Source organism: Vreelandella massiliensis (assembly GCF_900155385.1).
Taxonomy (GTDB): Bacteria; Pseudomonadota; Gammaproteobacteria; order Pseudomonadales; family Halomonadaceae; genus Vreelandella; species Vreelandella massiliensis.
The window spans coordinates 1,963,582-2,020,079 of record NZ_LT699745.1; the positions used below are offsets into that span (position 1 = coordinate 1,963,582).

The following is a 56,498-nucleotide window of genomic DNA, read 5'->3' on the forward strand; positions in this document are numbered from 1 at the left end:
CCAAAGCCGCCGAGGATGACGTTCAGGAAGTTGCGGTTCATCGCTTTACACATGATGTAAGAGAGAATCGCCCCTGAAGAGCCCACCAGCGCCCCGGTCACGATGAGCAAATCATTGGAGAGGGTGAAACCGATCGCCGCCGCGGCCCAGCCGGAGTAGCTGTTAAGCATCGACACCACCACCGGCATGTCGGCGCCGCCGATACCCATGATCAGGTGGTAGCCGATGAAAAACGCCAGAGCAGCGATCAGAATCAACGTCCAGAAACCGGCGCCGTTGAGATAAAGAATCGCAAACAGTAGCGAAAGCGCCGCAGCTCCTGCGTTGAGCGCATGGCCGCCAGGAAGCTGCTTGGGTTTGCCGTCGATTTTACCCGCTAGCTTGCCAAAGGCGATGATGGAGCCGGTGAACGTAACCGCACCAATGAAGACGCCCAAGACCACCTCGATCTGCAAAAACATCAGCTCATCGGGGGCTTTGGTCGCCACCAGCGCGGCAAAGGCCGAAAACTGCTCGGTGCTAGCCTCCATGGCGCGTGCTGCCAGCACGCGGCGTCGCTCCAGGTCGGCGCTCCAGCCCACGAATACCGCTGCCAGGCCGACGAAACTGTGCAGGGCGGCGACGAGTTGGGGCATTTCGGTCATGTCGACCTTTTTGGCCACGTAAACGCCGATGCCGGCACCGATGATCACCATCGGGATCATCCAGCCATAAGCGCCGATACCAGGGCCAAAGGCGGTGAAAAAGACCGCCACGGCCATACCGACGATGCCGTACCACACCGCCCGTTTGGCTTTTTCTTGATTGCTCAACCCCCCGAGGGAGAGGATGAACAGCACACTTGCCGCGATCGCCGCGGCAGACACGAATCCTTGACTCAGCATGATTGTCTCCGCGGATTAAGATTTCTGGAACATGGCCAGCATACGGCGGGTCACGAGGAAGCCACCGACGATATTGATCGTGGCGATAAGCACCGAGATGGCTGCCATCACCGTCACGATCCCGCTACCCGAGCCGATCTGTAGTATCGCCCCGAGAATGATAATCCCCGAGATGGCGTTAGTGACCGCCATCAACGGCGTGTGCAGCGAGTGGCTGACGCCCCAGATGACTTGGAAACCCACAAAGCAGGCGAGCACGAAGACGATAAAGTGCTGCATGAAAGAGGCCGGCGCGACTTGCCCAAGCAGCAGCATCAGCGCGCCCCCCACGCCAAGTAGCGTTACCTGACGCTTGGTTTGCGCCTTGAAGGTGGCCAGTTCGGCGGCTTTCTTCTCCTCCGGTGTGGGCGCTTTCTCCTTGGGCTTTTGCTTCGCTGCGGCGATAGCCTTCACCTTGGGCGGCGGTGGAGGGAAGGTGATCTCGCCCTTATGGGTCACCGTGGCGCCGCGAATCACATCATCTTCCATGTCATGGATGACCTGGCCATCTTTTTCCGGCGTCAGGTCGGTGAGCATGTGACGGATGTTGGTGGCGTAAAGCAGCGAGGCTTGCGTTGCCATGCGCGAGGGGAAGTCGGTGTAGCCCACCACCACCACGCCGTTGTCGCTCACCACCCGCTCATCGGGCTTGGTTAAATCGCAGTTGCCGCCCTTTTCCGCGGCCAAGTCAATCACCACCGAACCGGGTTTCATCGCCTCTACCATGTCCTCAAGCCACAGCTTAGGCGCGGGCTTGCCGGGAATCAGCGCGGTGGTGATGACGATATCCACATCGGCGGCCTGTTCGCGGAAACACTCAAGCTGCTTCTCGCGAAACTCAGGGCTGGAGGGTGCGGCGTAGCCGCCGGTTTCCGACCCATCTTGGCTTTCGTCGAAGTCGAGAAACAGAAACTCCGCGCCCATGGATTCGATCTGCTCGGCCACCTCGGGGCGCACATCAAATGCGCGCACCACGGCACCGAGGCTTGCGGCCGTGCCGATGGCGGAAAGCCCGGCCACGCCCGCGCCAATCACCAGCACCTTGGCCGGCGGTACTTTGCCGGCGGCCGTCACCTGCCCGGTAAAGAAGCGCCCGAAGTTATTCCCCGCTTCGATCACCGCGCGATAGCCGGCGATGTTGGCCATGGAGGAGAGCGCGTCCATTTTCTGGGCGCGGGAAATGCGTGGCACCATGTCCATGGCGATCACGGTGGCGCCTTGGTTTTTGCACTTCTCCAGAAGCGCCTCGTTCTGGGCGGGCCAGAAAAAGCTGATCAAGGTCTGTCCTTCGCGCAGGTGCTCGGTTTCCTCCTCGCTGGGTTCGCGCACTTTGATCACGGTATCAACGTTTTGCCAAAGTGACTTGGCGTCGTCGAGGATGTTCACGCCGGCATCGCGATAGGCTTGATCCTCAAAGCCTGCCAAAACCCCGGCGCCGGCTTCGAGGTAACACTCATGCCCTAGCTTTTGTAGTTGGAGCGCGCTGTCCGGCGTCAGCGCGACACGCGCCTCGCCCTTGGCGAGCTCTTTGGGTGCACCAATCTTCACGTTGGATCTCCCTAAATAGCGGTTGTTGGTGTTCTACTAACGTCCTGTTAGCTATACCTGACTCTGCGGCTCTGCACAACAGGCAATAACCGTGCCGGATTGCCGGTAACTTAAGAAAAGTCTCTTTACTGGTAGCCTTTTGCCTGTAAATAAAAGAGGCTAGCGTAGCGTCCCTTCTGCGCTAAAAGCGCGTCGTGGGTGCCGTGCTCAATGATGCGCCCTTGATCGATCACCACGATATGCTCGGCGCTTCTCACCGTTGAGAAGCGGTGGGAGATCAAAATGGTCATTTTGTCGCGGCTGTGTTCACGGAAGCGGGCGAAAACTTCCGCTTCGGCGGCGGCGTCCATGGCGGCGGTGGGTTCATCGAGCACGAGAATATCGGCGTTTTTGCGCATGTAGGCGCGCGAGAGGGCAATTTTCTGCCACTGCCCACCGGAAAGTTCCTGACCGTTTTTGAACCAGCGCCCAAGCTGGGTGCGGTAACCGCTGGGCATGCGGTCAATGAACGCATCGGCCATGCCGTGGTGGGCGGCAGCGTGCCAGCGCTGCTCATCGTCAAAGGCGTGAGTATCGCCCACCCCCAAGTTTTCTCCCACCTGCAGTTGGTAGCGCACAAAGTCTTGAAAAATCACCCCGATACGCTCGCGAAGGGCGGTCGCTTCCCAGTCGCGAAGGTCGCTACCGTCGAGCAGAATGCGGCCTTGGGTGGGGTGGTAAAGCCGAGTTAACAGCTTGATCAAGGTGGTTTTGCCCGAGCCGTTTTCTCCCACGAGTGCCAAACTCTGCCCCGGTTGAAGGTGCAGCGAAATGTCATGCAGTACTTCCTGGCCCCCGGGGTAGGCGAAGCTTACGCCCTCAAAGCGCAGGCCGTCGCCGGGTGAAGCGCCCTGCGTGAGTGTGCCGTGCTCGATTTCGGTGGGCTGTTCCAGATACTCGTACAAATTGGAGAGATAAAGGTTGTCTTCGTACATCCCGCTGATGGCGGTCAGGCTGGCCGACAGCGCGGCTTGCCCCTGCTTGAAGACCATTAGGTACATGGTCATCTGCCCAAGCGTCAGTGCCCCGGTGATGGTTTCCACCACCACCCAGCCGTAGGCGCCATAGAAAGTGAGCGTGCCGAGCAAGCCCAGTATGAATCCCCAGCTTTCCCGGCGCAGGGTGAGGCGCCGCTCTTCGCTGAAAAGGCGGGTAAAAATGTCCCGGTAACGGCGTAAAAAGAGCGGCTCCAGGCCGAATAGCTTGACCTCTTTGATGCTGTCTTCGCGGGCAAGCACGGTTTCCAGGTACATCTGCATGCGCGTTTGCGGCGAGCGCCAGCGAAACAGCCGGAACGCATCGCCGGAGAACTTGGCCTCAGAAATAAACACCGGCAGCGCGCCCGCCACGAGAATCAGCAGCGCCCAGGGGGAAAACTGCACCAGGAGCACGCCGAAACTCACCAGCGAAATGGCATTTTGCAGCAAGCTGAAGGTTTTATTGACCAGCCCCAGCGGGCGCGTGGAGGCCTCGCGGCGGGCACGGGTGAGCTTGTCATAAAGCTCGGAGTCCTCAAACTGGCTAAGCGACAGCGTGCCGGCCTTTTCCAGAATCATGACGTTAACTTTTTGCCCCAGCAGCGCGCGCAAAAGCGACTGCTGCGCTGACAGCCCGCGCTGAGCCAGCGCGATCAGCGCGATGATGCCACCTTCCAGCGCGACCCATCCCAATACCGGCGCAAGAATGGCCCCTAAATCGGGCGCCTCGGCTTCCCGGTAAGTCTCCATGGCGTTGACCACACCATCGACGATCAACTGCCCTACCCAGGTCGCAACCGCCGGGAGCACCCCCGCCACCAGAGTGCAGAGCGCTAAACCCAGCATCATCGCGGGAGAGGTTTGCCACACCAGCGAAAGCGCGCGGCGACTGTAGCGGAAGACGCCAAAAAAACCGCTTAGCGGGTTGGCGGGCGGTGGGTAAGGTGCGGCACGGGGCATAAAAGAGGGCAAAGACCTAAAGGAAGTCGGAGAAGAAAGCGCTATCATGCGCGAGTTGGGCGTGAACTGCCAGGCTCAGCCAAGTGAGCAGGGCGCGCTCTTATGATTCACGTTTTGATTGAAACGAGGCTTGCATGCAGCACGGCAATAACACAGCGAACGCACACAACGCGGCCGAGCAGGGTGGCGAGCGTGATAAAGACAGTGCGGTGAAAGCGCAAACGCTGCGTTGGGTACGCGATTTTATCGTGGCGCACACCATTTGCCCGTTTGCTCAGCGTGAGGTCGAGCGCGACAGCGTGCGCATTGAAGTCGTGCGCTCCAAAAAAATGGCGGTCGCGCTTGAAGAGTTGATGGCGGAGATCGCCTGGCTCGATGAACACGCGCAGACCGAAACCTCGCTACTGGTGTTCCCAACGCTGTTCCGCGACTTTGAGCACTATCTGGATTTTGTCGACCTTGCCGAATCGCTGCTGGTGGAGCAGGGGTATGAGGGGGTTTATCAGCTCGCGACCTTCCACCCGGATTACTGCTTTGCCGATGCCGCGCCGGAAGATGCCGCGAATTACACCAATCGCTCGCCTTACCCCATGCTGCACCTGCTGCGCGAGGCGAGCTTGGAGAAAGCCATCGCCGCCTACGGCGACACGGCGCAAATACCCGAGCGCAATATCGCCCACCTCGAAGCGATGGGCGGCGATGCAGCGGAAGCGCTGCTCACGCGCTGCCTGCGCGAAGAGCGTCAATCGTAGCGCCTTAACGGATCAGCTTGTGCATCACATGGATATCCACCAACCCGTGCTGCGGGTGGCGAAACGCCTGGGGCACGGTGCCGACGATATCGAACCCCAGGCGCTGGGCTAAAGGCGATATCTGTCGTTGTTGTCACCGCGCGACCTCCGCGACGATTTCATAGCTACGCAGGCGGTCGGCGTGATCATAAAAATCGCTATTGATCATCAGCTCGTCAGCGCCGGTGCGGGCCTGAATCTCTTCCAGCCCGGCCTTGACGCTCTCCGGCCCGCCAATGACCGCCGCGCCAAGAAATTGCTCCACCTGCGTGCGCTCCATGGGTGTCCAGTCAAGCTGCTCGACCGGGGGAAGCGACTGCGTGCGCTGGCCACGAATCATGTTCAAAAACTTCTGCTGCGCAGTGGTGGCTAGATAGTGCGCCATGGCATCGCTGTCGGCGGCCATGACCGGCAAGCCGACCATGGCGTAGGGGCGCGCTAGGTGCTCGGAAGGGCGGAAGTTGTCGCGATAAAGGCGCAGCGCCTCAAACAGGTAACCCGGGGCGAACTGGGCGGCAAAGGCAAAGGGTAACCCCAGCTGCGCGGCGAGCTGCGCGCTATATCCGCTAGAGCCGAGAAGCCAGACGGGCACGTGGGTATTCTGACCCGGAATGGCTTTAACCCGTTGCTGGGGCTCGGGCGTGCCCAAATAACGGCGCAGCTCCGCCAGCTGGTCGGGGAAAATCCACGCCGCTATCAAGACGGCGGCGCAGCGCACGCATGGTCAAGCCGTCGGAGCCAGGTGCGCGCCCCACGCCCAGGTCTATCCGGCCGGGATAGAGCGTTTCCAGGGTGCCAAACTGCTCGGCAATCAACAGCGGGGCGTGGTTGGGCAGCATGATGCCGCCGCTGCCCACGCGAAGCGTGGAGGTATTGCCGGCGATATGGCCGATCAATACCGAGGTGGCAGCGCTGGCGATGCCCTCAATGTTGTGGTGTTCGGCGAGCCAAAAACGCTTGAAGCCCAATTTTTCCGTGAGCTGAGCGAGTGAGACGCTATGGGCGAAGGTTTCGGCGGCGCTGCCGTTTTGGCGGATTGGGGCGAGATCCAAAACGGAGAGCGCCGTGGACGCGAGTTGGCTCATGCAGCACCTTATGTAATCGATCGGAAGTGGGGTGTCGTGGACGCTACGTTGTCGTGGCGAGTATCTCTCAGATACTGAGTGTTGCCGAGCATAAATGTTAGCACGCTTGCTAAAGGGGTGTTATGCGGCCGGAGAAAGCCGATTGCAAGGCGTTGACGTGCGACGAAGGGGCAGCGTTGAAAGCGCCATTAAAGCGATAAAATTTGCTCCTAGACAAACGACTACGTTGAACCTACACGGTGGGTGTGTAATCGTTGCTGGACTAATAATTTCATACTCGCCAAAGCGCTGGGTAGCGCAAAGCGCATACGTCAGCGTCCCCGCCCATCTAGGCGATGTAAGGGGCGGTGATGTGGCAAGGCTTTCAACGATTAAAAAGGTGGTATAACAAGAATGGCTGATCAACAGGGCTCACGTTTTAATATTAGTTTGCAGACCAAAATCGTCTTTTTGGTGCTCTTTCCCATGCTGGTGCTCGCGGTGGTGTTATCGGTGCTTGAGACGCGTAGCTCCGCCCAGCGCATTCAAGAAACCCTTGATGAGCAGCGCGAGGTGCTCGTTAAGGAGCGTGAAAACACGGTGCGCTATTTGCTTGAGTCGGCGCGCAATGCGATATCGCATTTGGTCGATAATCCCGCGCTCAGTGAAGACGAAGCGCAAGCCCGCGCCCAGGATATTCTGCAAAACTTCCGTTTTGGCGATGAAAACTACGTGTTTGCCTTTGAGTTTGACGGCACGGCGATCGCGCTTGCCGCCGCCCCCGACCGCGTTGGCACCAATATGTCGGGTATGACCGATAGCGAAGGCAATGCGTTCGTGGATGATTTGATCGATCGCGCGCGCGACCGTAATGACAGCTTTTACGACTATCAGTGGATCAACCCGGCGACGGGAGAAACAGAAGCCAAGCACTCGATGGCGGTTCCGATTCCCGAGTGGGACTGGATGATCGGCACCGGCATCTACCTGAGCGATATCGCGAAAGGGCTGGCCGAAGTGGAAGCCTTGGCCTGGGCCGAGTTCCGCCAAGCGCTGGTGATTAAAGGGGTGGTAACGCTGCTGATCCTAATCGGGGTTGGCTTCGTGGCCACCTACTTAGTACACCGCGCGCTGCGCCCGGTGCGTCGTGCCGCAGAGGCGATGCACGGTGTGGCGACGGGCGAAGCCGATTTGACCCAGCGCCTTGCCGTGGAGTCCAACGATGAAGTGGGCAACCTGGCGCGCCAATTCAATGCCTTTGTCGAGCGCATGCAGCTAACCCTGCAAGACGTTCACCGCACTTCGCGCTCCGTGCTTCAGGCATCGCAGGATATCGATCAGGGCACCAATGAGCTTGCGACGCGCACCGAGCAGTCGGCGGCCAACTTACAACAGACCTCTTCCTCGATGGAGGAGATTACGTCGACCGTGCAACACACTACCCAATCGGCAGAGCAAGCCTCGCAGCTTTCGCAAAGCGCGGTGGATGTGGCGCGTCGCGGTAGCGATGCCATGCAGCGGGTGGAAACCACCATGGATACGATTAATGATTCCGCCACGCAGATCGGCGATATCATTACCATGATCGACTCCATCGCCTTCCAAACCAATATTCTCGCCCTCAACGCCTCCGTAGAGGCGGCACGTGCCGGCGAGCACGGGCGTGGCTTCGCCGTGGTAGCGGAAGAAGTGCGCAAGCTCGCCAGCCGCTCCAGCGACGCGGCAAGCGAAATCCGCGAACTGATTGATGGTTCGATGAAGAATACCCGCGAGGGTACTGAGCTTGTGCGTGAGGCGGGCTCCACCATGAAGGAGATCATGGAGAGCGTGACTCGGGTGACCGATGTGATCGCCGAAATCAGCGCAGGCGCCCGCGAGCAGAGCGCGGGTATTGGCGAAATCAACACCGCCGTGGCCGAGATGGACTCGATGACGCAACAGAACTCGTCGATGGTGCAGGAGAGTTCCGCCGCCGCACAAAGCCTGCGCGAAGGGGCGGAGCACCTATCACACCTGCTGGATGCGTTCGTGTTGGGAGACGCTTCGTATGCACCGGCCCTGGAGCGCCCGGCGAACGTCTTACCGTCGAGCAGCGCGCCACAACGCCACGCCTCTACGACGGCGTCCGCTTCACAGCGCCCGTCTCGTAAGGTGACAACCAATGAGCACGATGATTGGGAAGAGTTCTAATTGAGGGAAGGTTCTAAGGTAAAGTTCTAAGGGAGAGCGCTTAGCGAAAACCTGAAAACCCCCTAGTCACGACCGACCGCCGCCTGGAGAGCCAGGCGGCGGTTTTTTTAGCGCTGGGCGAGCTGGGTATCGCTGTCGCAGTTTAAAAACGTCGATGTTGCCATCCACTCTGGGTCGGGATAGTAAGCGAACACGTACTGCTCCTCCTTGAGGCTATTGATCAGCGGGTAGGTGATGTCGGCGCGGACGGCGGGGCAACCCTGGCTACGGCCCAGACGGCCGGTTTGGCGAATAAAATCCTCGCTGACGTAGTCGGCGCCGTGGATCACAATGGCACGCTCAAACGCCAAATCGTTGACCTCAGGCTCAAGGCCATCCAAGCGCAGTGAATAGCCGTTGCGGCCGTAGTAGCTGTTCATGGTGCGAAAAAGCCCCAGGCTTGACTGATGGCTATCGGGGGTGTTGGAGAACGTTTCGGCCAGCGCGTCGCCAGAGCCTTGGCCGTGGGAGACCAGTTCCTCGAAAAGGAGTTCGTGCTGGTGAAGGTCAAACACCCACATCCGCGTTTCGCTGGAGGGGAGCGAAAAATCGATGACCGCCAGGCGCTCGGCATTGGGGTCGGCGCAGGAGAGCGCCTGTGCCGCCATGCGTAACGCGTCAGGTGTCGCCTCGGGGGCTAACTGCTTGAGCTGGTGGTGGAGCGAAGAGGTTTCGAAGGTGGGGGTTGAGGCGACGCTGGCAAAGAAAGTGGCGCCTTGAAGTGGTAACGTTACTAAACTAAGAGGCAAGCTGATCAGTAATGCCGACGTTTTTAAACGAAGCACCATGGTTGTCATCCTGGTTAATCTGAAAGGGGTACAAGCCGTCAAAAGGTGTGGTGTAGCCACCAAGGCCGTTATCGTAACGCAAGGAGAGGGCGATGCACGAGGTTCATCGACAACAACGGTCAACGCTGGCGCGGCAAAGGTGGGGGCCGACGGTTTGTTTGGCGCTGACGCTGCTGGTATCAGCGCCGGTCAGCGCGCAGAAGACACTGCCGGCGAGTGCGCAAACGGCTCTGTTGGAGTTGTCAAACGCAGACATCTCGGCACAACAAAACGAGGGGTTGCCGCTGGCCGCTTTTTACCAACACGTGGGGCAACGGCTTGTCTGGCAGGACGCTGATCGGGTCGAAGCGCTGGTGGCCGCGCTTGAAGGGGTCGCCGACGATGGTCTCACGCCGTCGCATTACGGCGCCGGAAGGTTAAAAGCCAAGTTTCAGCGCAGCCAAAGCCAAGATGTCGCAGCACAGGCAGCGTTTGATCTTAGCGCCACGCGCGCGCTTTTAAAGGCGCTGAATCACCTGCAAAACGGCAAGCTGAACCCGCGTGAGGTAGCGCCTCGATGGGACCGCCCGCCGAGGCTGGATGCGCTACCCGTGGCAAGCATTACCCAGGCCGTTCTTAATGGAGCGGTTGAGCAGGCCTTTGCTCAGGCGCGCCCGCAACGCCCTTATTATCAACCGCTGCGTGAAGCGCTCTCTCGGTACCGGGCGCTTGCCCAGCAGGGCAGTGCGCCCCTCTTCCCTTCGCGCGAGGCAGCATTGCGCCCCGGTGATCGCGACGATGATGTGGTCGCGCTGCGCCAGCGCCTTACCTACTGGGGAGAGTCGGGACTTGTTTCGGGTCGCCCAGAGGCTTACCCGCAAATACGAATCGAAGGGCAGGAGTCGCGCGAATTTGATCGTGAGCTTGAAGCAGCGCTAAAGCGCTTTCAGCGCCGCCATCTTCTGGAGGCCGATGGCGTCGTCGGAGAGAAAACGCGCAGAGCGCTGAATGCCTCGGTAACCACGCGGGTGGAGCAGCTACGCGTCAACTTAGAGCGGGGCCGCTGGATCGCGCCCTGGTTTTCCCATAAGCCCCATGTATGGGTCGATATTGCCGGCTACCGGATGGCGTATCTGCGCCCTAATGGAGAGCGCTGGTCCTCGCGGATCGTGGTGGGCTCGTCGCGTCGCGAAACACCGGTCATTAACTCACGGATCACCCACCTGACGGTGAACCCCTCCTGGACGCTGCCGCCGACGATTATGCGCGAGGATATTCTGCCCGAAGTGCGAAGAGATCCTGATTACCTAGCCGAGCGCGGCATCAATGCGATCAGTTATAGCGGTGAGGTGCTAAACCCCCATGAGATCGATTGGGCGTCACCGGGTAACGTCATGCTGCGCCAACCAGCCGGTCAATCCAATCCGCTGGGTCGCGTGGTGGTGCGCTTTCCGAACAGCGAAATGATTTATCTGCACGATACCCCTGCACAAGGGCTCTTTAGGCGTGACCAACGGGCGCTGAGTTCGGGTTGCGTACGCGTGGAGGGGGTGCGTGAATTGGCTCGGATGCTGTTAAAGGACACCGGAAGCGGCTATCGGCTAGAAACGTTGATCAATAAGCCGCGCAGCGATATTAACGTTAACCTGCCGCAGGCGATTCCGGTGGCGCTGCACTATGTCACCGCATGGCCCGATGAAGCCGGAGAGATGACCTTCCGAGAGGACGTTTACCGGCGTGATCAGCGCGTGCTTAATGCGCTGAACCGGCGCTAGCTTGTTAAATAAACGTTGTCTTTTCTGATGAGGTTAGCGTGAGTCCTGGCTAGGTTCAGTCGCGATTTTCTACGGCGTCATTGTCGTAAGAAGCAACGTTGATGGTACCGGTCTCGCCACTCTCTAGCGCCGCTAGCATCGGCTCCGCCTGGCGTTGGAACGCAATCAGGGTATCGCCGCTTAGGCTCGTGTTTTCGGGAAGATCCACCTTCATGGCGTTAACCGGCGAGTTATTCACATGCACTTCATAATGCAGGTGGGGGCCGGTGCTGCGCCCGGAGTTGCCCGAGAGTGCGATGCGTTCGCCCATTTCCACCCGCTGGCCGCGGCTGACAAGCGGCTTTGACAGGTGCAAATAGCGGGTGCGATAGCCGTTGTCGTGGCGAATCACCACATAGCGGCCCGCCGCATAGTGGCTAGCCACGCGCTCGACGCGGCCGCTGGCCGGAGACGTGATCGGTGTGCCAATCGGCATGGCGAAATCGGTACCGTTGTGGGGGCTAACGCGCCCAGTGACCGGGTGTTTGCGGCGAGGGTTGAAATTCGAGCTTAAGCGATAGCGGCCATCAAAGGGGTAGCGTGAGAAAGCCGGATCCAAACTCTTGCCTTCGGCGGTGTAGAACTTATTGTCGGTGGCATTGCGCACGACGGTTAGATCCATGCGCTCGCCTTCGTAGCGAACGGCTAACACCCGTGAGTCGAGGGTTTCGCCTTCGATCATGTCCGACTCGACAAGCACCTGAAACTTATCGTCCCGGCGGCTATCACGGCGAAAGTCGAGCTTTTTCTCCAGCAGGCGCGTGAGTTCCGTGACCTCGGCGCTGTTTAAGCCAGTGGCCTGAGCAGAGCGCGCAAAGCTGCCGCTAATGCTGCCTGCGTACAAGCGTTGAACCGGTTCGCCCTGACGCTCAATGAGGGTGACGGCGTACTGCTCGTCCGCACGTTCAACCAACACGCCATCGCGGGTGTTTTTCATCATGCGCAGCGATAGCAGGCGATTATCTTCGTCGAGTTGGTAGTCGAAGCTGTGCCCGGCGCGCCAATGGGTCAGAAGGCGGGCGTTGGGTAGTTGGTCGAGCAGCGTTAATACCTCGCTGTAGCCCAAGCCGAGTTTGTTTTGCGCCAGGACCGCAAAGGTGTCGCCGGGTTCGACAATATGGGTTTGCCACTCGGGAACGTACGGCTCCTCGGCGTCAAGCTCCAAGTCGAAGTAGGAGATATCATCAAAGAGGTCGATGCCGTAGTCTTCATACGATGTGGCGTCGTAGGAGGAGGCATCGGCCATCGTGGCGCTGGTCTCGCTTTCGGCGTCCAGCATACCACTGCTTAATGTTCCCACCACCACGGCCATATGCAGGGCGCCGTCATCGATAATGCTATCGGCGGGCGCCGCGGCGTGGCGCGCTTCGGCAGGGGCGGGTTCGGCAGGGGCGGGTTCGGCAGAGAGATCAGGTGAGGTAGCGGCATTTGCCGATGCGCTATCGACCATGTCGAGGTCGATGACTTCCATCGCTTGCAGATGGCTGAGCGGAATGTGATTGCGTGTGGCATCGAGGGCGCGGGATGCTTTGCCAATCGCGTTGGCCATGGGCGTTCGCTCTTCCTGCAGGGAAGGGACGCCGGGGGTCGAGTCGCTAGGGAGCGGAACAAAAACGCTCTCAACCGGGGTGTGTTCTGTGTCCAGACTTTGATACGTCGTGATTAATTTCTGTGTGCCCAGCACCGTGACCATCGTCGCCACAGGTAACAGTAATAATTTATGCGTGCGGGGCAGCGAATGGAGGATTCGCAACATGGGTGGATTGGCCGCCAAAGTTAGGTAATAAAAAAGTAACTAAAAAAGGACTAGTGGCGAAACCTTACCCCATGACGTAACAGGTGCATAGACTGTACGCGTATACACAAAAAGATCGCGCCGCCACGGGCGACGCGTTTTTCACCCTACTATTATTTTCAAACGCTGTTTGTTAACACAATCGGACGAAATACTGACCCAATGGCACAAAACTTTCTTTTTGGCGGCCATTAACAACTCAAGAAGTTGGGGGGGATTGGGTAAAGGTGCCATCGCGATAGTCGCGCAAGGCTTGATCTAGCTCAGCTCGCGTATTCATGACAAAAGGGCCGTAGTGAGCAATGGGTTCATGGTGCGGCTCACCCGCCAGCAGTAACGCCTGCGCCCCTTCCGATGTAGTTAACCTCAGGCTATCGCCGGCGCTGAAGCGGATGAGCTCGCCAGCACTCGCCGTTTCGCCGCCACAGTTAAGTGCGCCTTGAAAAACGTAAGCGCAGAGCGTCGTGGCGGCGATTTTTAGCTCAATTTCCCCTTTAGCGGCAAGCGTCAGGTGGCTGACCCCGCCGTTCCCCGCCAGCGCATCCAGTGGTCCGTTGATGCTCCCCGCGTGGGTTTGCCACTGGCCACCCAGCGCCACCAGTTGACCGTTATCCACTGCCAGTGTCGGCATTTGGGCGTGGCGCACGTCACGATAGGTCGGGGTGCTCATTTTCTCCGTGGCCGGCAAATTAAGCCATAGTTGAAATGCGAGCAAACCGTTCTCGTCGGTCAACGGCATTTCGGAGTGAATCATGCCGTGCCCGGTGTGCATCCACTGCGCGTCGCCTGGATAGATCGTGCTGCGGTGGCTTAAGTGGTCTTCGTGGGTGAGCCCACCATGAATGATATAGGTGAGCGTTTGAATGCCCCGGTGTGGATGTGGCGGGACCCCGCCTATATGCGCATCGTCGGCGCTGGCGCGCAATTCATCCAGCATTAAGAAAGGGTCTAAGCCTCCGCCGAACTCATGGATACGCTTCATTTTAACGCCGTCGCCGTCTTGGCTCGGGTGTGCGGGAATGCGACGCTCAATAGTGCGCTGTTGCGGGACCTTGACATCCTCCCCTCCCTCAGCTTGCGCTGCCGTCTAACGACGGAAAGGAAGGGGATTCCCAGGTTGTCACCTTCCTGGTTTCTGCTTCCAAGACGACTGCCCGAGGGAATGGCTTGGTTATCGCCGTAAAAGTCCCAGTGGGGATTTTTACGGTGACGAACCAACGCCTATCCCCCAGGTCTCACATCGTCTCCACAGACGTATCTTCCCGAGTGCCCCTCGGTAGGTCGTGTCGACATGTGCAGTATAGCACTGTATATGCCGACAGCAAGGGCATCCTGCGGATGCCGCGCTATCCATCCGCTCACTAAAAGTAAGCGGTTTTACGCGCTGGTTGATAAAAAGCCTCCAAGTGACACGCTTTGGGCTAGCCGCGTGCGCGCGGTTAACGATTAAATCGGTGGAAGGTAGGTATAACCAACGGTTTCCTGGCATTCTAGTGAGGTTTTTTCGAAAATTAAGCGCATAGTTTCGCTCTAATGCGTCGAGGAAATCGAAATGTCACGTGTCACCCTTGCCCAGTGGCAAATGTTAGCCGCCGTGGTGGATCACGGGGGGTTTGCCCGCGCGGCGGAAGCCGTGCATAAAAGCCCCTCTACGCTTAACCACGCCGTTCATAAACTCGAAGAGCAGCTTGGCGTGCAGGTACTCGAGCCCGTTGGGCGCCAAGTGCGCTTGACCGAAGCGGGTGAGTTACTGCTGCGCCGCGCCCGCCAGCTGATCGAGAGCGCGGCGTCGCTGGAGGATGTCGCCTCGCGGCTGGCGTCAGGGCTTGAAGCGGAGGTAGTGGTGGCGATCGACCAGACCTTCCCTGAAGCGGCGCAGGCGAAGGCGCTTGAGCACTTCTCTACCACCTACCCGCAGGTACGCGTTCAGCTGCACGAAAGCGTGCTCAATGGCAGTATTGAGATGCTCTACGATGGGCGTGCCGACCTGGTGGTGACAGGGCTGGAGGCGCAGGGGTTCTTAGGCGAGCCGCTGGTGACCGTGCGTTTTATCGCGGTCGCCCACCCCCAGCACGCTTTGCACCAGCTCGGTCGCGCGCTCGACCTGCGCGATCTGGCGCAGTTTCGCCAGTTGGTGGTGCGGGACTCGGCGCTACGTCAATCGGCCAACGCCGGCTGGCTAAAAGCCGAACAGCGCTGGACCGTCAGCCATCTGAATACGTCGCTGGACATGGTCAAGCGTGGCCTGGGCTTTGCCTGGCTACCCGAAACGCGTATTGCCGATGAACTGGCTAGCGGCGAGCTGAAACCGTTGCCGCTAACGGCAGGCGGCGTGCGCGAGGTGCCCATTCAACTGATCTTTCGCGACCGTGACCGTGCCGGTCCCGCTGCCCACGCCATGGCGGTGGCGTTGAAAAAGGCGGTGACCGCATGCGCGGCGGATAATTCGACGCCATCGAACGCTACGCGGTAAAACATCCGCTTGAGCCTTGAGCGCCGGGGCGTATGCTGAAAGCACAAGCAATGCTTACAGGAGACGCCTTATGGGCCTACTTATTAACGGCGAGTGGCACGATCAGTGGTACGACACGAAAAAACACGGCGGGGAGTTCGTACGGGAGTCGGCAAAGTTGCGCGATTGGGTCGGCGACGGTGCGCCCGAAGGTGTCACTTCGCACCCGGCGGAAGCCGACCGCTACCATCTCTATGTTTCCCTTGCCTGCCCTTGGGCGCACCGCACCCTGGTGATGCGTAAGCTTAAAGGGCTGGAATCGCTCATCGGTGTCTCTCACGTTAGCCCCTTGATGCTCGACCAGGGTTGGACCTACCACAAGGGCGAAGGCTCAAGCGGCGATCCCATCAATGGCGTGACCTATCATCGTGAGCTTTATACCCTGACCGACCCCGGCTACACCGGGCGGGTGACGGTGCCGGTGCTGTGGGACAAGAAGCGCCGCTGTATCGTTAACAATGAGTCGGCGGATTTGCTGCGTATTCTCAACCGTGCGTTTGATGGTATCACCGGCAACCGGCTGGATTTCTATCCGGCGGATCTGCGCGAGGAGATCGACGCCGTCAATGCCGACGTTTACGACCATATCAACAACGGCGTGTATAAATCGGGCTTCGCTACCGAGCAAAACGTCTATGAAAAGCATGTGCATGCGCTTTTCGAAGCGCTTGAGCGGATGGAGAAGCGCCTAGGCGAGCAACGCTATCTGGCGGGGAAGTGGTTGACCGAGGCGGATATTCGTCTGTTCACCACGCTGGTGCGCTTCGATGCGGTCTACCACGGGCACTTTAAGTGCAACCTGAAGCGCATCGAGGATTTCCCCCACCTGTCGAACTATCTACGCGAGCTTTATCAGTGGCCGGGTGTCGCCGAGACGGTCAACCTGGACCACATTCAGCGCCACTACTATTACAGTCACGATACCATCAACCCCACCCGTATCGTGCCCGCTGGGCCGCTTTTGGATTTTGAGCGCTCCCACGACCGCGAGCGGCTATTGGGCCAAGGCGTGCGCCAGCAAAAGTAAATAAACGGTGGGATAACCTAAAAGCCACTGAGCAGCTCTTCGCTGCGACAAGTGGCTTTTGCCTTTTGCTTTTCGCGGTTAAAGCGACAAGCGTGTTTACTCTGGGCTATCTGCGTCGGTGTTGATGGCATCGCGTGTGTATTGCCACGCGCTTTCAAGCTCTTGCTCGGTGGTCTCCCACGCATCGCGTGCGTTGGTTTTGGCCTGTTCCCACCAGTCGCGGTCGTAAGCAGGAAAGGACGCTACTTCCTCTTCAGATGCGGTGACCAGAATGCGGTGGTTGGTATCATTCCCGTCTGTATAGGTTTCAAGGCGAAAGTAATCCGAATGGATGACGATTTCACGCCCGCCTAGCCCGAGTACGTCACCGCTCTCAACGACCAGGGAGCTGACCTTCATCGCTTCATTCAGCAGAATATCGTCAACTTCGCCGATACTTTCATTGGTATCGCCTTCAAGATAGACCTCCGCGTCCATGATGTCGTCCGCCGAGTACATGCCTTGTGGCTGGTTGGGAGCTGCATGGGCACTAAAGGCAACCCCGCTGAGCAGAGCGACCCCGATGGCCGGGGTAATGATGAATCTGCGCATAGCATCTCTCCTTGCGGCTACGAAGCTCGGTAATGTTGGAACACTAAAGCGACGATTGAGTAGTAGTAACGATTGGATAGTAGTAACGATTAGATAGTGCTAAGGCAGCGAGTCGTTACCGCCCGTTTACCCACTCGTCCACTTTGCGCTCGGCTTCCTCTTTCGCTAAGCCGTACCTTTGCTGTAGCTTGCCCACCAACTCGTCACGTTTACCGCCGATTTGCTCCAGGTCACCGTCGGTAAGCTCGCCCCAGGTCGCATGTGCTTTGCCCTTCATTTCGGCCCAGCGGCCTTCTATTTGATCCCAGTTCATCGCATTGCTCCTTCAGGTTTCAGGTGCTACGGAATGGATAAGGCTCTTATCAGGCTAGATCAAATACGGCGCGCAGCAAGGAGGAAGGCTTAAAAACAGGCAGAGAAAAACTGGCCAGGGGCCAGCGGTGATGTTAGAATGCGCGCTCCTCGCATGTGCTGACCCCTCCATCATGACGAATGCTTGAGTGCTAAGCGCTTAAGCTAGCGCAGAGCCTACCCCCTACGGGAGCTCATTGATGTGTGAAGATGGTGCGCCGCTTACCAAGCCATGGGCTTGAAGGATAAGCCGGTGCTGAAGGTCGCCACAGCGGTTGGCCCGCAACTGCGGCTAGCCCACCCAATGCTAGGTGCGACCGGTGTCTCCGACTCACTTTGACGCATTCCGCCACAAGCGGAAGCGGTGACTGATTACATACAGCCAGTTTATTGCCTATGGCGTTATGTGAGTCATCGAGTCAGAGACGCTTTTGATGTTTTTTGCCGTGAATGCCACGGCCTACCAAGGTGTGATTAATGTCCTCGACTTCTGTCGTCTCGCCGAGCTTCGGCGATCTGGCTCTATTGCCTGCCGTTTTGTCTGCTGTTGAATCTCTGGGTTACGAAACCCCCTCGCCTATTCAGGCGCAAACCATTCCTGCGCTGCTCGAAGGCCGCGATATGCTCGGCCAAGCGCAAACGGGCACGGGTAAAACGGCGGCGTTCGCCTTACCGCTGCTGTCGCGTTTAGACCTGACACGCCGCGAGCCGCAAGTCTTAGTGCTGGCGCCGACCCGCGAGTTGGCCCAACAAGTCGCGGTCTCTTTCAGCCGCTACGGACAGAAGCTTTCGGGCCTGGAAGTGGCCACCCTGTGCGGCGGCCAAGAGTATCGTGAACAGCTCGGCGCGCTAAAGCGTGGCGCGCAAGTCGTGGTGGGCACACCGGGTCGGGTGATTGATCACCTGGATCGCGGTAGCTTGAAACTCGATGGCCTCTCGGCGCTGGTGCTCGACGAAGCCGACGAAATGCTGCGCATGGGCTTTATCGACGACGTAAAACGTGTCGTGGCCGATACCCCCAAAGAAGCGCAGCGCGTGTTCTTCTCCGCCACCCTGCCGACGGAAATCGAGCGCATCGTCAACCGCTACCTGGTTGACCCGGTGAAAGTCGCGATTGAGTCGCGCACCACCACCGGTGAAAACATCGAACAGCGCCTTGTGCGCGTTGACGGTGGCGCCAAGCTGGAAGCGCTGTCGCGCATTTTAGAAGTAGAGCCGGTGGATGCGGCGATTGTCTTCGTGCGCACCCGTGCCGCCTGCACCACGCTGGTCGAGCAGCTGACCGCGCGTGGCGTCAATGCCGCTGGCCTGTCGGGTGATCTCGACCAGAGCCTGCGTGAGCGCACGATCCAGCGCTTAAAGCGCGGCAAGGTCGACGTGCTGATCGCCACCGACGTTGCCGCACGCGGCCTCGACGTGCCGCGCGTCAGCCACGTCATCAACTACGACCTGCCCCAGGACTCCGAAGCCTATACCCACCGCATCGGGCGTACCGGTCGCGCGGGGCGTAGCGGCATCGCGATTACCTTTGCCGGTTTCCGTGAAGGGCGCAAAGTCGGTTGGATGGAGCAGGCCACCGGTCAGAAAATGGCCGAAATGCCGCTGCCCGATGAGTCCGCGATTCGTGCTCACCGCGATGATGTCTTCCATCAGCGGGTGATCGCCTCGCTGACCAAAGGGGCCGATGAGCAGCGTGCGCTGGTCGAGCGTTTGGTCGCAGAGGGTTACGATCCCGTCGAGCTGGCGTGTGCCTTTGCGGCATTGGCCCGTGCCGACGAAGCGCCGATCGGCCGCTTGCAGGCGCCGCGCAAAGAGCGGGCACCGCGTGACGGTGGCAAGCCGGCGGGTCGTCGCGAACGTGGCGGCGCGCCGAGCGAAGGCATGATCCGTTACCGCGTCTCCGTGGGCCATAAAGACGGCGTTAAGCCGGGTCAGCTGGTGGGCGCGCTGGCCAACGAAGGCGGCATCGAGGGTGCGCGCATCGGTCGTATCGATATTCGCAATGCCTTCTCTGTGGTCGAGCTGCCCAGCGGTTTGCCAAGCTCGATTCTGGCCAAGATGGCGCGTGCCCGTGTGGCCGGTCGTCCGCTGGAAATCAGCGAAGATAGCGCCCCGGAACGCGCGCCGCGCCGTCGTCGTGACGATGGCGATGCGCCCGTGCGCCGCCGTGAGCGTGCTTGATCGTTCCGCTATCGAGCATCCGTGGGACCTCGCGCCTGAAAAGGCGCGAGCGCTGCAGTCCCGTCTAGCACAGCATGTCGTCTGTGCTGACGCCATCGACCCCGTCGGGCATATCGGCGGGGTCGATATTGGTTTTGAGGACGGTGGCGATACCACCCGAGCCGCCGTGGTCGTGGTGAAGTACTCGCCCGAGGGGCCGCCTTTTGAGGTGGTCGAACAGGTGGTGCATCGCGAGCCCACGCGCATGGCGTATGTCCCTGGGCTTTTGTCGTTTCGCGAAGTGCCGGCAGCCTTGGGTGCCTTCGCCAAGCTAGAAACCCAGCCCGAACTCGTCATGGTCGACGGCCAGGGCATTGCCCATCCGCGACGTTTGGGCGTGGCCTCTCATCTGGGGCTATGGCTGGACCTTCCCACCATTGGCGTGGCCAAGTCGCGGTTGTGCGGCACGCACGCGTCAGTCGGCGAGCATCGCGGCGATTGGACACCCCTTGAGCATAAGGGGGAGCGTATCGGCGCGGTACTGCGCTCTCGCGTTAACGTCAAACCCCTCTATATCTCACCTGGACACCGCATCAGTTTTGACTCAGCGCTGACCTGGGTCGTGCGCTGTCTGTATCGCACCAAACTCCCCGAACCCACACGACTCGCCGATCGCCTCGCTTCCCGGCGTGGCCCTATCAACTAAAGCGTGGCGCGGGCACGCTCACAGTAGCGCGATAAAGCGCGGCAGCAGGCTTGTTGCTTCGGGTGTGTCGTGAACGGCGTTGTGCAATACCTGAATATTTTCTCCCTGCTTTTCCAAGGCCTCGCGCTGATGGGCAAGATAGCGCTGCATCACCGGCGGGGTAAACTCCGGATGAAACTGCACGCTCCACTGGCGCGGCCCGTAGCGTAGCGCCTGATACGGATCGTGGGCATTGCACGCGAGCACCGTGGCATCCGCCGGCGGTGTCAATACCGACTGCGCGTGGGTTAAGTGGGCGGCGAACTCTGCGGGTAGCTGCCCGAGTAGCGTATCCTCGCGGCCGGCTGCCGTCAGGCGAACGGGGTAAGTGCCCGATTCGCGTCCCGCTGGGTGATAGCCGCTAACCCCGCCAAAGGCCGCCGCCATGAGTTGGTGCCCGTAGCAAACGCCTAGCATGGGCACATTGGCGGAAAATACCTGGCGTAGCCACGGCTTGAGCCGCTCACTCCAAGGCTCGGCGTCGCTGACCATGCTGTGCGAGCCGGTCACCACGATGCCGGCAAGGGCCGTAGGCTCGGGAAGGGGCTGGCCGCGCGGCGCGTCAACCACCTCTAGCGCCATACCGTCTGTCAGCGCAGGGTTTAGCTGCCGGGCAAACAGCGTTTCAAAATCGCCGTGATGCGCCACCACATCGGGGAAGGCATCGCCGGTTTTGATAATCACGAGGCGCTTGGGAGAAGCGGGCATGGGGCATCCTTGTTGTGCGTTAGCGAGCTAGCTACATTAGCCTCGGTAAGGCCATTTTTCGACCCCATGGCGGCCCTTAGCCATCTGGTATCGCCAAGCTGCTATAGTCGTCTCGGCAGCCATTGGGCTGTTAAGGTAGCAAACGCTACACTCTCCCCATGACGCAAGAGGATTGAACCATGCCCCAAGTGACTCGCGCGGGTGAACCGATGGAAGTGGCCGGGACGTTGCCGGCCAAGGGCGAGGCAGCCCCGGCATTGACGCTGACCAACGTCGAGATGAAAGACGTCACCCTTGACGATTACGCCGGCAAGCGCAAAGTGCTCAATATCATACCCAGCGTCGATACCCCGACGTGCGCGGCCTCGACACGGCACTTTAATGAGGTGGCGTCGACGCTTCCCGACACCGTGGTGCTGGTGATTTCGGCCGATCTGCCGTTCGCCGCGCTACGCTTTTGCGGTGCCGAAGGGCTAGATGACGTGGAGATGCTTTCGACGTTTCGCCACCCGGAGTTCGCCGAAGCGTGGGGCGTGGCGTTTAAGAACAATCCGATGGAGGGGCTCTGCGCGCGCGCGGTCGTGGTGCTGGAGACCGATAACCGCGTGCTCCACAGTGAGCTTGTGAGCGAAATTAAAAACGAGCCGGACTACGACGCGGCACTGGCGGCGCTAAACAAGTAAGCGATAGGCGTTAACGTTTTTCGTCGCTGACACGCCGTTTGGCCGCTCTCACCAGGGCATTGATAAGGCGCTGTTGAGGGCGGTTGAAAATGAGCCACTCCGGATGCCACTGCACCCCGATTAAGAAATCGTGGTGGCGCGACTCGATCCCCTGCACCAAGCCGTCGCGGTCGCGCGCCACAATATCCACCCCTTCCCCCGCTTGGTTGACCGCCTGATGGTGGAGGCTGTTGACGCGGCACCAGGTCACGCCCAACAACCGATGCAGTTTGCTATCGCCGACGATATCCACGGTCTTGCGCGGCAGTACCGTGCGGCGCTGCTTTAGCCCTTCGTGCGTGGTGTAAATATCCGGGTCAAGGGTGCCGCCGAGGTGGACGTTGAGCAGTTGAGCGCCGCGGCAAATCCCCAGCACGGGCGTATGTTGGGGGATAAAGCGCGCCAACAGCTCAAGCTCTAGTTCGTCGCGTTCAGGGTCGACGCGCACATCGAGCTGCACTTCAGCATCGTAAAGGTGGGCTTGTATGTCATCCCCGCCGCCGATGATCAAACCGTCTAGGTGTTCCGGTTTCGGGCGCGAAGGGGAGAGCCGCAGCGGGCGGCCGCCATGTCGCCAGACGGCAAACCAATCGAACCACCAGGCAAGGCGGCTTTTGCGGTCAGACGTGGTAATTCCAATCACAGGACGTGGCATGCAGCGACACTCTCCATCATAACATTCAATAAAAGTTAATTAGTGGCGCTGACGTTGCCACCAGCGGCGAATCCGCTTGGGCCAGCGAATATAAAAAGGGCGTTTCTGCTCGGTAATATACGCCGCGCAGCGGCGCGCCAGTTCTTGGTGGTCGGCTGCCAAATTTTCGACCTCGACCCAGCGGTTCCATTCGGTCACCGACCCCCACTGCGGCTCAGAGAGCTGGGCGTTGGGCAAGCGGTAATGGAAGGTGGGGCGCGGCTTGGTGAGCTTGCTGTGCAAGAGTTTATGCGGGTGATCCGGGCAAGCGTGCGCAAACAGCGGTAGCATGTCCAGCTCTCGGTTGCGCGTGGGGTTATGATCCAAGTAGTCATCGATCAGCGTTTTAAGATCAGGCTGATACGCGGCATCGAGTATCTTGAGGGCATACTCTTTAGGAAATGGGTTGGCGTGGGGCAGCACTTCGCGGGTGATGTCAACGTTGATCTGTTCACGCAGCCAAGGGGCGAGCAGCACATACGCGCGTAGCATCGACAGCAGGTAGTTAACATCGAGCGTTGCCGCCTCGGGATTCAAGTGCAGCCCAAAACCGTAGAGCAGGCTGGCGTCCGTGCCTTTGGCGCCGTGCTCGCGTAGGGCGTCGAAAAGCTGGTCGAGCTCGGGCAACTGCTCCCACGCCACCGGTGGGCAAACAATCTCGGTGGGCACCAGGCCCGTCACCATATCGCCGATCAGTTCGCGGGTTTTTTGGTGGAACTCCACGCGCATCTGGTGCTGTTGGCGTGCCCACTCGGTATCAAGGTGCGCGCTCTCTTCCAGGATTTTGCTGTCTGGGTGGGCAAATTGGGTGTCGAGCTCAATACTGAAATCGCCCCAGCGCGTATTGTTGACCTGTAGCCGGTGAGGGCTGACCACGTTAAGCTCGCCGCCAAAGACGTCATTGACCAGCTGGGCGGTATCTCGGGGCGGCAAGCCGGCAAATTCAATTTCCACGCCCACGCGGCGGATTCGACCGTCGGTGTTAGCTTTGGCGGGAGGGGTTTTGAGCGCCATCTCAACATCCTGTGAGGTGAACAAACGAGGGGCTCAGCCTATCATAGACAGGCGCAGGGCGGTGAATGCCGTCATGATGAGCAAGCGTCAAGAGCAAGGAGAGTTACGTGCGACAGCACACATCGGTCGTCTGTCCGGCGGCCTTCATTGGGCGGGGCGTGGCCGCGTTAATGCTATTTTTCTGCCTGTTCGCGGTCCCGGCTCATGCGCAGTCGGTTTCGATCCCGGGGCTCAGTAGCGGCGGGGAGCCGAGCGAGGAGGTCAGCCGTGAGTCCTTTCAGCAGTCGCTGGATGACGTGGTCACGATGCTGGAGAACGAGCAGCAGCGCGAACAGCTGCTGCAATCGTTAAAAGCGCTGCAAACCGCAACCGAGGCCACCGAGCAGGATGTCGTTGGGCGCCAGGGCTTGTTGGGCGCGCTGGCCGACACACTGACCGACATTGGCGAGCAGGCGCAAGGAGGTGATTCACCGACACAGCAGTGGTCGCAGCAGCTCACCCGCGGCGTGGAAGGGCTTGAAAACCTTGGCGATAGCATCAGCCGGGCAGAGCTAATTCGCACCGTCGCCGATGGTGCCGTGTTGGGCGTGATCTGGGCGGTGCTGCTGGTGGTGATGGTGGCCTCGGGGCGCTTAATCGCCAATCGCAAAGGCTGGCCACTCGACTTGCCTCGGGACCCGCGCGGCTGGCTGCTGGCGGTGCACTTTTTGCGCCGTATGCTGCCGTGGGTCTTGTCGTTTGCGATTGTGCTCGGGTTGGGGCAGATACTGCCCCCTAGCCCGGGACGTACCGCTATCCAAGTGCTGGCGTATGTCTGTGTGTGTGGGCGGGCGCTTTCGGTGGTTTTTGAAACCGTTATCGCCTTCTTTAGCCGCGGCCACCGCTTCACCGCCGTGCGCTTACTTCAGCTTCGTGCGTTGCGAACACTCTTCGTCATCGGGGCGCTTATCGCCCTCGGCGATGCGGTGAGTTCCAACCGCTTGGTGGTCATGCTGGGGGACGAGCTTTCGGGGCTGATCTCGGTGTTCTCAAATATCATGGCCGCGATACTGTCAGCGCGTTTTATCTTTAAGTTTAAACGTCCGATTCGCCATCTTATTTGTAATCGCCCGTATCGTCAGCGCCGCGATGCTAGCACGGCGGTGGAGCTGAGCCGCGCGCTAGGCGGAATGTGGCACATTCCCGCGCTGCTGCTCGTGGTGGGCTCGCTGCTGGCGATTTTTATCACCGCAGGCGATGTTGGCACGGCCCTGGCGCGCTCGATTATTTCCGCTAGCCTGCTGGTGCTCACGCTGGTGGTGACCGGGCTTTTGCGCCGCCACGCCGAGCGGATGAGCAAGCGCCGCCATCGCCATCGCCACCGCTATAGCGAGTACCGTAAACGTTTGGAGCGCTTTGGTTTTGTGCTGGCGCATATTTCTGCGTGGGCGGTGTTTGCCGAGCTCTTTATGCAGGTGTGGGGCGGTTCGCTTTTTGGTCTGGGCCAGCAAGGGGTCACCAGTGCGCGTATTGGCCAGGCGCTTTTAAGCCTGGGGGCGACGGTGCTGCTGGCCTGGCTGGTATGGATTTTTGCCGACACGGCGATTCAGCGCGCGCTGATCTCATCGGCGCGCTCACGCGGGCGCCGGGTGAACAAGGCGCGGGCGCAGACCATCACGCCAATGATCCGCAACGTGATATTTGTCACCATCTTGATTATCGCCGGGATTGTGGGGCTGGCGAATCTAGGGGTTAACGTCACGCCGCTGCTCGCCGGTGCCGGTGTGATCGGTTTGGCGCTGGGTTTCGGGGCGCAAACCCTGGTACAGGATTTGATTACCGGGATCTTTATTTTGATCGAAGACTCCCTGGCGGTGGATGACTTCGTCGAAATCAATGGCCACATGGGCACGGTCGAGGGGTTAACGCTGCGTACGGTGCGCCTGCGCGACCTTGACGGCGTTGTCCACATCATTACCTTCAGCCGTATTCAGTCGATTCATAATATGTCGCGGCAGTTCGGCATTGCGCTAATGAAGATCCGCATTCCCTTTGATATGAAAATCGACGCGGCGATCACACTGATGCAGGAGACCGCCCAAGCGCTGCGCCAAGACCCGATGATGCGTCACTACATCTGGTCGCCGCTGGAGATGCAGGGCATCCACGCCTTTGAAGACGGCTGCCCGATTTTGCGCATGCGCTTTCGCACGGCCCCGGAAATGCAGTGGGACGTCGCGCGGGCCTTTAACTTACTGCTGAAGCAGCGCATGGAAGAGCAAGCGCTTGAGCTGGGCGTACCGCGTATGAGTATCAATATGGAGGCACACTCTAGCGCTCACGCAACAGAGGAGGTGGATGACCATTCAAGCGAATTAAGCCGCCCACCAGCGCATGCACAAGACGAACCCAGCGGCAAGGCCCGCACCAGCGCCAACCCCGAAGGTGGCGACGAGTAGCCAGATGCCGCGAAAGCGCCGCCAGCGGTTATACAGCGTGACAGCGTGACTGACGCGGTCGACGAGTTCATCGTGGCGCGAAATCGCGTTATCCGGCGGCAGGGAGAAGTCGTTGGCGACGTTGCCTTGCCAATGGGCACCATGGGAGAGCCCTAGGCGTGAGCGTAAGCGGCCGATGTCACTTACTGTGGCGTGCAGCTCGTCGTATGCGTCGCGGCGCTCGGGGAGGGCGAGCACCGCTTCGGCATCCTGCTTTAACGCGCTGTGTTGGCACGCCTCAATGGCACGTTGAAGCTCTTGCGGCGTGGCATTGGGCGGCAGCGTCAACCGCTGGTACAAGTCACGCATAGAGGGTCGGTATCCGTGGCTGTCTGTTAACCATAGGTTCACATTATCTATAGGTTTGCATCAGGTAATCATACGCATTTTTGATGCGTTGAAAACGCGCTGAAGCCAACGCGACCTGCTGTTCGCTCTCGGAGAAGAAGCGATCCGGGTGGTGCAGCTGCGCCATACGCCGGTAGGCGCGGCGAATATCACTGCGGTTGGCGCCTTCGGTCAGCCCCAGAACCGCCAATGCCCGCGAGGTGCGATCTGGCGGTGTTTGCTGGCGCTGCCCATCGTGTTGGTGTTGGCCGCGTTGATCATAGCGCTGGCGCTGGTGGGCATCGTGCTGTTTTTGCTGCCGGCGCTGGGCTTTCTCCTGCTGAGCGCGCTCGCGCTTAGCCCGCGCCTGCTCCTCACGCGCCTGGCGGCGGCGCTGTTTTTCTTGCTCTCGCTGCTCTCGCTGCTCTCGCTGCTCTTGCTGCTGCCGCTGGGCTTCTTCCGCGCGTGCCTTAGCCTGCTCTTTTTCCGCGGCTTCCTGCGCTTTACGCTCATAGTATTGTGGGTCATGGCGGCGCCAATACGCCTCGGTACTTATATCCTCCGGCGCCTTGAGGGCTTCACCGGTGAGTTCCTTAAACAGCGTGCCGAGGGTTTCCGGGAGCACGCCTAATAGGTCAGCAAGAAAGCGCAGTATGTAATGGTTGGCCAGCGAGAGCGTACCGTCGTCGGTCGCCACGGTAATCGCCTGATGCATGATGCTTAGGCCACGCTCTTGCGAGCACTCTTTGCGCAGTACCTCAGCGGCGAGCTGTATCGCCTGCAGGTCTTGGCTCCGGGCGATCTGCAGTATCGGGGCTAACTCATGGCCGTGACGAAATTGCGCGGTCACCTGGGCGAGGCGCCTGCGTCGCTGGCCTTCGGTGATCGGCTGGCGGTTAACGAGTACCCACGCTAGCAGCAGCAGCGTTGCCGTATCCACTTGGCTGCGGCTTTGGAGCAGCACCAGCTCAAAAGGGGAAAAACGGGCAATCGACATTCCCGGGCTCCAAGGCAGTGGGGGGGAAACAGCGAGCAATGGTCGCCTTACACGCGGCAGATGGCAAGCCTGACACGCTCCAGGTCACACAAGTATTGATCAAAATGCGCGTCAAACCTCGTACTTCTAGTGCGAGGAAGGAAAGCGCGAGGCGCTCAGCGCCTCCTGGTTGACGTACTATATTTACCGCGTTAACTTTTAATCATGACAACCGTACACCGCGCCTACCGTTATCGGTTCTATCCCACGCCCGAGCAAGCTGACCAGCTTGCCCGGACGTTTGGCTGCGTGCGGTACGTCTACAACCACTTCCTGCGCCAGCGCACCGATGCCTGGTTTGAGCGTCAGGAGCGGATGGGCTACAACGCCACGGCCAAAGCGCTCACCACCCTCAAAAAACAGCCCGACACGGCGTTTCTGGCCGAGGTGTCCAATGTCTGCTTGCAACAATCGCTCCGGCATCTGGATCGGGCGTTTAGCCACTTTTTCAAAGGCCAAGTGCGATACCCCACCTTCAAGAAGAAGCAGCGCAAGCAATCGGCCACTTATATGGCCAACGGTTTTCGCTGGCGCGACGGCAAGCTGTGGCTCGCCAAACACAAAGACCCGCTGGCTATCCGCTGGAGTCGGCATTTTGCCGGCACACCGAGCAGCATCACAGTAAGCTGTGACACCGCTGGCCGTTACCATGTCAGTTTTTTGGTGGAAGAAGCAGCCACACCGCTGCCCGTGACACCGAAGATGGTCGGTATCGACCTGGGGCTGACGCACCGCGTTATTACCAGTGACGGCGACAAAATCCCCAACCCGCGCTTTCTACGCCGTACCGAGCGCAAACTGGCACGGGCGCAACGGAACCTGTCGCGTAAACAAAAAGGCTCGCAAAACCGCGCCAAAGCGCGGCTTCGGGTGGCCAAGGTACATGCCAAACTGGCCGATCAGCGCCGTGACGCCACCCACAAACTCTCCACGCAGCTTATTCACGAGAACCAAGTTATTGCTGCCGAGAGCTTGCAGGTCAAGAACCTGCTGAAAAACCGCTCACTGGCCAAGGCCATTAGCGACGTGGGCTGGCATCAGCTCACCCAACAACTGACCTTTAAGGCCGAGCGCTACGGGCGCGATTTCGTCCAGATCGACAAGTGGTATCCCAGCTCGAAACGCTGTTTTCACTGTGGTCATATCACTGACAAGATGCCGCTCCATACCCGCACCTGGGATTGCCCGAGCTGTGGCACCCAAGGCATCGACCGCGACGTAAACGCCGCTCGCAATATTCTGCAATCGGGAAAAGCGATACTAGCGGGGGCCGACAAGCTCCGTCAGCATGAAAAAACTACCGTGGGGCTCACGGGAGGTTAAGCCTGTGGAGCTTGTGTAAGACCGGCGGTGCTATCACCAAGGGCAACGGGCTGTGAAGCAGGAACCTGGAAGGCGACAACCAGGGAATCCCCTTCCTTTCCGCCGTAGGCGGCAGCTTCCTAAGAAGCTGAGGGAGGGGAGGAGGTCAAGCAAAGTGAACAACATTAACGGAGTGTACGGCCTGCGCTAGGTCAACGTTAAGCCGTTTGAGCGGTTGTGCCAACGTATTGCCTTGGTGTGCAATGGAAACTCGCTTAAGAGCCAACTATGCTCCTATCAAGATGCATTTTTCCGAGCCAAGGAGACCTAGATGCAAGCTGCCGATATTATGACCCACGATGTGATCAGTGTGGGACCCGAAGAGGACGTGAATGCGATTGCCAAGCTGCTGTTGACCCACCACATCAGCGCTGTGCCCGTGGTGGATGACGCGCAGAAAGTGCTGGGCATTGTGTCGGAAGGCGATCTTATGCGGCGCGTCAAAAGCGAAGAGGGCGAAGAGCGTTCCTGGTGGCTTTCACTGTTCGCCGGGCAAAAAAACGCCACGGAGTACGTGAAGTCGCACGGGCGCAAAGCGAGTGAGGTCATGACGCCTGACCCCCTCACCATCGACGAGAGCACACCGCTGCATAAGATTGCGCGTCTGCTTGAAAAGCACCGCATTAAACGTGTTCCGGTGGTGAGCGACGGCAAGCTGGTGGGTATTGTTAGCCGTGCCAACCTGCTTCAAGGACTGGCAAGCTCAGAGGTCACCACTGGCGAAGCGCCGGGCGATGATCGCGCCATACGCGAAGCGATTCTCAAAGAAGTGGAAGAGAATACGGGCGTACGCGTGGCAGGTATTAGCGTCATTGTCAGCGAGGGCGTCGCGGAGCTTTGGGGCTTGGTCGAATCCAATGAGCAGAGAAAGGCGGTGCAAGTGGCCGCGGAGAACACGCCTGGCGTCACTAAGGTGGAAAACAACCTCGGCTTGGTGCCCAAAGGCGTCGGCGGGTACTAGCGCGGAATTTCGTGAAGCCGCTATTCAGCAAGCATGCCGCCGATAAACTCGGCGGTTTTTTATTGGGCGCTTATTAACATAGGCTCTTTTTCCACTGGCGCTATATTTCCTATACAGAATTGTCAATTTTTGAGGCATTGGTGTACAGTGTTTGTACTGATTGCTCTTGCACCCTCAAAGTGACGATGCCATGCGACGCAAAGCCGACCTACCGCAAAAATCGTGTGCATACTGCCAGCGTCCGTTTACCTGGCGTAAAAAGTGGGCGCGCTGCTGGGACGACGTACGCTACTGCAGTGAACGCTGCCGCCGTTCAGCCAAGTTATTTGACCGCGCAAGGGGGGCGAGCGCATGAGACCCTCTTCCCTTGACATTGTCTGGTTGCACAATGAGTTGCGCGTGGCGGACAATCCATTGCTGCACTTTGAACAGCCCCCTGAGCAGCTGTTATGCGTCTATGTGCTCGATCAGCGCTGGCTGCAAGCCCCTTTTCCCGGCGATACCACCCCGCGCATCGGCCCGGCCCGACTGCGGTTTTTATGGCAGAGCTTGATAGAGCTTCGCGGTGAGCTGCTGCGCCGGGGTAGCGATCTTTTGGTGCGTATCGGCTCACCCGCTGAGGAAGTGGCGGCCTTAGCCTGGCAGCTAGGCGCGCGTACCGTGCGCGTTGCCAAGCAAGCCGGCGTTGAGGAAGTCGCTGATATCAAAGCGCTTGCAGCCGAGCTGCCTGAAAGCACTAAGCTTGACATGGTGGAAAGCGGGGTATTGATCGACCTTGAGGCGCTGCCCTTTGCCCTTAATGCGCTACCCCGCAGTTTTTCCGCTTTTCGGCGCCAAGTAGAAGCCCCCTGTACGCTCAATAAACCGCTGCCGGCCCCGGTGACGCTGCCGCCGTGGCCGGAGGCCTCGCGTGGGTTTCCGCCGCTGCAAAACGTTTGTGACATCACCGCCGCCTGGCAGCCGGATGAGCGGCAAGGTTTCGCTTATGAAGGCGGAGAGGCCGCCGGTTTAGCCCGTTTAAAGCACTATGTATGGGCGCAAAACGGCCCCGCCTCCTACAAGGAAACCCGCAATGGCCTGCTGGGGGCGAACTTCTCCACGCGCCTATCGCCTTGGCTTGCCCACGGCTGTATGACACCGAGCCAGGTGCATCACGAAGTGAAAGCCTGGGAAGCAAAAAACGGCAGCAGTGAATCGAGCTACTGGATCACCTTTGAACTGCTGTGGCGCGAATATTTCCATCGCGCTGCCCAGCTTGAACAAGCCGCGATGTTTGGCGCGCATGCGTTGCCCGTGCCGTGTGCGCACTTTACCGCCTGGTGCGAAGGCAAAACCGGCTTGCCTTTCGTGGATGCGGCCATGCATGAGCTACGCCTGACGGGCTGGATTTCCAACCGCGCGCGGCAAAACGTGGCGAGCTTTCTGGTGAAAGACCTAGGGGTTGATTGGCGTTTGGGGGCGGCGTGGTTTGAACACTGCTTAATCGATTACGATGTGGCCAGTAACTGGGGGAATTGGCGCTACATCGCGGGCGTAGGCCGCGATCCGCGTCAGGAGCGCTACTTTAATGTGATAAAGCAGGCGGGCTGCTACGATCCTAAAGGGTTTTACGTCGCCCATTGGCTGCCGGAAATGGCTGCGCTACCCTGCGATTTATCGCGTCAGCAGCCGTGGCGGGTGCGGCCAGACACCTACTCACCGCCCAGAGTCGAGCCTAACGCCTGGCAGCGGTGGTTGATCGACCACCCAGCCGCTGCGCATACCAACGCATAAAAGGAGAGCCGATGTCCGCCCTGGATAAAAAAATCACGCTACATGGCCGGGGTAAAACGGCTTGGTTGCTCGGTTTAGCCGGGTTGCTGCCTTTCGGGTTGACGCTTGGGGTCGCTTTTTTAGGCCCCATGGTATGGCAGGTCAACGCGGTATACGGTTTTCTCTACTACAGCGCCGTGATTCTGTCTTTCCTCGGGGGCGTGCACTGGGGGGCGGTGATTCAGCGTACCGATCATGAGCGCCATCCTGGCGATATTCGCCGTTTGCTCATCGCCATGTTGCCCAGCTTAGTCGCTTGGCCCGCGCTGATGTTAAATCTCGTCACTGGGTTATGGGTGTTGATGATTGGCTTTGTGCTGATTTGGGCGTATGACTTGAGCCGAGAAGGGCGCCTAGGCTGGCCGGCCTGGTACTTACTACTGCGTTCAGTACTGACCGTGGGCGTGGTGCTCGCCCATATTGGTATGATCACTCGCCTAGGTGATAGCGCGTGGTAGTCACGCCGAGGGCTAGCGTTTGTCGCCATTGTGAGTGATCATCGTGCCCACGCTATGGACCGCCAAAGGATCACACTTTATGCCTCTACTCTTCCCGCGCGGCGTGCTCGCGGGCTCCCTGTTGGGTCTGACCCTGGTCGGGCTCCCCGCCGCTGCTGACAGCGTGGGTCAGAACCTCATGACCGAGGTGGATACCCAGGCGGCAGAAGCGGTTCACTACGACGACTTTCGTCAGTGGCGAGAGGCGTTTCGCCACTACGCCGCCTCGCAGGGCATCAGCGAGCGCACGTTGAGCCAAGCGCTGGACAGCGCACGCTATCGCGAGCGTGTGATTGAGCTCGACCGCTACCAGCCCGAGTTCGTCCGCCCGATTTGGGGCTACTTGGACAGCGCCGTCTCTAGCACGCGGATCAATAACGGCCGTGAAAAATTCATTGAGCACCGCGAAACGGCGAAACAAATGGAGCAGCGCTACGGCGTTCCTGCCGAAACTATCGTTGCTATCTGGGGGATTGAGAGCAACTACGGCAGTAACTTTGGCAACTTTTCGGCCATCGACGCCTTTGCCACCCTGGCGTACGACGGCCGACGGCGTGACTTTGCCCGAGGCGAGCTTCTTGCGGCGCTACGCATCATCGACAGGGGTGATATCACCGCCTCCGAGATGGTCGGCTCCTGGGCGGGCGCGATGGGGCACACGCAGTTTATCCCTTCGAGTTTTGAGGCTTACGCCGTGGATGGCGACGGCGATGGTCGGCGCGATATCTGGGGGAGCATGGCCGATGTGATGGCCTCCACCGCGAACTACCTCGCCAAAGCGGGCTGGCAGCCGGGCCAGCCGTGGGGCACCGAGGTGGCCTTGCCGGATGACTTTGACTACGCGCAAACCGAGCGCCTAAGCAGCGATGCGTGGGCGTCTCAAGGCGTGCGCGCCATCGGTGGCGAGCTGCCCCGCTTTGACAGCGCCGCGGTGATCGTGCCTGCCGGTGCCGATGGCCCGGCGTTCATGGTTGGCCCTAACTTCCGCGCCATTTTGCGCTACAACAACGCCACCAGTTACGCGCTCGCCGTGGGTACGCTAAGCGATGCCATCGCCGGCCGTGAAGGCATTCAGCAAAGCTGGCCGCGCGAGCAGGCGCCGCTAACCCGCGATGATGTGCGCAAACTGCAGCGTCAACTCAACGCCGCGGGCTATAGCGCAGGAAGCGCCGACGGCATCATGGGGCCCAATACCCGCCGCGCCTTGCGGGCCTTTCAGCGTGACCAAGACCTGACGCCGGATGGCTTTGCCACCCAGGCGCTTTTAGAGCGATTGCAACCCAATTAAAACCACTTTCAATGGGGGCAGTGAATGCGCCGTTTTGCGCTGCTGGGCCTAATCGGGGCCTTGTTCTGGGCTTTCATGAGCGTCGCCCAAGCCGATGCGTCATCCAAAACGCCCGCCAAGGAGCGTGTATTTGGCTGGGTCGAAAACGCGGTGGTCAAGCCGTGGGGCATTCAAGTCAAAGCCAAACTCGATAGCGGGGCGCTGACCTCCTCGCTTGACGCCCGCAACATCGAGACCTTCAACCAGAACGATGAAGAGTGGGTGCGTTTTCGCCTTAAGCTTGAGGATGAAGCGAGCGGCGACGTGTTCAGCGACATGATCGAGCGCCCGCTGTACCGCGATCTTACGGTTCGGGGCGCCGGCGGGCGCGACGAGCGCCCGGTGGTGCTGCTCGATGTGTGCATTGGCGATACCATCTACGAAGAGCAATTCAGCCTGCGTGACCGGGGCGATATGAACTATCCATTGCTCTTGGGGCGGCGCACGATCAGCCATCTGGGTTTATTGGACGTGCGCGAAACCTTCTTGCAAAAAACGCCTAAGTGCAATGGCGATACGCCGGTGGTTCCCCACGACCCCGACGAGTAACCCGCTATCTTGAACGTTAAAAAAGGCGCGCCAACAGCGCCGTGACGGCGGTTTCCACCCTTAAAATGCGGGGGCCAAGGTGCATGCCCTCGCAGCCCGCTTCAAGCAGTTTTTGCACTTCCCAGTCGATAAAGCCCCCCTCGGGGCCGACCAGCAAAAGCGTGGGCGTATCGATACCGCGCGGGCAGGCCATCGCCATGCCGGGGTGAGCGACTAGCCCGCGCCGATCGGTGAGAAGCGTCGGCAGAATGTCTTCGACAAAAGGGCGAAACCCTTTACGCAGGGTTACCGTGGGCAGCAGCGTATCTTTCGCTTGTTCAAGTCCTAACACCAGGTGCTGGTGGATTTTTTCGGGTGAAAGCTCGGGTGACTGCCAATAGCTCTTTTCCACGCGTTTGGTGTGCAAAAGCGTGATCTTTTTAACGCCCAAGGCCGTGACGTGCTCCAGTGTGCGCGCGAGCATGCGCGGGCGTGGCAGGCCTAGCACCAAATGTACCGGCAGCGCCGCTGGCGGCGGGGTGTCGAGCGTATCCAAGGTAAAGCTTGCGTGCGCGCTATCCAGCGCGGTTAACGTGGCCGTGCCCATCAGCCCACCCTCTAGTCCTACCGTTAGGCGAGCGCCAGGCTCGGCGCGATGCACCTCTTTTAAGTGGCGTAAACGTCGCGAGTCGCGAATAATCACACGGTTTTGCGTGCTCGTGTCCTGCGGGTCTAATAAAATCAAATTCATGGGGTTGCTTTTGCTCTTCGGGGCGAAGCGGCTAATAGACCGTGCTCTGCGCTTGCATGGCAGCGCAGGGCAGGCACAATAGCGGCCAGAGAATAACCGCTTTTTTCGCGTTTTAAGGAGAGTCGCCGTGCGCGTGATTCGTAAGTATGCCAATCGCCGGTTGTACGATACGCAGCAAAGTCGCTACGTCACACTAGAAGATTTGCGCCAGCTTATTCTAGACGAAGAGCCCTTCCGCGTGGAGGAGGCCAAAAGCGGTGAAGACATCACTCGCACCATTTTGCTCTCCATTATTATCGAGCAGGAGCAGGCTGACAGCGAGGCCGAGGTGTTCTCCAACGACCTGCTTGCCAAACTGATACGCGTCTATGACATGTCCTCGCCGCTGCCCCTGGCACGCTACCTTGAGCAGGGCACGCAGCTGATGATGGAGCAGCAAAAGCGCATGCAGGAGCAGTGGCAGCAAGCGATGCGCCACTCGCCCATGGAGCTGATGCGGGAAATGGCCGAGGAGAATATGCGCTTCTGGCAGAAGACCTTTCATCAGACCGGCGATGGCGACGAGAAAAGCGAAAAAAAGAACGCGTCCGAGGCGCCCAAAAAAGACGACAATACCTCGGAGCGTTAGCATCGGCGCGCTGATGACGAACGCTCACCCTAACGTGGCATAAGCACTTTACGTAACATAAGTACTTTACGTGACATAAGTACTTTACGTGGGCATAAGTATCTTGCGTGGGTATATCAACACCCTGGCGCCCATTGAGTAAAAGCCTACGAGTGAAAAAAAGGAACAGCATGAAGGTCTTGATGATCGGCGGCGGTGGTCGCGAACACGCACTGGCGTGGAAATTAGCCCAGTCGGAGCAAGTGGAACAGGTGCTGGTCGCGCCGGGTAACGCCGGCACCGCGCGTGAGCCTAAACTCCAAAACGTAGACGTTGACGCCACCGATCTTGGGGGGCTGGTGGCGCTTGCCACCCGAGAAAAGGTCGGGTTAACGGTGGTAGGGCCGGAAGCACCGCTGGTGGAGGGCGTGGTCGATCGCTTCCAGGCGGCGGGGCTGACCATTTTTGGCCCCACGCAGGCGGCCGCGCAGCTTGAAGGCTCCAAATCGTTCACCAAAGATTTTCTCGCTCGCCATCAGATCCCCACCGCTGATTACCAGCCCTTTACCGCCGTTGAGCCGGCATTGGCCTATTTGCACGAAATGGGCGCGCCGATTGTGATCAAGGCCGATGGCCTTGCGGCGGGTAAGGGCGTTATCGTGGCCGAGACCCTGGCCGACGCCGAGGCCGCCATCCGCGACATGCTTGAAGCCAACGCCTTTGGCGATGCTGGCGCGCGGGTGGTGATCGAGGAGTTCTTGGACGGCGAGGAGGCAAGCTTTATCGTCATGGTCGATGGCGAAAACGTTGTCCCCATGGCGACAAGCCAGGACCATAAGCGCGCCTATGACGGCGATACCGGCCCCAACACCGGCGGCATGGGGGCGTACTCCCCGGCACCGGTGGTGACCCCTGAGGTCGATGCGCGCATCATGGAGCAGGTGATCTTGCCCACTGTGCGCGGCATGGCCGAGGAGGGCAATACGTACACGGGCTTTCTCTATGCCGGCTTGATGATCGACCCTGCCGGCAACCCCAAGGTGATCGAGTACAACTGCCGTTTTGGTGATCCGGAAACCCAGCCGATCATGCTGCGCTTGACCTCTGACCTTGCCGCGCTGTGCCTTGCCGGCGCAGAAGGCAAGCTGGCGGGAATGGCCTGCCAGTGGGATAGCCGCCCGGCGGTGGGCGTGGTGATGGCGGCCGGCGGTTACCCCGGCAGCTACCGCAAAGGCGATGTGATCGCGGGTATCGAGACCGCGGAAAAGCGCGGCTGCAAGGTCTTTCATGCCGGCACGGCGCTTTCCGCGGAGAATGACGTAACCACCGCCGGCGGACGCGTGCTCTGCGTGACCGCGCTGGGGGAGAGCGTTTCAGCTGCACAGCAGCAGGCGTACCAGGGCGTTAGCGCGATTACCTGGGAGGGGGTTGAGTACCGCCGCGATATCGCCTACCGCGCGATTGCACGGGAGCAAGCGCAGGATTAAGGTCGTGGATTGCCCGGGTCGCGTTGATACCGAGCGAACCACCAACAAAAGGAAGCCGCTATGGAGCGTGTAAAGCTCGATTTTCCCGCTGAGGCGCTGATTCACCGTCACCCGCTCGCGGTGCGAGTGACGGATATGAATTACGGCCGTCACCTGGGGCACGATGCGCTGGTCTCGCTTCTGCACGAAGCGCGCCTGCAGGCGTTTTTGGCGCTGGATCTGCCCGAATGGGATATGGCCGGCTACCCTAGCGTTGTCGCGGATCTCACCGTTCAGTACCAAAGCGAGGCGCACTGCCCCGATAGGCTGGTGGTGGAAACCGCGGTACCTATCCTGCGGGGCAAAGCGCTGACGGTCTACCATCGCGTGCGCAAGCAGGATAGCGATCAGGTAGTGGCGACGGCACGGCTCAACGTCCTGCTGATCGACCCCGCGCTTGGGCGTCCTGTCGCCGTGCCCAACGCGGTGACGCAGGCGCTTTTGGGCGCCCAATCAACGGTGGGTGAGCGCTAAATGTCCCGTGAATATCCGATCATTGCCGTGACCGGCTCATCCGGCGCCGGTACGACCACGGTACGGCGCAGCTTCGAGCGCATGTTCCAGCGTGAAGACGTGCATGCGGCGATGGTGGATGGAGACGCATTTCACCGCTATACCCGCAGTGAGCTGCACCGCATGTTTCGCGAGGAGCCCGAGCGTACCGACGAACTCTCGCATTTCGCGGTGGAAGCCAACCTGCTTGACCGGCTCGAAGGGCTGTTTATCGAGTACGGCGAGCACGGCACCGGGCAGTTTCGCCACTACATCCACGCGGAAGATAAACAGAAGATCGAGGCCGGCTACCAAGTCGGCACCTTTACCGAGTGGCAGTCGCTGCCGTGCGGTACCGATCTGCTCTTTTACGAAGGCTTGCACGGCGGCCTGGTGACCCCTGAGTTCGACATTGCCCGCCATGTGGATTTGCTGGTGGGCGTCGCCCCCACGATGAACCTGGAGTGGATCCAGAAAATCGATCGCGATACCAAGATGCGCGGCTATTCGCAGGAGGCGGTGATCGACACCATTTTGGGGCGCATGGACGACTACGTGCGCTACATTCAGCCGCAGTTTTCGCGCACGCACATCAACTTTCAGCGCGTGCCGACGGTGGATACCTCCAACCCCTTTGAGGTGCAGGATATTCCCACTGACTCGGAGTCGTTCGTGGTGATTCGCTTTCGCGACCCGTCGACGGTGGATTTTCCGTGGTTGCTGGCGATGATTCAGGATGCGTTTATGAGCCGGCCGCACACGCTGGTGGTGCCGGGGTCGCGTATGTCGCTGGCGATGGAGCTGATCTTGGCCCCCCTTGTGCGCCATTTGCTTGCTCAGCGCCGCTTTCGCTAAGCTGGTCGATAATAGGGCATCAACAACCACCACCACGACTGCAACAACTCAAGGAGCGTTCCATGGAGTGTCTGTTCTGCAAGATCATCAATCGTGAGATCCCCGGGGATATCGTCTACGAGGACGATGAGGTGCTGGCGTTTAACGACCTGAATCCGCAGGCGCCCACGCATATTCTGATCATTCCCAAGAAGCATATCGCGACGCTGAACGATATCGAAGAGAGCGACCTTGCCACCATCGGCCGGCTGCAATACACCGCCGCGCAGATTGCCAAAGAGAAGGGCTTTGCCGATGAGGGTTACCGCGTGGTGATGAACTGCAACGACATGGGTGGCCAGACGGTCTACCATATCCACATGCACTTGATGGGCGGGCGCGAATTCACCTGGCCGGCGGGGTGATAAGCAATAAGAAGGGGCGACCAGTGGTCGCCCCTTCCCGTGCACGGAGACAGCGAAGCGCTTAGGCGTCGATGCGCTTGTACTTCATCCGCTTGGGCGTGTCGTTACCCACGCGCTTTCTGTGGTCGGCTTCGTACTCGGAGTAGTTACCGGCGAAGAACTCCACGTGCGAATCGCCTTCAAAGGCGAGGATATGCGTGGCGATGCGGTCGAGGAACCAGCGATCGTGAGAGATCACCATGGCGCAACCGGGGAAGGCCAAAAGCGCTTCTTCCAGCGCGCGCAGGGTTTCGATATCCAGATCGTTGGAGGGCTCATCGAGCAGCAGAACGTTGGCACCCTGCTTGAGCGTTTGCGCCAACTGCAAGCGGCCGCGCTCACCCCCCGAGAGTTCATCCAGGCGTTTTTGCTGATCGTTACCCTTGAAGTTAAAACGACCCACGTACGCCCGCGACGGCACCTCGTAGCCATTGATATTGAGAATATCCTGACCGTCGGAGACGGCTTCCCACACGGTTTGCTTGTCATCCAGCGCATCGCGCAGCTGCTCGACGTAGGCGATCTTGACGGTGTCGCCGATCACGACCTCGCCGGCATCAGGCTGCTCTTTGCCGGTAATCAGCTTGAACAGCGTCGATTTACCCGCGCCGTTGCCGCCGATAATCCCCACGATCGCACCGGGCGGTACGGAGAAGGAGAGGTCTTCGTAGAGCAGCTTGTCATCAAAGCGCTTGGTCACGTTGTGGAACTCAATGACCTTGTCGCCAAGGCGCGGACCGGGCGGAATATAGATCTCGTTGGTCTCGTTGCGCTTTTGGAAATCGCCTGACTGCATCTCTTCAAAGCGGTTCAAGCGCGCCTTGCTCTTGGCCTGACGCCCTTTGGTGTTGGAGCGTACCCACTCCAACTCCTGCTTGATCGCCTTCTGGCGCGACGCTTCCTGCTTGGCCTCTTGGCCTAGGCGCTGCTCTTTCTGCTCGAGCCACTGCGAGTAGTTGCCCTCAAAGGGGATCCCCTGACCACGGTCGAGCTCCAGAATCCAGCCCGCGGCATTGTCGAGGAAGTAGCGGTCGTGGGTGATCGCCACTACGGTGCCGTTGTAGTCGTGCAGAAAGCGCTCAAGCCACGCCACCGATTCGGCGTCTAGGTGGTTGGTCGGCTCGTCGAGCAGCAGCATGTCCGGGCTGGAAAGCAGCAGGCGGCAAAGCGCCACGCGGCGACGCTCACCCCCGGAGAGGTGCCCAACCGTGGCCTCCCACGGTGGCAGGCGCAAGGCCTCGGCGGCCACGTCCAGCTTGCGCTCGATATTGTGCGCATCGGCGGCTTCGATAATATTCTCAAGGCGCGCCTGCTCGGCGGCCAGGGCGTCGAAATCGGCATCCGGCTCGGCATAGGCGGCGTAGACGGCGTCGAGTTGCGACTGCGCCTCTTGAAGGGCTCCTAGCGCCTCTTCGACGGTCTCGCGTACGTTTTTCTCGTCGTCGAGCTCCGGCTCCTGAGGCAAGTAGCCCACATTGATGTCCGGCATCGGACGAGCTTCACCTTCAAACTCTTTATCGACACCGGCCATAATGCGCAGCAGTGTGGATTTACCCGCGCCGTTTAAGCCCAGCACGCCGATTTTGGCGCCGGGGAAGAACGACAGCGAGATATCCTTGAGAATTTGCTTTTTGGGCGGCACAACTTTGCCGACCCGATTCATGGTGAATACGTATTGCGCCATGGAAATCCGATAAGTTGGTAAACGAAAGTAGCAGCGTGCCTGAGCACGTCCAGGCTCACGATGATAGTGCCGGCCGCCTGGAAAGGCCAGCGTTGTAGAGAGGAGCGCGACTTAGGGGATGAATAAAGTGAAGACGAACGAGGTCACTCCTCTTCATCCGACCAGTCATCGTCGATGGCGCGGCGAAGGCGACGCTCTTCCAGCAGAGCTTCGACGCGGCGGCGGGCGCGAAGCGTGTCGCTTTTGCTGGAGCGGCTACGGCCATAGTAGTGGTCATTCACCGCGTGGTCATTTGCGGCGTCATCGTTGGCGTCGTCATCGCTATCGAAATCAGCGGCGGCGTTGCCACGGTGGGAGTACAAATCACGACTTAAGGGGTCACGGCTCATAACGATGCCCTCCAACCCAGGCCGGATAACCGGCAACATACGACTTCACAACGCGTAGCGTTTGAAGTACCTAGCACGTTTGCGCATTGCCGCTATATAGCGCCTACCAGGTTGGAGTTCAAGCTTTTCCGCGAATTTTTTTATTCGCTGTTTTGCTGCTGCTTTTGTAGCGCTTCCAAGGCCTGCAAGGCTTCCACCCGTTCGGTGACGTCTTTCTGCACGCCGATGTAGTACATCAGGTTGTCGGCTTCGTCGAACACCGGGGTGATGGAGAGCTCGTTCCAGAACATCGTGCCGTCTTTACGGTAGTTGCGCAGCACCTCGCGCGAGGGGCGGCCCTCTTTAAGTGCCTCGCGTATGGCATTGAGCGCATCCTGGTCGCGGTCGTCGTTTTGTAAAAAACGGCAGTCGCGGTAGAGAATCTCATCGGCGCTGTAGCCGGTTAAGCGTTCAAACCCTTTGTTGACGTAAATCAGGATGTTTTCATCGCCTTCCTGCTCGGCAACCACAATGCCATCTTCGGAAGCGTCAACAATACGTTCTAGCAACTCCGGGCTGATCAAGGGAGATCGTTTCATCAAAAGGTTCCTGTTGCAGCTCCAGTCCTTTCCGAAGGCCATTGATTGAGCGGTATGGCCAAGCGGCATTTCAGTTTGCGCTATCTTTGAGCGTTTTATCCCACATCTTGGCGAGCGCGGCCACGCTTTGCAATCACTGAGTGGGCGCGCACCGGTAGCGTGTCACTCAGTTTCGGGCAGTTGCTGTGCGCTTAGCATAGCGCCAATAGCCGTGACAGCAAGCACGACAAGCAACGCGCTGCTGCCCAGCCACTGGGCCAAGCCGCCCATCACGGCGCCAACCAGCAGCATCAACACGCCGGTTAATGTATTAGAAAGCGCGACATAAAGAGCGCGATTCTCTTGAGTGGCCATGTCCACCAGGTAGGTTTTACGCCCCAAGCGTACGCCGTGGTGAATGATCACCAACAACCCGTAGACCAGCGCATAGGGCCAGATTTGCTCGGTCCAGCTACCCGGCAGCCACGCAAGCAAAGCCCCAAGCAAACAGCACACGGCGGTGCCGAGTGCGGCGTCGCGCATGACCTGGCGGCTAGAGGCATCCGCCCGCTTGCCCCAGACGGGGCTTGCCAGCATCGCGGCGATGCCGGAGACAATCACCATAAACCCCAAGCCGCCGAGTTCCGTGCCGCTTTGGCTCTGACCAAGAAGGGCGATATACGGCAGGGCCAAGGCGCTTGAGAGCAGAAGGGCGCGGGAAGCTCAAGATCGGCACCATCGTCGACCCAGAGTTTATTCGCCTGGGCGCTTTCCTGCGCCGTTTGATGCAAGGCGCACCGCAGTTGGAGACCGAGCTTCACCACGGCATGAGCGGCAGCGTGGGCGAGCGCGTTGAGCAAGGCGAACTCGACGTGGGGTTCTATCTCGCTCCGCCCGGTGAAGGCCCCGGCCCACAGCACCCCACGCTTGCCTTTCGCGAACTCACCCACTTTCACTACCACGTGGTGGCTCCGCCCGGCTGGGAGTCGCGGCTGATCGATACCCGCTGGGAAACCCTAGCGGCGCTGCCGTGGATCGTCACCCCCGAGGTGTCGGTTCACCATCGGCTGCTTAATAAAGCACTTGCCGCAAGCGGCGCCACGCCCAACCGCGTCGCCCAGGTCGATCAAGAGGCCTGCATGCTTGATTTAGTGCGCGCGGGGGTGGGCTTGAGTCTCGCTCGGGACGCGCTCGCCATGACCGAGCGTCAGGAGAGCGGGCTTGCGGTCGCAGGCGATGTGCGCCTGCCCTGTGCGCTCAGCTTTATCTGGCAGCGCGGGCGCGAGAGTGAACCGACGCTGCACGCCGCGCTCAGCACCTTAGACGAAGTGTGGCCCTCGCGCTTGGCGTGAATCTGCACATGCCCGCATCGCCCTACACAACTTCTACATAACCTTATCTTTATATAGAAACAGCACAGAAAAAGGGAACCTGTCAGCGATAAAACACTCCATGGGAGACCGTTTTCACCCAAACCCTACGTGGAGTGTTTATGTCGCTTTCGACAGGTTTTCGCCCCCTGACCCTGATGCTTTTTGCCGCGGTGGGAAGCCTAAGCGCCCCGCTTGCCGCCGACACCCGTGCCGACGCCACCGCCCACGCTATTTTCGCCGGCGGCTGTTTCTGGTGCATGGAGCCGCCCTACGACCGCCAGCCCGGTGTCAGCGCGACTACCTCAGGCTACATCGGTGGCAAACTGGAAACCCCTAGCTACGAAGCGATCACCGCCGGCGATACGGGCCACGCCGAAGCGGTGAAAGTGGAATACGACCCCGACGTGATCAGCTACGCGCAGCTTCTGGAGATTTTTTGGCGCAATATCGATCCCTTTGCCGAAGGCCGGCAGTTTTGCGATGTCGGCAGCCAGTACCGCTCGGCGATCTTCTACCGTAACGAGCAGCAGCGCGAACTGGCCGAAGAGAGCAAGGCCGAATTGGAAGCGCGCTTTGAGCGCGATATCGCCACCGAGATTGTTCCCGCCGATACGTTCTGGGAAGCCGAGACCTACCACCAGAACTACTACGAGAAAAATCCCGTCCGCTACAAGTTCTACCGCTTTAGCTGCGGCCGCGATGACCGCCTCGAAGAGGTGTGGGGAGAGGAAGCGGGCGGCCCAACGTTCTAAATCGCGCCAGAGCCCCGTGCCCGATAGCGCTGCCAGACAAAAAGCCCCGCCGCCACCACCAGCCACGCCGCGATGGCCGCGACGGTATCACCCAGCACAATGCCAAAACCGCCGCTGACACGCTCCGCCAGGTGAATCGGCGGCGGCTTTAACCCATCAAAGACGCGGTACACCGCGAACGCCAGCGCCATACCCAACGGATGGCGCAGCGCCCGCAGGCCGATAACGGCCAGCGGAAAGGCGACAATTTCGTCGGCCACGATGCCACCATGGTCACTGCCGGCAAACTGCAGTGATGCGAAGTGGCATACCGGCACGGCCAGCACTAACAGCAGCGCGATGACCCACGCCTGCCGCGAAAGCGGCCGCCCCAGCAGCCACCACGCCACGGGCACACCCAACAACGACCCCACCGTGCCCGGGGCGATGGGCGAGAGGCCAGTGCCCAACCCCAGGGCAAGCCAAAGATTCAGCGTCTCTACCATCAGTTGGCTTCTCGCGCTTGGCGCTCCAGTTCAGTCGCCACATGCGCCGGTAGCTGCAGGGCATGGGCCAACTGATCCAACCAGGCGCGCTCCATGGGGTTCTGTTCATCGATCACCGCCACGCTGACCAAGTACATCTCGCGGGCCGCCTGGGGCGAATCCGCCTCGCGCGCCAGCGCTTGCGCATCCAGCGGCGCTTGTAGCTGCTGCTCGACCCAGCGGTGCATCTCCTGATCGGCACCCAGCGCGTCGATTTGCTGGGTAATCAGCGCCTGCTCCTGCTCGTCGATATGACCATCGGCGCAGGCGGCCATGATCATCGCCTGCAGAAGCTCAAGGCTGCGCCGCTCCTGAAACTCGCCTTCCAGCACCTCAACGCGCTCGCCCTCGGAGGCGCCCTGCCCTTGCGGGGCGTTTTCTTGAGCGCCTTGCTGCGAGCGTTGCCACGCCTTCCACGCCAGCACCCCCACGCCAGCAATCGCGCCGTACTTCAGCGCCTTGCCGCCCAGTTTTCGCCCTCGCTTGGAGCCCACCAGCAGCCCCATGGCGCCGCCGCCAAGCAGGCTTTTCATATCCACCCCGCTGTTACCGCCACTGGGCTTTTCTTGACGCTCGCGACGGGGCTCATCGCCACCGCCGCCGCCAAACTGCTTTGAGAGGCCGTTCAGCATCCCTTGGACGTCGACACCGCTGCCCTTTTGACCACCGCCGGCCTGCTGCATTAACTGCTGAAGAATCTTGCTTGCGTTCATTACGGGCCTCCCCTCTCTTTCTGAGCGCTACACGACGCCGCCACTGTGGAACGCAAATACTATGCGGCGCAACTCCCGCGCATACAAGCGTTTGTCGTGGCGGCTATACCGCGCCAGTTTGCACGCGCCACTGAGCGGCGTAGTGCCCGTTAGCGTCCAGCAGATCGTCGTGAGTGCCGCGCTCGGTCACTTGGCCTTTTTCGATCACCACGATCTCATCGGCGTGCACAATCGTTGAGAGGCGGTGGGCGATCATCAGCACCGTGCGCCCGTGGGCGATACGCTTGAGCGAGCGCTGAATGGCGGCTTCGGTCTCGTTATCCACGGCGCTTGTGGCCTCGTCAAGCACCAGAATCGGCGGGTCCTTGAGCAGCGCCCGCGCCAGCGACAGCCGCTGTCGCTGGCCGCCGGAGAGGCGCACGCCGCGCTCGCCCACGGGGGTATCGAGCCCTTGCGGTAGCGTGTCGATAAAACTCCACGCCTCGGCCGTTTTGGCCGCGTCGATGATCGCGGCGTCGTCGGCATCGGGCTTACCGTAAGCGATATTGTCGCGGATGCTGCCCTCGAACAGATAAACATCCTGGCTCACCAGCCCAATGGCCTGGCGCAGCGACTGAAGGCTCACCGCGTTAATCGGCTGCCCGTCGATCAGCACGCGCCCGCTTTCCGGGTCGTAAAAGCGCAGCAGCAGTTTGACCAGGGTTGACTTGCCCGAGCCCGTCGCGCCCACCAGCGCCAGGGTGTTACCGGCGGGAACGTGCAAGTTGATACCGTCGACACCGACCTCGCTCGACGCGTAGTGAAAGCTCACGGCGTCGAAAGTCACCTCACCGCGCACCGGGGTGGCCAACGGCTGGTCGCTTGTCTCTTTCACCTTGATCGGCTCTTCGAGCAGATCGAGAATCCGCCGGGTGCTCGCCATCGCGCGCTCGAACAGATCAATCACCTGGGCGAGGCCGGTTAGCGGCCAGAGCAAACGCTGGGTCAAAAAGACCAGCACCCCGTAAGCACCCACGTTCAGGTTGCCGTTGAGCGCCATCATGCCGCCGACCGTGAAAGTCGCGAGAAAGCCGGCCAGAATCGCCATGCGAATCACGGGAATAAACGCCGAGCTGACCTTGATGGCGCGCCGGTTGGCCTCAACATACGCTTCGCTCGCGTCGCGCAAGCGCTCGGCTTCGCGCGCTTCGCTGGTGAAGCTTTTGATCGTGGCGATACCGCTTAGGTTGTTGGAAAGCCGACTGGAGAGATCGCCCACCTTTTCGCGCACGTCGTTATACAGCGGGCCGGCTTTGCGCTGAAAGAAGAACGCGCCCCAGATAATCAGCGGGATCGGGGTAAAAGCGAGCAGCGCAATCAGCGGCGACAGCACAAAAAAGACCGCACCCACCGCCAACACGGTCACACCGACCTGAATCAGGGCGTTGGCGCCGCCGTCCAGAAAGCGCTCCAGCTGGTTGACGTCATCGTTCATCGTGGCCACCAGCTGGCCGGAGCTTTTGGCTTCAAAGAACGCCATATCCAGCCGCTGGGCATGCTCATAGGCGTCTTGACGCATATTGGCCTGCAGCCGCTGCGCCAGGTTGCGCCACAAGACTTGGAAGAGGTACTCAAACAGCGACTCCCCCGCCCAGATAAAGAAGGTCAGCACGGCGAGGATGCTGATCTGCTCCTGCGGGGTCTCGAAACCGAGGCACGCGACAAAGCTCTGCTCTTGATTCACGACCACGTCGATCGCCACCCCGATCAATATCTCTGGGGCGATATCAAACAGTTTGTTGATGATGGAGCAGAGGGTGGCGGTGATAATTTGGCGCCGATAGCCTTTGGCGTAACGCAAAAGGCGCACCAGCGCTTGAAAGCTGTTTGTCGAAGAAGAAGCCACAGGGGTTCCTTAGTGGTTGATACAAAAAATGAAGCCCCATTCGGTCTTAGACACGCGCAGACCGAACGGAAGGGTTACGCGCGATTATCCCTGCTCGCCCAGAGCCTGTCGAAGGGTGACGCGCTCGGCCCCACCTAGTTTCTATTACGCGGTGGCGCGCTTGATATTCGCCAGCAGCGGGCTACCGGTCTCAGGGTCGGTCAAAAGGGTACACTCCACCTGGTAGAGGGTTCGCACCAGCGCCGGGGTAACCACCTCACTGGGCGGCCCTTGGGCCACGATGTGCCCCTCGCGCATGGCGATCAAGTGGTCGGCATAGCGGCAGGCGCTGGCCAGGTCATGCAGCACCATGACCACGGTGCGGCCCTGGCGCGCCAACGCCCTTACTAGCTCAAACACTTCGATCTGATGGCCTAAATCCAGTGCGGAAGTGGGCTCATCGAGTAACAAAAGCGGCGTTTGCTGGGCGATGGTCATGGCGATCCACGCGCGCTGGCGCTGGCCTCCCGAAAGCGCATCCAAGGGTCGCTCGGCCAGCATTTCAAGCCCTGCTGCCGCGAGCGCCTGCTGCACCACGCGCTGATCCTCCGCCGACCACTGGCGCAGCCAGCCCTGGTGCGGTTGGCGGCCAAAGCGAATCAACTCGGCGACCGTCAGCCCTTCGGGTGCTACCGCCTCTTGAGGCAGCAGCGCCAAGCGCGTGGCCAGCGTGCGCGCCGAAAGACGCTGGATATCGCCGCCATCCAGCAGCACCGCGCCACCCCCGGGTTTGTGCAGACGAGCAAGCCCGGCCAGCAGCGTCGATTTCCCGCAGCCGTTCGGCCCCACGATCGCCGTTACTTGCCCGGTCGGCAGCGCCAGATCGAGCGCGTCGATCACGCGGCGCGCGCCGTAATTCATGCTCAGCGCCGAAGCAACGAGTGTCGGCGAGGGCGTTGTCTCGTTCATGGTCCCCTCCGTTGCGGGCGCATTAATAGCCACAGTAACCACGGGCCGCCGACCACGGCGGTGACGATCCCCACAGGCACTTCAATGGGCGCGAGCAGACATCGCCCGGCCAAATCGGCCAACACCATCACCAGCGCCCCCGAAAGCGCGGCGGCAATGATCGGAACATGGCGCGAGCGCGACAGTCCCCGAGCGATTTCCGGGCCAATCAGCCCCACCATGCCGACCGGCCCGGCCACGGCGACGGCAAGGGCGGTCAGCACCACCGCCAGCATCAGGATATGAACACGCCGCGAGGTCACGGCGATACCCAGCCCTGACGCGACGCCATCGTGAAAGCGCAAAAGCGACAGCGAGCGCGCCCCCGCTAACGCAAGACCCAGCCCAAGCGCCAAGCCCGCTGCTAAAAGCGGCACCGCTCCCGCTGGGCGCGCGTTTAGCGTCCCCACCGTCCAGGGGTAGGCCGCGTTGGCGGTATCGATCGCCACCCGCGCGAGCAACAGCTGCGTCACCGCGCCGAACACCGCGCCCACGCCAATGCCGGCGACAATAAAGCGATACCCTTGCGTGCAGATCGGAAGAGCGTCGTGTAGGGAAAGAGTGTAGATCTCGGTGGTCGCCGTATCCACGCTCCCCGGCCCCCCCCCCGACGCCCATCCCCCCTGCCTCTTTCTTTAAACCCCATCTAGTTGTGTAAAAGAGACAGGGGTGGGGGAGAACGGCGGCCAGATCCGCCAACCGCCGCCCGGCCAGGGCACCGATCACCCAAAAACGGATTTCATCCGCGGCGCGCTGATCAAAAAGCAGCAGCAGCGCCGTCAGCGAGCCCAGAAGCCCCGAGAAAGCCGCCCCCGCCAGTACCAAACGCACCGGGTCGTTGCCTACCCCCCGCACCCGGGCAACGCCCAGCACACAGATGCACCCCGCTAACGCGCCCAACTGCGCGACGAAGACTTTCAGCGTGACGGCACTGGCGCCGAGCACCAGCGCCAGCGCCACGGCAAACGCCGCCCCCGCGCTCACGCCCAGAAGCCCTGGCTCCGCCAGCGGGTTACGCGAGACCGCCTGCAAAAGCGCGCCCGCCACGCCCAGCGCCATGCCCACCACGACACCGATGGCGGTACGCGGCGCGCGCAGCTCCCACACCACAAAATGTGCGTCGCCACCGGTGTCTCCGAAAAGCGCCCCCAGCGACTGCCAAGGGCCGACACTGCCCGCCCCGATCAGCAAACTGATACCGCTGACCGCCGCGAGCGCCATCAGCAACAGCGCCAAGGAGCGCCATGGGGCAACCGCGATCACGGCAGCAGCGCGCCTTCTATATCATCGAGAATCGCCTGCGCCGCCAGTGGGCCGTTAGCACTGGTCCATAGCTGCCCATCCACGGGCACCACGCCGCCACGTTTGACCACCTCCAGGCGCGTGAAAGCAGGGCTCTGCTTGGCGCTTTCCAGCGCCGCTTCGCCATCTGCGTTCAATGTGGCAAGAAACAGCCAGTCACCATCCACCCGAGAAAGGTTCTCTAGGCTGAGCACGTCGCTATGCACGCCGCCCTCGCTGACAAGGCCTCCATCCTGGAAATCCAGCCCCACCCGCGCCAAGAGCCCGGAGGTGAAGAGGTTTTTCGACATGACCATCGGCCCACCCGGCATCCAGCGCACCAGAAAGGCGCTGCCGCCCGCCTCTGCCTGCGCCAGGGCGTTAGCCAGTTCCGCCGCGCGCGTATCGACGCCGTTGATCGCCGCCTCGATGGCGTCCTCGCGGCCGAGTGCTTGCCCGTACAACCGCGCTTCGTCGCGCCAGTTGTCCGGGGCGATGGGTTGGGTCGGCGGCACCACGGTCGGCGCCATACGCGACAGCAGCCGATACTGCGCCTCGGGAAGCTGCGGCGGTGCCAGAATAAGATCCGGCTGCTGCATCAGCACGGCCTCAAGATTAATCTCGCGTACCACGCCCATGATCGCCGGGCGCGTGTCGCCAAGATATGTCTCAATGTAGGCCGCCACGTCATTTCCGCCGCGGGTGGTCACCGCCCCGACCGGCATCACGCCCGCCGCGAGCGCGGTATCCAGCGCGCCTTCGTAAAGCGTTACCACGCGCTCGGGTGAGCCTTTTACCTCCACACTGCCAAACGCGGTATCGAGCGTGCGCGCCTCGACGCTTGCGCTGAATACCCCCATGGCCACGCCACCCATCAGCAGCGCGATGAGGCCCTTCGCTTTTAACTTCCCCACCAGCGGTCCCATGCGATACCCCTGCGTTAAAAGAAAAGGATACTAACGATTATCAAAGACATTTTCATCACTATTGCCACGAACGATATGTTCCACGCAATGCAACCACTCCCTGTTGCGTTTTTTGCAACGCGGCGTTCCCTTTTAACACCTCGCATTTGAGAACCCCTCTCCCTAGAATCACCACCTCATTTGATAACCAGTATCATTACTAATTAAAACCGTCTTCAAGGGGATCTCCATGTTGCGCTTTCACCGTTCCGCGCTGGCCAGCGCCATCGCGCTCGCTGTCGCTTCACCCGGCCTCCACGCCCAAGAGAGCGAGCCGTTGAATAATATCGTGGTATCGGCGAGTGGCTTTGAGCAGGCCATGGTCGATGCGCCGGCGAGCATCTCGGTTGTCACCCGCGAGGAGCTAGAGCGCACGCGCGTCAGCAGTATCGCCGATGCACTGCGCGATGTAGAAGGCGTGGACGTAGGGGGCCAAGTCGGCAAAACCGGTGGCCGCACTATCAGCATTCGCGGTATGCCGAGCGACTACACGCTGATTTTGATTGATGGCCGCCGCCAAAATGCCGCCGGTAGCGTCACGCCCAACGGCTTTGGCGAGACCGCCACCAGCTTCTTCCCGCCGGTATCGAGCATCGAGCGGATCGAGGTGATTCGCGGGCCGATGTCGACCCTCTACGGCTCCGATGCCATGGGTGGGGTGATCAACATCATCACGCGCAAAATCGATCAAGAGTGGACAGGCGCCATCGGTGTGGAGAACACCTTCAACCAGGATCGCGACTTCGGCGATCGTCGTGAAATCAACCTCTACACCAGCGGCCCGCTGGTGAAAGACACTTTAGGCGTACAGCTGCGCGGGCGCTTTTTTGAACGCGACGCCTCTGAGCTGACCTACACCGATGCAAGCGGCGACCCGGTTGACGTGAGTCAGCGCGGCCCGAGCCCCGTCGAAGGCGACGTCTATAACCTGGGCGGCAAGCTGACCTGGACCCCCACCGACGACCATAACCTCTGGCTTGACGGCGAAGTCAACCGCCAGCAGTACAATAACGACGAGTGCCAACTCGGCACCCTGGATGGCCGCACGCGCAGCTGTGCGCCCAACCCCGGCGTGGCCAACGGCTATTCGGATGAACTGCGCTTTGAGCGTGAGCAAATAACGCTAGGTCATACCAGCCGCTTTACCGCCGGCACGCTGGAATCCAGCCTGATGCGCAACACCACGGAGACAGAAGGCCGGACGATTCCCGGCGACATGGGCGTGCCCTACGCAGGGTTTCCCAGCATTATCGGCGGCGCCCCGCGCGAGCTGGAAACCACCAACACCGTGCTCGATACCAAGTTCACGCTGCCACTAGGCGATCATATGACCACCCTGGGCGCGCAGTGGTGGGATGCCGAACTGGACGACGGCTTGGCGAACGAAACCTTTGAGCAGACCACTTGGTCGCTGTTCGCCGAGGATGAATGGATGCTGCGCGATGATCTCGCGCTGACGCTGGGCGGGCGCTACGACCACCACGACGCCTTTGGCAGCCAGTTCAGCCCGCGCGGCTATCTGGTGTGGAACACCACGCCTGAATGGACCCTGAAAGGGGGCGTCAGCCGCGGTTATAAAACGCCCTCGCTCAACGATCTTCACGCCGGCATCAACGGCGTGACCGGACAGGGCACGATTTTGACCATCGGCAATCCAAATTTGGAGCCCGAGACCAGTACCAGCAGCGAAATCAGCGCCCACTACGATAATCAGCAAGGCTTTACGGCCAGCGCCACGCTGTTCTACAACCAGTTTAACGACAAGATCGCCAGTGGCAACGATATTCGCGTCGAGAACGACCCCATGATTCCGGATGGCGTTTACGGCCAAGAGATCAACATCGACGAGGCCGTCACTAAGGGGATCGAGCTCTCCACCGGCTATCAATTCGCGCCCGCCTGGCGCTTAAACGCCAACTACACCTATACCGATAGCGAACAGAAAAGCGGCAATAACGAGGGCGAGCCGCTAACCGATACCCCAGAGCACGCGATCAACGCCACCCTGCGCTGGCAGGCTACCGCCAAGCTGGATACCTGGCTCTCCGCCGAGTACCGCAGCGAGCGCTACCGTAACCGTGCGCGCGTACGCGGCGCGCCCTCCTACGAAGACTTGGGCGATTTCAAAGCGTACTCGCTGTTCAACCTCGGCGGTAACTACGCCTTTACCGAGCAGTTCTCCGTCAGCGCGACGATCTATAACCTGCTCGATAAAGACTTTGTTGACTATGAGAGTTACCAGGCGCCCGATCGTAGCGGTAACTTACAAACCTACTACGGCAACCGTTACGCCAACAGCGAAGAAGGCCGCCGCCTCTGGCTCTCGGCGCGCTATGCGTTCTAAGCGCGGGCTGACCTGTTTCGATCTCACCTTCCACCCCGGCTCTGCCGGGGTTTTTTGGCTATTGCGGCAGAAAGTCGAGAACAGCGTCGAGTACCTGACGCGGATGGGACATATGCGGACAGTGGCCGACGGTGTCGATCATAAGCAAGGTACTCTGGGGCATGACGTCGTGCATGTAGTGACCGATGTGCTGCGGCGCTAGGGCGTCGTGCTTACTCTGGACGATCAGCGTCGGACAAGGGGTATCGGGCAGAATATGGCGATAATCGGCGGTAAAGGTCGCCTGGGCAAAGGTCTTTGCCGCCACCGGGTCGATCGAACAGAAACTGTCCGAGAGTTCGTTCACCAAGGTGTCGCCATTTTGCTTGTCCATCACCAAGGGAGCGAGGTAGTTGGCCCAGTCGATGTAATTCATGTCCATCAGATCCAGCAGGTCCTGCAGGTCTTCCTGCTCAAACCCGCCGTAGTAATCCGGCGGGTGATTCTGAAAAGAGGGCGAAGGCGCAATCATCACTAGGCGGCTGAAGCGCTCGGGCGCAGTCTCGCAAGCGATCAACCCAATGATGCTGCTGACAGAGTGGCCGATCAGCGTGACATCCTTAAGGGACAGCGCCTCGCAAATGTCGAGAATATCCTGGGCGTAACCTTCCAAGCGGGCATAACGCTCCACGTCGAAGGCGGACGTATCGGAATTGCCCGAGCCTACATAGTCGAAGAGCACCAGAGTGTAGTGGCGCTCAAGTCGGGGAATCAGAAAGCGCCACATCTTTTGATCGCAGCCAAAGCCGTGCGCCAGCATCAAGGTGCGCTCGCCTTGCCCCCTCACCGTTACGTTGTTACGCCGCCGAATATAAGCACTCTCATCAACATTCTCACAAGAACTGTCACAAGAACTCTTCATCGTGCCTCCTGACAAGGGATATACACTGCCTCGTCTTTCAGCGTAGTTGAGTCAACAGCAGTTGTTGATGATGAGCTGGCGCACTACCCCACGATGGCCTCTATCACAGCGTGATAAACCGGAATACCGATGATGACGTTGAGCGGAAACGTCACCCCGAGTGAGGCCAGCATCGCCAAGCCAATATTGGCTTGCGGGATACTCGCGCGCATCGCGGCGGGGGCGGCGATATAAGAGGCACTGGCGGTCAGGGCGGCGAGAATCACCACCGAGCCGGTGGGAAGGCCCAGCGCCACGCCCATCATGATACCCAGCATCGACAGCAAGGGCGGCGTCACGATGGCAAAGGTCAGCAGGCGCCAGTGGTGCCACGGCAGGGGGCGCAGCGTTTGCGCGGCGGTCAGGCCCATTTCCAGCAAGAAGAGCGCCAGCACCGCCTTGAAGGCATTGGTGAACAGGTTGGTGACATCCTCGCCCTGGGCAGGCCCGTAAAACGCGCCGATCAACACACCGCCCCCGAGCAGGATCACGCCGCGATTGGTCAGGGTTTCGTGCCAGAGTTTGCTAACGCTCTCGTTGACTTCGGCCCCCTGATGGCGGCGAAACAGCGCGATAGCGACCATGATCGCGGGCAGCTCCATCGCCACCAGATACAGCGTCACTTCGCTGCCCACCATTAGGTTGCGCGCCTCGACGTAAGCCAGCGCAACGGCGAAGGTGCCCGCGCTCACCGAGCCGTAGTGCGCCCCGATACTTGCGCTGTCAGCCGCGGATAGGCGCACCATGCGACGCAACACGGGGGTGAGCATTAGCGGAATCAGCGCCGACAGGAGTGCTACGCCAGCAAGCTCCGGCACCAGCCCCCAGTGCAAATTGCCGTAAAGCGCCATGCCGCCTTTCAAGCCGATGGTCAACATCAGCAGCAGGCTCAAGGTGTCGTAGGTGGCTTTGGGCACTTCTAGGTCGGACTTTACCGCACCGGCCACTAGGCCGAGCAGGAAAAACATCACCACAATATCTGGCATAACATCACTCCCCGTTGATTTGGGTCGGAATTCTGCCCACCGTAATCTTAGTCGACCAATAATATATTGGTTATTTACCATAGATGATTTTCTATATAGAGTCATGCGCATGAATATCCGCCACCTCACCTTCCGGCTGCTGCAGGTCTATGTCACCGTGATTCGCTGCGGCTCCATCAGCGAAGCGGCCCGGCAACTTCACCTAACGCAACCTACTGTATCGCAACAGCTCAAGCGGCTAAGCGAGGCGGTGGGCGGGCCGCTTCTGGAGCATCACACCGCGGAACTCCGGATGACCGATACCGGCCAGGCCCTCTATCAGGCCAGCCGTGACGTCCTCGGTCGCTTCGAGGATTTCGCCGATCAACTAGGCGCGCTGCAGCAAGGCAGCAAAGGGCGCTTCAGTATTGCGCTGGTGAATACCGCCCAGTACGTACTACCCCGCCTGCTAGGGCCTTTTAGCCTCGCCTTCCCTGACGTGGATGTGACGGTGAACATCGGCAACCGCCGTCAGGTGCTCACCCGCTTTGAGCGCCAGGACGACGATATTTACGTGTTTAGCCACCCGCCGTCTCTCGACCACGCCGTGGCCGCCCGCTTCATGCGTAACCCGCTGGTGGCGATCGCCTCCACCGCGCACCCGCTGGCGCAGGCGCCGGACGAGCTGTTGATGGAGCAGCTGCTTAGTGAGCGTTTGCTGCTACGCGAGCCGGGCTCCGCGACGCGCATGCTATTGGAAGGCTGGCTACAGGAGCACGGCTTGGCGATGCGCTCGACGCTGCAAATGGCCAGCAACGAGGCGATCAGGGTAGCGGTGGGGGCGCAGATGGGCGTGGCGATTCTTTCGGAGCACGTCCTCCCCAAGGAGCATCCCGAACTTGCGGTACTCAAGGTCAAGGATTTGCCGATCGAAAGCCACTGGCAGCTTATCGTGCGTAACGATCGTCGCCTGCCGCAGCCGGCGCAGCGCTTTTTGCAGTACACCCGGGATCACCTAGAAGAGTGGATTGAGCCACGCTTTGTGTGCAACGAATTGGCGACCCTGTTTAGGCCTCGCCCTTCACCCTGGACGAAGTCAGTCCTGAAGACAACGTCAGCAGATACGCCACCGATTCGCGCGCCCCTCCAAGGTTATAAATAAGAACTTTTTTTATTAAATCGTTAGCTGGCATACTATAGGGGCGTTCTCTGGAAGGGTGACTCCCCTATGCACGATAGCGACGAACTCCTGGCATTCCACACCGTGATGCAAACCGCCAGCCTGACCCAAAGCGCCCGCGAGCTCAACGTGGCCAAATCCACGTTGAGCCGGCGTATCTCTCAGCTTGAGCAGCGCCTTGGGCAGCCGCTACTACGCCGCCAGGCGAATCGCTTGATCCCCACCGAGGCGGGTGAACTCTTTCACCGTTACTGCCAACAGATGCTAAGCCTAGCGGAGCAGAGCCAGAGCGCGCTGGATACCCTGCGCCATGAGGTCAGCGGCGAGCTGGAAGTCCACACCCACAGCGGCCTAGTGCGCGGCTGGCTGGGGCGCTTGGTGTACCGTTTTATGGATGACCACCCCGGTATTTCGGTGACCCTGCGCACCTGCGACGCACCGCCCACGGCCCCCAGTGCCCATCAGGTGACACTCTGGCTAGGCGATGTGCCCGATTCACCGCTGCGCCAAGAGCGCTTGGGCTGGCTGGCCCGCCACCTTTACGCGGCGCCCCGCTACCTCGCCCAGCAACCCGCCCCGAACCACCCGCGCGAGCTGGTGCAGCACCACTGGATCGATCTACTCGGCGATACCCAGGCGGGGCTTGAATTCCACCACCGCGAGTACGGCAGTTACCACTTCTCGCCGCCGCCGACGCGTTACCGCGTCAATCAGCTGGCGCTGCACGCCGATGCGATCGCGCGCGGTCGGGGGATTGGCCTGATGCCTGATTGGCTCGCGGCACAGCGCGAAGCCGCGCACCCGGGTGAGTTGGTGCGCTGCTTGCCTGAGTGGCAGCCGGACGCGCTACCGATCACGCTGGTCTACGCCTACGGCTATCAGCCACGTAAAGTCTCGGCGCTGCTGAACCTGCTGCGCGACGCCGCGCCCCCTGAGTGGCAAAACGGTTTTTGCACCACCACCGCGGCACCTAGCGCGCAGAGCGCGGCGGGGGCAATGTTGCATCATCACTAGGGCATTGCTCAGAATAGCGCGCTTTGCATCGATTTCTTCCCCATTGCCCGCCTAAGGAGGCGCCGTGCTTGCTGAACTCTTCGCCGTGATGGCGCCCGTGCTGGCGGGGGCGGGATTAGGCTTCACCTGGGTTCGGATGGGCCATGCGTATCCGGTCGATTTTATCACCCGCCTGGTGTTCAATATCGGCACGCCCGCGCTGGTGCTCGCCTCGCTGAGTGGCGCCGAGATCGACGCCAGCACCTTTGGCCGCACCATGCTCGCCACCGCGCTGGTGATTATCAGTATGGCCGCAGCGACCTTTGTGGTGGCCAAGCTACTGCGCCACGACTGGCGGGTACTGCTGGCGCCGATGATGTACCCCAACACCGGCAACATGGGCTTGCCCGTGGTGCTCTACGCCTTCGGCAGCGCCGGTTTCGCCTACGGCATCACCATCATGGTGACGGTCTCGCTGTTTCAGTTCACGCTGGGCACTATTTTGGCAAGCCGTGGCAACCCGCTGAAAGCCCT

The 56,498-nt window shown here is 60.2% G+C and carries 50 protein-coding genes and 5 pseudogenes (2 of these 55 only partly in view); 27 read left to right on the forward strand and 28 right to left on the reverse strand.

What is annotated here, in order from left to right; genetic code table 11:
• The 3 genes from BQ9846_RS13910 to BQ9846_RS13920 form a co-directional block, all read right to left on the reverse strand.
• Positions 1-884, reverse strand: partial view of an NAD(P)(+) transhydrogenase (Re/Si-specific) subunit beta gene (locus BQ9846_RS13910; RefSeq protein WP_075881541.1) — the 5' portion only. The gene continues 559 nt to the left of window position 1, outside the view; the window shows 884 of its 1,443 coding nt (coding positions 1-884); its start codon is at positions 882-884; the stop codon falls past the left edge of the window.
• Positions 885-899: 15 nt separating this feature from the next.
• Complete coding sequence (locus BQ9846_RS13915) at positions 900-2,471, reverse strand: Re/Si-specific NAD(P)(+) transhydrogenase subunit alpha (protein ID WP_075881542.1); 1,572 nt, start codon at positions 2,469-2,471, stop codon at positions 900-902.
• 125 nt (positions 2,472-2,596) lie between these two features.
• Positions 2,597-4,447, reverse strand: a complete 1,851-nt coding sequence (locus tag BQ9846_RS13920; protein WP_075881543.1) for an ABC transporter ATP-binding protein — start codon at positions 4,445-4,447, stop codon at positions 2,597-2,599.
• A gap of 134 nt (positions 4,448-4,581) precedes the next feature.
• Here BQ9846_RS13920 and BQ9846_RS13925 point away from each other — a divergent pair, with 134 nt between their 5' ends.
• Positions 4,582-5,199, forward strand: coding sequence for a DUF1415 domain-containing protein (locus BQ9846_RS13925; RefSeq protein WP_083651582.1), 618 nt, complete (start codon positions 4,582-4,584; stop codon positions 5,197-5,199).
• Positions 5,200-5,332: 133 nt separating this feature from the next.
• Here the strand turns inward: BQ9846_RS13925 and BQ9846_RS13935 are convergent.
• Positions 5,333-6,323 (reverse strand): annotated as a pseudogene (locus BQ9846_RS13935) (LLM class flavin-dependent oxidoreductase).
• 393 nt (positions 6,324-6,716) lie between these two features.
• Here BQ9846_RS13935 and BQ9846_RS13940 point away from each other — a divergent pair.
• Positions 6,717-8,492 (forward strand): methyl-accepting chemotaxis protein, encoded by a 1,776-nt coding sequence (locus BQ9846_RS13940; protein WP_075881544.1) that lies wholly within the window; start codon positions 6,717-6,719, stop codon positions 8,490-8,492.
• Positions 8,493-8,599: 107 nt separating this feature from the next.
• Here the strand turns inward: BQ9846_RS13940 and BQ9846_RS13945 are convergent, their stop codons facing one another.
• On the reverse strand, positions 8,600-9,319 hold the full coding sequence (locus BQ9846_RS13945) for a murein L,D-transpeptidase catalytic domain family protein (RefSeq protein ID WP_075881545.1): 720 nt from the start codon (positions 9,317-9,319) through the stop codon (positions 8,600-8,602).
• Positions 9,320-9,411: 92 nt separating this feature from the next.
• Here BQ9846_RS13945 and BQ9846_RS13950 point away from each other — a divergent pair, with 92 nt between their 5' ends.
• A complete protein-coding gene (locus BQ9846_RS13950; RefSeq protein WP_075881546.1) occupies positions 9,412-11,073 on the forward strand; it encodes a L,D-transpeptidase family protein in 1,662 nt (553 codons plus the stop codon).
• 55 nt (positions 11,074-11,128) lie between these two features.
• Here BQ9846_RS13950 and BQ9846_RS13955 read toward each other — a convergent pair whose 3' ends face one another.
• The gene (locus BQ9846_RS13955) at positions 11,129-12,868 is read right to left on the reverse strand and encodes a peptidoglycan DD-metalloendopeptidase family protein (RefSeq protein WP_075881547.1); all 1,740 of its coding nucleotides are present in this window, start codon (positions 12,866-12,868) and stop codon (positions 11,129-11,131) included.
• A 238-nt stretch (positions 12,869-13,106) separates the two neighbouring features.
• Positions 13,107-13,889 carry a pirin family protein gene (locus BQ9846_RS13960; RefSeq protein WP_083651583.1) on the reverse strand — a complete coding sequence of 261 codons (783 nt, stop codon included), beginning with the start codon at positions 13,887-13,889 and terminating at the stop codon, positions 13,107-13,109.
• A 570-nt stretch (positions 13,890-14,459) separates the two neighbouring features.
• On the opposite strand from BQ9846_RS13960, the gene BQ9846_RS13965 reads away from it, so the two are divergent.
• Entirely contained in the window at positions 14,460-15,380 is a 921-nt protein-coding gene (locus BQ9846_RS13965; RefSeq protein ID WP_075881549.1) for a LysR family transcriptional regulator, read from the forward strand.
• Between the two features lie 70 nt (positions 15,381-15,450).
• Positions 15,451-16,446: a glutathione S-transferase family protein gene (locus BQ9846_RS13970; protein ID WP_075881550.1), complete on the forward strand. Its 996-nt coding sequence runs from the start codon at positions 15,451-15,453 to the stop codon at positions 16,444-16,446.
• Between the two features lie 96 nt (positions 16,447-16,542).
• Here BQ9846_RS13970 and BQ9846_RS13975 read toward each other — a convergent pair whose 3' ends face one another.
• Entirely contained in the window at positions 16,543-17,037 is a 495-nt protein-coding gene (locus BQ9846_RS13975) for a PRC-barrel domain-containing protein (protein ID WP_075881551.1), read from the reverse strand.
• A 115-nt stretch (positions 17,038-17,152) separates the two neighbouring features.
• The gene (locus BQ9846_RS13980) at positions 17,153-17,350 is read right to left on the reverse strand and encodes a CsbD family protein (protein ID WP_075881552.1); all 198 of its coding nucleotides are present in this window, start codon (positions 17,348-17,350) and stop codon (positions 17,153-17,155) included.
• A gap of 515 nt (positions 17,351-17,865) precedes the next feature.
• Between BQ9846_RS13980 and BQ9846_RS13985 the strand changes: the two genes are divergently transcribed.
• Together BQ9846_RS13985 and nfi are read left to right on the forward strand one after the other, a co-directional pair.
• On the forward strand, positions 17,866-19,569 hold the full coding sequence (locus tag BQ9846_RS13985) for a DEAD/DEAH box helicase (RefSeq protein ID WP_075881553.1): 1,704 nt from the start codon (positions 17,866-17,868) through the stop codon (positions 19,567-19,569).
• Positions 19,556-20,254 (forward strand): deoxyribonuclease V, encoded by a 699-nt coding sequence (nfi, locus tag BQ9846_RS13990; RefSeq protein ID WP_235818968.1) that lies wholly within the window; start codon positions 19,556-19,558, stop codon positions 20,252-20,254. The genes BQ9846_RS13985 and nfi overlap by 14 nt, the downstream gene beginning before the upstream one ends.
• An 18-nt stretch (positions 20,255-20,272) precedes the next feature.
• Here the strand turns inward: nfi and BQ9846_RS13995 are convergent, their stop codons facing one another.
• A complete protein-coding gene (locus tag BQ9846_RS13995; protein ID WP_075881554.1) occupies positions 20,273-21,001 on the reverse strand; it encodes a glutamine amidotransferase in 729 nt (242 codons plus the stop codon).
• Between the two features lie 179 nt (positions 21,002-21,180).
• On the opposite strand from BQ9846_RS13995, the gene tpx reads away from it, so the two are divergent.
• Positions 21,181-21,684 (forward strand): thiol peroxidase, encoded by a 504-nt coding sequence (tpx, locus tag BQ9846_RS14000; protein ID WP_075881555.1) that lies wholly within the window; start codon positions 21,181-21,183, stop codon positions 21,682-21,684.
• Positions 21,685-21,694: 10 nt separating this feature from the next.
• On the opposite strand, the gene BQ9846_RS14005 is transcribed toward tpx, so the two are convergent.
• Entirely contained in the window at positions 21,695-22,378 is a 684-nt protein-coding gene (locus BQ9846_RS14005) for a gamma-glutamyl-gamma-aminobutyrate hydrolase family protein (RefSeq protein ID WP_075881556.1), read from the reverse strand.
• Positions 22,379-22,417: 39 nt separating this feature from the next.
• Entirely contained in the window at positions 22,418-23,431 is a 1,014-nt protein-coding gene (locus BQ9846_RS14010) for an amidoligase family protein (RefSeq protein WP_075881557.1), read from the reverse strand.
• Between the two features lie 170 nt (positions 23,432-23,601).
• On the opposite strand from BQ9846_RS14010, the gene BQ9846_RS14015 reads away from it, so the two are divergent.
• Positions 23,602-25,869, forward strand: a complete 2,268-nt coding sequence (locus BQ9846_RS14015; protein ID WP_075881766.1) for a mechanosensitive ion channel family protein — start codon at positions 23,602-23,604, stop codon at positions 25,867-25,869.
• Here BQ9846_RS14015 and BQ9846_RS14020 read toward each other — a convergent pair.
• Together BQ9846_RS14020 and BQ9846_RS14025 are read right to left on the reverse strand one after the other, a co-directional pair.
• On the reverse strand, positions 25,786-26,217 hold the full coding sequence (locus BQ9846_RS14020) for a hypothetical protein (RefSeq protein ID WP_075881558.1): 432 nt from the start codon (positions 26,215-26,217) through the stop codon (positions 25,786-25,788). The genes BQ9846_RS14015 and BQ9846_RS14020 overlap by 84 nt on opposite strands.
• A 43-nt stretch (positions 26,218-26,260) precedes the next feature.
• Complete coding sequence (locus BQ9846_RS14025; RefSeq protein ID WP_075881559.1) at positions 26,261-27,232, reverse strand: J domain-containing protein; 972 nt, start codon at positions 27,230-27,232, stop codon at positions 26,261-26,263.
• Between the two features lie 204 nt (positions 27,233-27,436).
• On the opposite strand from BQ9846_RS14025, the gene BQ9846_RS14030 reads away from it, so the two are divergent.
• The 7 genes from BQ9846_RS14030 to rloA3 all read left to right on the forward strand — a co-directional run bounded on the left by BQ9846_RS14030 (position 27,437) and on the right by rloA3 (position 33,779).
• Entirely contained in the window at positions 27,437-28,594 is a 1,158-nt protein-coding gene (locus BQ9846_RS14030) for an RNA-guided endonuclease TnpB family protein (RefSeq protein WP_075881560.1), read from the forward strand.
• 310 nt (positions 28,595-28,904) lie between these two features.
• Positions 28,905-29,594 (forward strand): CBS domain-containing protein, encoded by a 690-nt coding sequence (locus BQ9846_RS14035; protein ID WP_075881561.1) that lies wholly within the window; start codon positions 28,905-28,907, stop codon positions 29,592-29,594.
• Between the two features lie 190 nt (positions 29,595-29,784).
• Positions 29,785-29,949: a DUF2256 domain-containing protein gene (locus tag BQ9846_RS14040; RefSeq protein WP_075881562.1), complete on the forward strand. Its 165-nt coding sequence runs from the start codon at positions 29,785-29,787 to the stop codon at positions 29,947-29,949.
• Complete coding sequence (locus BQ9846_RS14045) at positions 29,946-31,367, forward strand: DASH family cryptochrome (protein WP_075881563.1); 1,422 nt, start codon at positions 29,946-29,948, stop codon at positions 31,365-31,367. Before BQ9846_RS14040 ends, BQ9846_RS14045 begins: the two co-directional genes overlap by 4 nt.
• Before the next feature lie 11 nt (positions 31,368-31,378).
• Complete coding sequence (locus BQ9846_RS14050; protein ID WP_075881564.1) at positions 31,379-31,864, forward strand: DUF3429 domain-containing protein; 486 nt, start codon at positions 31,379-31,381, stop codon at positions 31,862-31,864.
• Between the two features lie 79 nt (positions 31,865-31,943).
• Positions 31,944-33,191, forward strand: coding sequence for a lytic murein transglycosylase (locus BQ9846_RS14055; protein WP_075881565.1), 1,248 nt, complete (start codon positions 31,944-31,946; stop codon positions 33,189-33,191).
• Positions 33,192-33,266: 75 nt separating this feature from the next.
• Positions 33,267-33,779 (forward strand): retropepsin-like aspartic peptidase RloA3, encoded by a 513-nt coding sequence (rloA3, locus tag BQ9846_RS14060; protein WP_144049455.1) that lies wholly within the window; start codon positions 33,267-33,269, stop codon positions 33,777-33,779.
• A 16-nt stretch (positions 33,780-33,795) separates the two neighbouring features.
• Here the strand turns inward: rloA3 and BQ9846_RS14065 are convergent, their stop codons facing one another.
• Complete coding sequence (locus BQ9846_RS14065; RefSeq protein WP_075881567.1) at positions 33,796-34,509, reverse strand: 16S rRNA (uracil(1498)-N(3))-methyltransferase; 714 nt, start codon at positions 34,507-34,509, stop codon at positions 33,796-33,798.
• 127 nt (positions 34,510-34,636) lie between these two features.
• Here BQ9846_RS14065 and phaR point away from each other — a divergent pair, with 127 nt between their 5' ends.
• The 5 genes from phaR (at position 34,637) to BQ9846_RS14090 (ending at position 38,393) form a co-directional block, all read left to right on the forward strand.
• A complete protein-coding gene (phaR, locus tag BQ9846_RS14070; protein WP_075881568.1) occupies positions 34,637-35,137 on the forward strand; it encodes a polyhydroxyalkanoate synthesis repressor PhaR in 501 nt (166 codons plus the stop codon).
• A gap of 170 nt (positions 35,138-35,307) precedes the next feature.
• A complete protein-coding gene (gene purD, locus BQ9846_RS14075) occupies positions 35,308-36,603 on the forward strand; it encodes a phosphoribosylamine--glycine ligase (RefSeq protein ID WP_075881569.1) in 1,296 nt (431 codons plus the stop codon).
• Between the two features lie 60 nt (positions 36,604-36,663).
• Positions 36,664-37,116 carry an acyl-CoA thioesterase gene (locus BQ9846_RS14080; RefSeq protein ID WP_075881570.1) on the forward strand — a complete coding sequence of 151 codons (453 nt, stop codon included), beginning with the start codon at positions 36,664-36,666 and terminating at the stop codon, positions 37,114-37,116.
• Complete coding sequence (locus BQ9846_RS14085; protein ID WP_075881571.1) at positions 37,117-37,989, forward strand: phosphoribulokinase; 873 nt, start codon at positions 37,117-37,119, stop codon at positions 37,987-37,989.
• 62 nt (positions 37,990-38,051) lie between these two features.
• The gene (locus BQ9846_RS14090; protein WP_075881572.1) at positions 38,052-38,393 is read left to right on the forward strand and encodes a histidine triad nucleotide-binding protein; all 342 of its coding nucleotides are present in this window, start codon (positions 38,052-38,054) and stop codon (positions 38,391-38,393) included.
• 61 nt (positions 38,394-38,454) lie between these two features.
• Here BQ9846_RS14090 and ettA read toward each other — a convergent pair whose 3' ends face one another.
• The 4 genes and pseudogenes from ettA to BQ9846_RS14110 form a co-directional block, all read right to left on the reverse strand.
• Positions 38,455-40,116 carry an energy-dependent translational throttle protein EttA gene (gene ettA, locus BQ9846_RS14095; protein ID WP_075881573.1) on the reverse strand — a complete coding sequence of 554 codons (1,662 nt, stop codon included), beginning with the start codon at positions 40,114-40,116 and terminating at the stop codon, positions 38,455-38,457.
• A 143-nt stretch (positions 40,117-40,259) separates the two neighbouring features.
• Positions 40,260-40,505 (reverse strand): PA3496 family putative envelope integrity protein, encoded by a 246-nt coding sequence (locus BQ9846_RS14100; RefSeq protein ID WP_075881574.1) that lies wholly within the window; start codon positions 40,503-40,505, stop codon positions 40,260-40,262.
• 140 nt (positions 40,506-40,645) lie between these two features.
• Positions 40,646-41,083, reverse strand: coding sequence for a PAS domain S-box protein (locus BQ9846_RS14105; protein ID WP_075881575.1), 438 nt, complete (start codon positions 41,081-41,083; stop codon positions 40,646-40,648).
• A gap of 162 nt (positions 41,084-41,245) precedes the next feature.
• Positions 41,246-41,782 (reverse strand): annotated as a pseudogene (locus BQ9846_RS14110) (MFS transporter); the annotation flags it as partial.
• Here BQ9846_RS14110 and BQ9846_RS14115 point away from each other — a divergent pair.
• Together BQ9846_RS14115 and msrA are read left to right on the forward strand one after the other, a co-directional pair.
• A pseudogene (locus BQ9846_RS14115) lies at positions 41,761-42,414 on the forward strand (substrate-binding domain-containing protein); the annotation flags it as partial. The pseudogenes BQ9846_RS14110 and BQ9846_RS14115 overlap by 22 nt on opposite strands.
• Positions 42,415-42,554: 140 nt before the next feature.
• A complete protein-coding gene (msrA, locus tag BQ9846_RS14120; RefSeq protein WP_075881576.1) occupies positions 42,555-43,187 on the forward strand; it encodes a peptide-methionine (S)-S-oxide reductase MsrA in 633 nt (210 codons plus the stop codon).
• Here msrA and BQ9846_RS14125 read toward each other — a convergent pair.
• The 7 genes and pseudogenes from BQ9846_RS14125 to BQ9846_RS14155 all read right to left on the reverse strand — a co-directional run bounded on the left by BQ9846_RS14125 (position 43,184) and on the right by BQ9846_RS14155 (position 49,452).
• Positions 43,184-43,672, reverse strand: a complete 489-nt coding sequence (locus BQ9846_RS14125; protein ID WP_075881577.1) for a phosphatidylglycerophosphatase A family protein — start codon at positions 43,670-43,672, stop codon at positions 43,184-43,186. The two genes, msrA and BQ9846_RS14125, sit on opposite strands and share 4 nt — an antisense overlap.
• Positions 43,672-44,424 (reverse strand): tellurite resistance TerB family protein, encoded by a 753-nt coding sequence (locus BQ9846_RS14130; protein WP_075881578.1) that lies wholly within the window; start codon positions 44,422-44,424, stop codon positions 43,672-43,674. Before BQ9846_RS14130 ends, BQ9846_RS14125 begins: the two co-directional genes overlap by 1 nt.
• A 103-nt stretch (positions 44,425-44,527) precedes the next feature.
• Complete coding sequence (locus BQ9846_RS14135; protein WP_075881523.1) at positions 44,528-46,309, reverse strand: ABC transporter ATP-binding protein; 1,782 nt, start codon at positions 46,307-46,309, stop codon at positions 44,528-44,530.
• 144 nt (positions 46,310-46,453) lie between these two features.
• A complete protein-coding gene (locus BQ9846_RS14140) occupies positions 46,454-47,257 on the reverse strand; it encodes an ABC transporter ATP-binding protein (RefSeq protein ID WP_075881522.1) in 804 nt (267 codons plus the stop codon).
• A pseudogene (locus BQ9846_RS14145) lies at positions 47,254-47,826 on the reverse strand (iron chelate uptake ABC transporter family permease subunit); the annotation flags it as partial. The gene BQ9846_RS14140 and the pseudogene BQ9846_RS14145, both read right to left, overlap by 4 nt.
• 142 nt (positions 47,827-47,968) lie before the next feature.
• Positions 47,969-48,517, reverse strand: a pseudogene (locus BQ9846_RS14150) (iron chelate uptake ABC transporter family permease subunit); the annotation flags it as partial.
• Between the two features lie 38 nt (positions 48,518-48,555).
• Entirely contained in the window at positions 48,556-49,452 is an 897-nt protein-coding gene (locus tag BQ9846_RS14155; protein ID WP_422821897.1) for an ABC transporter substrate-binding protein, read from the reverse strand.
• Positions 49,453-49,732: 280 nt separating this feature from the next.
• Between BQ9846_RS14155 and BQ9846_RS14160 the strand changes: the two genes are divergently transcribed.
• The gene (locus BQ9846_RS14160; RefSeq protein ID WP_075881580.1) at positions 49,733-51,886 is read left to right on the forward strand and encodes a TonB-dependent receptor domain-containing protein; all 2,154 of its coding nucleotides are present in this window, start codon (positions 49,733-49,735) and stop codon (positions 51,884-51,886) included.
• 58 nt (positions 51,887-51,944) lie between these two features.
• Here BQ9846_RS14160 and BQ9846_RS14165 read toward each other — a convergent pair whose 3' ends face one another.
• Together BQ9846_RS14165 and BQ9846_RS14170 are read right to left on the reverse strand one after the other, a co-directional pair.
• Positions 51,945-52,787: an alpha/beta fold hydrolase gene (locus tag BQ9846_RS14165; protein ID WP_075881581.1), complete on the reverse strand. Its 843-nt coding sequence runs from the start codon at positions 52,785-52,787 to the stop codon at positions 51,945-51,947.
• 83 nt (positions 52,788-52,870) lie between these two features.
• Positions 52,871-53,812, reverse strand: coding sequence for a sodium-dependent bicarbonate transport family permease (locus BQ9846_RS14170; protein ID WP_075881582.1), 942 nt, complete (start codon positions 53,810-53,812; stop codon positions 52,871-52,873).
• A gap of 109 nt (positions 53,813-53,921) precedes the next feature.
• On the opposite strand from BQ9846_RS14170, the gene BQ9846_RS14175 reads away from it, so the two are divergent.
• The 3 genes from BQ9846_RS14175 to BQ9846_RS14185 form a co-directional block, all read left to right on the forward strand.
• The gene (locus BQ9846_RS14175) at positions 53,922-54,953 is read left to right on the forward strand and encodes a LysR family transcriptional regulator (protein WP_083651585.1); all 1,032 of its coding nucleotides are present in this window, start codon (positions 53,922-53,924) and stop codon (positions 54,951-54,953) included.
• Between the two features lie 66 nt (positions 54,954-55,019).
• Positions 55,020-55,985 carry a LysR family transcriptional regulator gene (locus tag BQ9846_RS14180; RefSeq protein ID WP_075881583.1) on the forward strand — a complete coding sequence of 322 codons (966 nt, stop codon included), beginning with the start codon at positions 55,020-55,022 and terminating at the stop codon, positions 55,983-55,985.
• Between the two features lie 64 nt (positions 55,986-56,049).
• Positions 56,050-56,498, forward strand: the 5' portion of a protein-coding gene (locus BQ9846_RS14185; RefSeq protein ID WP_075881584.1) for an AEC family transporter. It continues 427 nt past the right edge of the window; 449 of the gene's 876 nt are visible here — the first part of the coding sequence; it begins with the start codon at positions 56,050-56,052; its stop codon lies beyond the right edge, outside the window.

Bases quoted from the DNA above. Each gene is read 5' to 3' on its own strand.
- BQ9846_RS13920 (WP_075881543.1), bottom strand. From the start codon at position 4,447: ATGCCCCGTGCCGCACCTTACCCACCGCCCGCCAACCCGCTAAGCGGT.
- BQ9846_RS13925 (WP_083651582.1), top strand. From the start codon at position 4,582: ATGCAGCACGGCAATAACACAGCGAACGCACACAACGCGGCCGAGCAG.
- BQ9846_RS13940 (WP_075881544.1), top strand. From the start codon at position 6,717: ATGGCTGATCAACAGGGCTCACGTTTTAATATTAGTTTGCAGACCAAA.
- BQ9846_RS13945 (WP_075881545.1), bottom strand. From the start codon at position 9,319: ATGGTGCTTCGTTTAAAAACGTCGGCATTACTGATCAGCTTGCCTCTT.
- BQ9846_RS13950 (WP_075881546.1), top strand. From the start codon at position 9,412: ATGCACGAGGTTCATCGACAACAACGGTCAACGCTGGCGCGGCAAAGG.
- BQ9846_RS13955 (WP_075881547.1), bottom strand. From the start codon at position 12,868: ATGTTGCGAATCCTCCATTCGCTGCCCCGCACGCATAAATTATTACTG.
- BQ9846_RS13960 (WP_083651583.1), bottom strand. From the start codon at position 13,889: ATGAAGCGTATCCATGAGTTCGGCGGAGGCTTAGACCCTTTCTTAATG.
- BQ9846_RS13965 (WP_075881549.1), top strand. From the start codon at position 14,460: ATGTCACGTGTCACCCTTGCCCAGTGGCAAATGTTAGCCGCCGTGGTG.
- BQ9846_RS13970 (WP_075881550.1), top strand. From the start codon at position 15,451: ATGGGCCTACTTATTAACGGCGAGTGGCACGATCAGTGGTACGACACG.
- BQ9846_RS13975 (WP_075881551.1), bottom strand. From the start codon at position 17,037: ATGCGCAGATTCATCATTACCCCGGCCATCGGGGTCGCTCTGCTCAGC.
- BQ9846_RS13980 (WP_075881552.1), bottom strand. From the start codon at position 17,350: ATGAACTGGGATCAAATAGAAGGCCGCTGGGCCGAAATGAAGGGCAAA.
- BQ9846_RS13985 (WP_075881553.1), top strand. From the start codon at position 17,866: ATGTCCTCGACTTCTGTCGTCTCGCCGAGCTTCGGCGATCTGGCTCTA.
- BQ9846_RS13995 (WP_075881554.1), bottom strand. From the start codon at position 21,001: ATGCCCGCTTCTCCCAAGCGCCTCGTGATTATCAAAACCGGCGATGCC.
- tpx (WP_075881555.1), top strand. From the start codon at position 21,181: ATGCCCCAAGTGACTCGCGCGGGTGAACCGATGGAAGTGGCCGGGACG.
- BQ9846_RS14005 (WP_075881556.1), bottom strand. From the start codon at position 22,378: ATGCCACGTCCTGTGATTGGAATTACCACGTCTGACCGCAAAAGCCGC.
- BQ9846_RS14010 (WP_075881557.1), bottom strand. From the start codon at position 23,431: ATGGCGCTCAAAACCCCTCCCGCCAAAGCTAACACCGACGGTCGAATC.
- BQ9846_RS14015 (WP_075881766.1), top strand. From the start codon at position 23,602: ATGCTATTTTTCTGCCTGTTCGCGGTCCCGGCTCATGCGCAGTCGGTT.
- BQ9846_RS14020 (WP_075881558.1), bottom strand. From the start codon at position 26,217: ATGCGTGACTTGTACCAGCGGTTGACGCTGCCGCCCAATGCCACGCCG.
- BQ9846_RS14025 (WP_075881559.1), bottom strand. From the start codon at position 27,232: ATGTCGATTGCCCGTTTTTCCCCTTTTGAGCTGGTGCTGCTCCAAAGC.
- BQ9846_RS14030 (WP_075881560.1), top strand. From the start codon at position 27,437: ATGACAACCGTACACCGCGCCTACCGTTATCGGTTCTATCCCACGCCC.
- BQ9846_RS14035 (WP_075881561.1), top strand. From the start codon at position 28,905: ATGCAAGCTGCCGATATTATGACCCACGATGTGATCAGTGTGGGACCC.
- BQ9846_RS14040 (WP_075881562.1), top strand. From the start codon at position 29,785: ATGCGACGCAAAGCCGACCTACCGCAAAAATCGTGTGCATACTGCCAG.
- BQ9846_RS14045 (WP_075881563.1), top strand. From the start codon at position 29,946: ATGAGACCCTCTTCCCTTGACATTGTCTGGTTGCACAATGAGTTGCGC.
- BQ9846_RS14050 (WP_075881564.1), top strand. From the start codon at position 31,379: ATGTCCGCCCTGGATAAAAAAATCACGCTACATGGCCGGGGTAAAACG.
- BQ9846_RS14055 (WP_075881565.1), top strand. From the start codon at position 31,944: ATGCCTCTACTCTTCCCGCGCGGCGTGCTCGCGGGCTCCCTGTTGGGT.
- rloA3 (WP_144049455.1), top strand. From the start codon at position 33,267: ATGAGCGTCGCCCAAGCCGATGCGTCATCCAAAACGCCCGCCAAGGAG.
- BQ9846_RS14065 (WP_075881567.1), bottom strand. From the start codon at position 34,509: ATGAATTTGATTTTATTAGACCCGCAGGACACGAGCACGCAAAACCGT.
- purD (WP_075881569.1), top strand. From the start codon at position 35,308: ATGAAGGTCTTGATGATCGGCGGCGGTGGTCGCGAACACGCACTGGCG.
- BQ9846_RS14080 (WP_075881570.1), top strand. From the start codon at position 36,664: ATGGAGCGTGTAAAGCTCGATTTTCCCGCTGAGGCGCTGATTCACCGT.
- BQ9846_RS14085 (WP_075881571.1), top strand. From the start codon at position 37,117: ATGTCCCGTGAATATCCGATCATTGCCGTGACCGGCTCATCCGGCGCC.
- BQ9846_RS14090 (WP_075881572.1), top strand. From the start codon at position 38,052: ATGGAGTGTCTGTTCTGCAAGATCATCAATCGTGAGATCCCCGGGGAT.
- ettA (WP_075881573.1), bottom strand. From the start codon at position 40,116: ATGGCGCAATACGTATTCACCATGAATCGGGTCGGCAAAGTTGTGCCG.
- BQ9846_RS14100 (WP_075881574.1), bottom strand. From the start codon at position 40,505: ATGAGCCGTGACCCCTTAAGTCGTGATTTGTACTCCCACCGTGGCAAC.
- BQ9846_RS14105 (WP_075881575.1), bottom strand. From the start codon at position 41,083: ATGAAACGATCTCCCTTGATCAGCCCGGAGTTGCTAGAACGTATTGTT.
- msrA (WP_075881576.1), top strand. From the start codon at position 42,555: ATGTCGCTTTCGACAGGTTTTCGCCCCCTGACCCTGATGCTTTTTGCC.
- BQ9846_RS14125 (WP_075881577.1), bottom strand. From the start codon at position 43,672: ATGGTAGAGACGCTGAATCTTTGGCTTGCCCTGGGGTTGGGCACTGGC.
- BQ9846_RS14130 (WP_075881578.1), bottom strand. From the start codon at position 44,424: ATGAACGCAAGCAAGATTCTTCAGCAGTTAATGCAGCAGGCCGGCGGT.
- BQ9846_RS14140 (WP_075881522.1), bottom strand. From the start codon at position 47,257: ATGAACGAGACAACGCCCTCGCCGACACTCGTTGCTTCGGCGCTGAGC.
- BQ9846_RS14155 (WP_422821897.1), bottom strand. From the start codon at position 49,452: ATGGGTGGCGTGGCCATGGGGGTATTCAGCGCAAGCGTCGAGGCGCGC.
- BQ9846_RS14160 (WP_075881580.1), top strand. From the start codon at position 49,733: ATGTTGCGCTTTCACCGTTCCGCGCTGGCCAGCGCCATCGCGCTCGCT.
- BQ9846_RS14165 (WP_075881581.1), bottom strand. From the start codon at position 52,787: ATGAAGAGTTCTTGTGACAGTTCTTGTGAGAATGTTGATGAGAGTGCT.
- BQ9846_RS14170 (WP_075881582.1), bottom strand. From the start codon at position 53,812: ATGCCAGATATTGTGGTGATGTTTTTCCTGCTCGGCCTAGTGGCCGGT.
- BQ9846_RS14175 (WP_083651585.1), top strand. From the start codon at position 53,922: ATGAATATCCGCCACCTCACCTTCCGGCTGCTGCAGGTCTATGTCACC.
- BQ9846_RS14180 (WP_075881583.1), top strand. From the start codon at position 55,020: ATGCACGATAGCGACGAACTCCTGGCATTCCACACCGTGATGCAAACC.